Source organism: Halolamina salifodinae (genome assembly GCF_017874235.1).
GTDB lineage: Archaea > Halobacteriota > Halobacteria > Halobacteriales > Haloferacaceae > Halolamina > Halolamina salifodinae.
Window position 1 is genome coordinate 442112 of record NZ_JAGGLC010000001.1, and the last position, 53898, is coordinate 496009.

Annotated in this window: 65 protein-coding genes and 3 tRNA genes (2 of these 68 only partly in view); 29 read left to right on the forward strand and 39 right to left on the reverse strand. The window is 64.0% G+C overall.

Going from position 1 to position 53898, the window contains the following annotated elements; all coding sequences use genetic code 11:
- A protein-coding gene (locus J2753_RS02305; RefSeq protein ID WP_209490075.1) for a YIP1 family protein crosses the window boundary here: on the reverse strand, positions 1-295 show its 5' end (the start). The gene continues 422 nt to the left of window position 1, outside the view; the window shows 295 of its 717 coding nt (coding positions 1-295); its start codon is at positions 293-295; its stop codon lies beyond the left edge, outside the window.
- Positions 296-380: 85 nt separating this feature from the next.
- Here J2753_RS02305 and pth2 point away from each other — a divergent pair, with 85 nt between their 5' ends.
- The 10 genes from pth2 (at position 381) to J2753_RS02355 (ending at position 6842) form a co-directional block, all read left to right on the forward strand.
- Positions 381-719, forward strand: coding sequence for a peptidyl-tRNA hydrolase Pth2 (gene pth2, locus J2753_RS02310; RefSeq protein WP_209490077.1), 339 nt, complete (start codon positions 381-383; stop codon positions 717-719).
- 91 nt (positions 720-810) lie between these two features.
- Positions 811-2244, forward strand: coding sequence for a tRNA pseudouridine(13) synthase TruD (gene truD / locus J2753_RS02315; protein ID WP_209490079.1), 1434 nt, complete (start codon positions 811-813; stop codon positions 2242-2244).
- 72 nt (positions 2245-2316) lie between these two features.
- Entirely contained in the window at positions 2317-3069 is a 753-nt protein-coding gene (locus J2753_RS02320) for a DUF2103 domain-containing protein (RefSeq protein ID WP_209490081.1), read from the forward strand.
- Positions 3070-3123: 54 nt separating this feature from the next.
- Positions 3124-3393, forward strand: a complete 270-nt coding sequence (locus tag J2753_RS02325) for a 50S ribosomal protein L37ae (protein WP_209490083.1) — start codon at positions 3124-3126, stop codon at positions 3391-3393.
- 4 nt (positions 3394-3397) lie between these two features.
- Positions 3398-3532: a DNA-directed RNA polymerase subunit P gene (locus J2753_RS02330; protein ID WP_049981803.1), complete on the forward strand. Its 135-nt coding sequence runs from the start codon at positions 3398-3400 to the stop codon at positions 3530-3532.
- Entirely contained in the window at positions 3529-3789 is a 261-nt protein-coding gene (locus J2753_RS02335; RefSeq protein ID WP_209490084.1) for a KEOPS complex subunit Pcc1, read from the forward strand. Before J2753_RS02330 ends, J2753_RS02335 begins: the two co-directional genes overlap by 4 nt.
- Positions 3790-3813: 24 nt before the next feature.
- On the forward strand, positions 3814-4653 hold the full coding sequence (locus J2753_RS02340) for a proline dehydrogenase family protein (protein WP_209490086.1): 840 nt from the start codon (positions 3814-3816) through the stop codon (positions 4651-4653).
- Between the two features lie 119 nt (positions 4654-4772).
- A complete protein-coding gene (locus J2753_RS02345) occupies positions 4773-5438 on the forward strand; it encodes a DUF502 domain-containing protein (RefSeq protein ID WP_209490088.1) in 666 nt (221 codons plus the stop codon).
- A 123-nt stretch (positions 5439-5561) separates the two neighbouring features.
- Positions 5562-6062, forward strand: coding sequence for a YqaA family protein (locus J2753_RS02350; RefSeq protein WP_345777176.1), 501 nt, complete (start codon positions 5562-5564; stop codon positions 6060-6062).
- A gap of 45 nt (positions 6063-6107) precedes the next feature.
- Positions 6108-6842, forward strand: a complete 735-nt coding sequence (locus J2753_RS02355) for a creatininase family protein (RefSeq protein WP_209490092.1) — start codon at positions 6108-6110, stop codon at positions 6840-6842.
- Here J2753_RS02355 and J2753_RS02360 read toward each other — a convergent pair whose 3' ends face one another.
- From J2753_RS02360 to J2753_RS02385, 6 genes are all read right to left on the reverse strand, one after another.
- The gene (locus tag J2753_RS02360; RefSeq protein WP_209490094.1) at positions 6843-7259 is read right to left on the reverse strand and encodes a DUF5790 family protein; all 417 of its coding nucleotides are present in this window, start codon (positions 7257-7259) and stop codon (positions 6843-6845) included.
- 140 nt (positions 7260-7399) lie between these two features.
- A complete protein-coding gene (locus J2753_RS02365) occupies positions 7400-7840 on the reverse strand; it encodes a dihydroneopterin aldolase family protein (RefSeq protein WP_209490096.1) in 441 nt (146 codons plus the stop codon).
- A gap of 47 nt (positions 7841-7887) precedes the next feature.
- Positions 7888-8928 carry a DUF5305 family protein gene (locus J2753_RS02370; RefSeq protein ID WP_209490098.1) on the reverse strand — a complete coding sequence of 347 codons (1041 nt, stop codon included), beginning with the start codon at positions 8926-8928 and terminating at the stop codon, positions 7888-7890.
- Positions 8928-9431 carry a hypothetical protein gene (locus J2753_RS02375; protein WP_209490100.1) on the reverse strand — a complete coding sequence of 168 codons (504 nt, stop codon included), beginning with the start codon at positions 9429-9431 and terminating at the stop codon, positions 8928-8930. Before J2753_RS02375 ends, J2753_RS02370 begins: the two co-directional genes overlap by 1 nt.
- A complete protein-coding gene (locus tag J2753_RS02380; RefSeq protein ID WP_209490102.1) occupies positions 9428-10429 on the reverse strand; it encodes a signal peptidase I in 1002 nt (333 codons plus the stop codon). Before J2753_RS02380 ends, J2753_RS02375 begins: the two co-directional genes overlap by 4 nt.
- Before the next feature lie 23 nt (positions 10430-10452).
- The gene (locus J2753_RS02385; protein ID WP_209490104.1) at positions 10453-11001 is read right to left on the reverse strand and encodes a hypothetical protein; all 549 of its coding nucleotides are present in this window, start codon (positions 10999-11001) and stop codon (positions 10453-10455) included.
- A gap of 190 nt (positions 11002-11191) precedes the next feature.
- Here J2753_RS02385 and azf point away from each other — a divergent pair, with 190 nt between their 5' ends.
- Positions 11192-11986 carry an NAD-dependent glucose-6-phosphate dehydrogenase Azf gene (azf, locus tag J2753_RS02390; RefSeq protein WP_209490106.1) on the forward strand — a complete coding sequence of 265 codons (795 nt, stop codon included), beginning with the start codon at positions 11192-11194 and terminating at the stop codon, positions 11984-11986.
- Here the strand turns inward: azf and J2753_RS02395 are convergent, their stop codons facing one another.
- Positions 11987-12460 (reverse strand): redoxin domain-containing protein, encoded by a 474-nt coding sequence (locus J2753_RS02395; protein ID WP_209490108.1) that lies wholly within the window; start codon positions 12458-12460, stop codon positions 11987-11989. It lies immediately after the preceding gene.
- A gap of 89 nt (positions 12461-12549) precedes the next feature.
- Between J2753_RS02395 and J2753_RS02400 the strand changes: the two genes are divergently transcribed.
- On the forward strand, positions 12550-13383 hold the full coding sequence (locus tag J2753_RS02400; protein ID WP_209490111.1) for an MOSC domain-containing protein: 834 nt from the start codon (positions 12550-12552) through the stop codon (positions 13381-13383).
- Here the strand turns inward: J2753_RS02400 and J2753_RS02405 are convergent.
- From J2753_RS02405 to J2753_RS02415, 3 genes are read right to left on the reverse strand one after another with little or no spacing between them, the layout of a single operon-like run.
- Entirely contained in the window at positions 13380-14021 is a 642-nt protein-coding gene (locus J2753_RS02405; RefSeq protein ID WP_209490113.1) for a hypothetical protein, read from the reverse strand. The genes J2753_RS02400 and J2753_RS02405 overlap by 4 nt on opposite strands.
- Positions 14018-15919: a flippase activity-associated protein Agl23 gene (locus tag J2753_RS02410; RefSeq protein WP_209490115.1), complete on the reverse strand. Its 1902-nt coding sequence runs from the start codon at positions 15917-15919 to the stop codon at positions 14018-14020. The genes J2753_RS02405 and J2753_RS02410 overlap by 4 nt, the downstream gene beginning before the upstream one ends.
- Positions 15920-15977: 58 nt before the next feature.
- A complete protein-coding gene (locus tag J2753_RS02415; protein WP_209490117.1) occupies positions 15978-17396 on the reverse strand; it encodes a single-stranded DNA binding protein in 1419 nt (472 codons plus the stop codon).
- Between the two features lie 204 nt (positions 17397-17600).
- On the opposite strand from J2753_RS02415, the gene J2753_RS02420 reads away from it, so the two are divergent.
- A complete protein-coding gene (locus J2753_RS02420; RefSeq protein ID WP_209490119.1) occupies positions 17601-18089 on the forward strand; it encodes a hypothetical protein in 489 nt (162 codons plus the stop codon).
- A gap of 101 nt (positions 18090-18190) precedes the next feature.
- Here the strand turns inward: J2753_RS02420 and J2753_RS02425 are convergent, their stop codons facing one another.
- The 4 genes from J2753_RS02425 to J2753_RS02440 all read right to left on the reverse strand — a co-directional run bounded on the left by J2753_RS02425 (position 18191) and on the right by J2753_RS02440 (position 21236).
- Positions 18191-18400: a hypothetical protein gene (locus J2753_RS02425; RefSeq protein ID WP_209490121.1), complete on the reverse strand. Its 210-nt coding sequence runs from the start codon at positions 18398-18400 to the stop codon at positions 18191-18193.
- 391 nt (positions 18401-18791) lie between these two features.
- Entirely contained in the window at positions 18792-19430 is a 639-nt protein-coding gene (locus J2753_RS02430; RefSeq protein WP_209490123.1) for an IS6 family transposase, read from the reverse strand.
- 200 nt (positions 19431-19630) lie between these two features.
- Positions 19631-20188, reverse strand: coding sequence for a hypothetical protein (locus tag J2753_RS02435; RefSeq protein ID WP_209490125.1), 558 nt, complete (start codon positions 20186-20188; stop codon positions 19631-19633).
- Between the two features lie 52 nt (positions 20189-20240).
- Positions 20241-21236 (reverse strand): hypothetical protein, encoded by a 996-nt coding sequence (locus J2753_RS02440; RefSeq protein ID WP_209490127.1) that lies wholly within the window; start codon positions 21234-21236, stop codon positions 20241-20243.
- Between the two features lie 109 nt (positions 21237-21345).
- Here J2753_RS02440 and J2753_RS02445 point away from each other — a divergent pair, with 109 nt between their 5' ends.
- The gene (locus J2753_RS02445) at positions 21346-21993 is read left to right on the forward strand and encodes an MjaI family restriction endonuclease (RefSeq protein WP_209490129.1); all 648 of its coding nucleotides are present in this window, start codon (positions 21346-21348) and stop codon (positions 21991-21993) included.
- Here J2753_RS02445 and J2753_RS02450 read toward each other — a convergent pair.
- The 8 genes from J2753_RS02450 to J2753_RS02490 form a co-directional block, all read right to left on the reverse strand.
- Positions 21983-22339 carry a hypothetical protein gene (locus tag J2753_RS02450; protein WP_209490131.1) on the reverse strand — a complete coding sequence of 119 codons (357 nt, stop codon included), beginning with the start codon at positions 22337-22339 and terminating at the stop codon, positions 21983-21985. The genes J2753_RS02445 and J2753_RS02450 overlap by 11 nt on opposite strands.
- A gap of 222 nt (positions 22340-22561) precedes the next feature.
- Positions 22562-23212 carry a hypothetical protein gene (locus tag J2753_RS02455; RefSeq protein ID WP_209490133.1) on the reverse strand — a complete coding sequence of 217 codons (651 nt, stop codon included), beginning with the start codon at positions 23210-23212 and terminating at the stop codon, positions 22562-22564.
- 60 nt (positions 23213-23272) lie between these two features.
- Entirely contained in the window at positions 23273-24295 is a 1023-nt protein-coding gene (locus J2753_RS02460) for a hypothetical protein (RefSeq protein WP_209490135.1), read from the reverse strand.
- Between the two features lie 56 nt (positions 24296-24351).
- The gene (locus J2753_RS02465) at positions 24352-25059 is read right to left on the reverse strand and encodes a hypothetical protein (RefSeq protein ID WP_209490137.1); all 708 of its coding nucleotides are present in this window, start codon (positions 25057-25059) and stop codon (positions 24352-24354) included.
- A gap of 492 nt (positions 25060-25551) precedes the next feature.
- Positions 25552-25624, reverse strand: a tRNA-Pro gene (locus J2753_RS02475).
- A 42-nt stretch (positions 25625-25666) separates the two neighbouring features.
- The gene (locus tag J2753_RS02480) at positions 25667-27544 is read right to left on the reverse strand and encodes an SLC13 family permease (protein WP_209490139.1); all 1878 of its coding nucleotides are present in this window, start codon (positions 27542-27544) and stop codon (positions 25667-25669) included.
- A gap of 48 nt (positions 27545-27592) precedes the next feature.
- Entirely contained in the window at positions 27593-27832 is a 240-nt protein-coding gene (locus J2753_RS02485; RefSeq protein ID WP_209490766.1) for a hypothetical protein, read from the reverse strand.
- 38 nt (positions 27833-27870) lie between these two features.
- Entirely contained in the window at positions 27871-29982 is a 2112-nt protein-coding gene (locus tag J2753_RS02490; RefSeq protein ID WP_209490141.1) for a DEAD/DEAH box helicase, read from the reverse strand.
- A gap of 122 nt (positions 29983-30104) precedes the next feature.
- Between J2753_RS02490 and J2753_RS02495 the strand changes: the two genes are divergently transcribed.
- Complete coding sequence (locus tag J2753_RS02495) at positions 30105-30305, forward strand: hypothetical protein (RefSeq protein WP_209490142.1); 201 nt, start codon at positions 30105-30107, stop codon at positions 30303-30305.
- A 21-nt stretch (positions 30306-30326) separates the two neighbouring features.
- On the opposite strand, the gene J2753_RS02500 is transcribed toward J2753_RS02495, so the two are convergent.
- A complete protein-coding gene (locus J2753_RS02500; RefSeq protein ID WP_209490144.1) occupies positions 30327-30758 on the reverse strand; it encodes a cupin domain-containing protein in 432 nt (143 codons plus the stop codon).
- 83 nt (positions 30759-30841) lie between these two features.
- Between J2753_RS02500 and J2753_RS02505 the strand changes: the two genes are divergently transcribed.
- The 3 genes from J2753_RS02505 (at position 30842) to J2753_RS02515 (ending at position 32620) form a co-directional block, all read left to right on the forward strand.
- On the forward strand, positions 30842-32026 hold the full coding sequence (locus J2753_RS02505) for a CBS domain-containing protein (protein WP_209490146.1): 1185 nt from the start codon (positions 30842-30844) through the stop codon (positions 32024-32026).
- Between the two features lie 42 nt (positions 32027-32068).
- Positions 32069-32239, forward strand: a complete 171-nt coding sequence (locus tag J2753_RS02510) for a hypothetical protein (RefSeq protein ID WP_209490148.1) — start codon at positions 32069-32071, stop codon at positions 32237-32239.
- A gap of 66 nt (positions 32240-32305) precedes the next feature.
- Entirely contained in the window at positions 32306-32620 is a 315-nt protein-coding gene (locus J2753_RS02515; protein ID WP_209490150.1) for a hypothetical protein, read from the forward strand.
- Positions 32621-32795: 175 nt separating this feature from the next.
- Here J2753_RS02515 and J2753_RS02520 read toward each other — a convergent pair.
- A tRNA-His gene (locus J2753_RS02520) sits at positions 32796-32866 on the reverse strand.
- 114 nt (positions 32867-32980) lie between these two features.
- Between J2753_RS02520 and J2753_RS02525 the strand changes: the two genes are divergently transcribed.
- A complete protein-coding gene (locus tag J2753_RS02525; RefSeq protein ID WP_209490152.1) occupies positions 32981-33436 on the forward strand; it encodes a DUF5814 domain-containing protein in 456 nt (151 codons plus the stop codon).
- A gap of 8 nt (positions 33437-33444) precedes the next feature.
- On the opposite strand, the gene J2753_RS02530 is transcribed toward J2753_RS02525, so the two are convergent.
- On the reverse strand, positions 33445-33831 hold the full coding sequence (locus tag J2753_RS02530; protein WP_209490154.1) for a ribbon-helix-helix protein, CopG family: 387 nt from the start codon (positions 33829-33831) through the stop codon (positions 33445-33447).
- A 112-nt stretch (positions 33832-33943) separates the two neighbouring features.
- Here J2753_RS02530 and J2753_RS02535 point away from each other — a divergent pair, with 112 nt between their 5' ends.
- Both J2753_RS02535 and J2753_RS02540 read left to right on the forward strand, forming a co-directional pair.
- Positions 33944-34138: a cold-shock protein gene (locus tag J2753_RS02535; protein ID WP_049981782.1), complete on the forward strand. Its 195-nt coding sequence runs from the start codon at positions 33944-33946 to the stop codon at positions 34136-34138.
- Between the two features lie 125 nt (positions 34139-34263).
- Positions 34264-34764 (forward strand): acyltransferase, encoded by a 501-nt coding sequence (locus J2753_RS02540; protein ID WP_209490156.1) that lies wholly within the window; start codon positions 34264-34266, stop codon positions 34762-34764.
- Positions 34765-34773: 9 nt separating this feature from the next.
- Here the strand turns inward: J2753_RS02540 and J2753_RS02545 are convergent, their stop codons facing one another.
- Together J2753_RS02545 and dacZ are read right to left on the reverse strand one after the other, a co-directional pair.
- Positions 34774-35568 carry a mechanosensitive ion channel domain-containing protein gene (locus J2753_RS02545; RefSeq protein ID WP_209490158.1) on the reverse strand — a complete coding sequence of 265 codons (795 nt, stop codon included), beginning with the start codon at positions 35566-35568 and terminating at the stop codon, positions 34774-34776.
- Complete coding sequence (gene dacZ, locus J2753_RS02550; RefSeq protein ID WP_209490160.1) at positions 35568-36377, reverse strand: diadenylate cyclase DacZ; 810 nt, start codon at positions 36375-36377, stop codon at positions 35568-35570. Before dacZ ends, J2753_RS02545 begins: the two co-directional genes overlap by 1 nt.
- A 123-nt stretch (positions 36378-36500) precedes the next feature.
- On the opposite strand from dacZ, the gene J2753_RS02555 reads away from it, so the two are divergent.
- Complete coding sequence (locus tag J2753_RS02555) at positions 36501-37640, forward strand: AI-2E family transporter (protein WP_209490162.1); 1140 nt, start codon at positions 36501-36503, stop codon at positions 37638-37640.
- 588 nt (positions 37641-38228) lie between these two features.
- On the opposite strand, the gene J2753_RS02560 is transcribed toward J2753_RS02555, so the two are convergent.
- Both J2753_RS02560 and J2753_RS02565 read right to left on the reverse strand, forming a co-directional pair.
- Positions 38229-38546 carry a hypothetical protein gene (locus J2753_RS02560; RefSeq protein WP_209490164.1) on the reverse strand — a complete coding sequence of 106 codons (318 nt, stop codon included), beginning with the start codon at positions 38544-38546 and terminating at the stop codon, positions 38229-38231.
- Positions 38539-39060 carry an SWIM zinc finger family protein gene (locus tag J2753_RS02565; protein ID WP_209490166.1) on the reverse strand — a complete coding sequence of 174 codons (522 nt, stop codon included), beginning with the start codon at positions 39058-39060 and terminating at the stop codon, positions 38539-38541. The genes J2753_RS02560 and J2753_RS02565 overlap by 8 nt, the downstream gene beginning before the upstream one ends.
- Positions 39061-40277: 1217 nt before the next feature.
- On the opposite strand from J2753_RS02565, the gene J2753_RS02570 reads away from it, so the two are divergent.
- Positions 40278-40634: a hypothetical protein gene (locus J2753_RS02570; protein WP_209490168.1), complete on the forward strand. Its 357-nt coding sequence runs from the start codon at positions 40278-40280 to the stop codon at positions 40632-40634.
- Positions 40631-41590 (forward strand): hypothetical protein, encoded by a 960-nt coding sequence (locus tag J2753_RS02575; protein WP_209490170.1) that lies wholly within the window; start codon positions 40631-40633, stop codon positions 41588-41590. The genes J2753_RS02570 and J2753_RS02575 overlap by 4 nt, the downstream gene beginning before the upstream one ends.
- Positions 41591-41777: 187 nt before the next feature.
- Here J2753_RS02575 and J2753_RS02580 read toward each other — a convergent pair whose 3' ends face one another.
- The 5 genes from J2753_RS02580 to J2753_RS02600 all read right to left on the reverse strand — a co-directional run bounded on the left by J2753_RS02580 (position 41778) and on the right by J2753_RS02600 (position 45803).
- Positions 41778-41924, reverse strand: a complete 147-nt coding sequence (locus J2753_RS02580; protein ID WP_209490172.1) for a hypothetical protein — start codon at positions 41922-41924, stop codon at positions 41778-41780.
- 322 nt (positions 41925-42246) lie between these two features.
- On the reverse strand, positions 42247-43128 hold the full coding sequence (locus tag J2753_RS02585; RefSeq protein ID WP_209490173.1) for a hypothetical protein: 882 nt from the start codon (positions 43126-43128) through the stop codon (positions 42247-42249).
- 40 nt (positions 43129-43168) lie between these two features.
- A complete protein-coding gene (locus J2753_RS02590; RefSeq protein WP_209490175.1) occupies positions 43169-44263 on the reverse strand; it encodes a tyrosine-type recombinase/integrase in 1095 nt (364 codons plus the stop codon).
- Positions 44264-44310: 47 nt separating this feature from the next.
- Positions 44311-44395, reverse strand: a tRNA-Leu gene (locus J2753_RS02595).
- Between the two features lie 91 nt (positions 44396-44486).
- Positions 44487-45803, reverse strand: a complete 1317-nt coding sequence (locus tag J2753_RS02600) for a hypothetical protein (RefSeq protein ID WP_209490177.1) — start codon at positions 45801-45803, stop codon at positions 44487-44489.
- Positions 45804-45884: 81 nt separating this feature from the next.
- On the opposite strand from J2753_RS02600, the gene J2753_RS02605 reads away from it, so the two are divergent.
- A complete protein-coding gene (locus tag J2753_RS02605) occupies positions 45885-46481 on the forward strand; it encodes a DUF6149 family protein (RefSeq protein ID WP_209490179.1) in 597 nt (198 codons plus the stop codon).
- A gap of 3 nt (positions 46482-46484) precedes the next feature.
- Here J2753_RS02605 and J2753_RS02610 read toward each other — a convergent pair whose 3' ends face one another.
- A complete protein-coding gene (locus J2753_RS02610) occupies positions 46485-47360 on the reverse strand; it encodes a class 1 fructose-bisphosphatase (protein WP_209490181.1) in 876 nt (291 codons plus the stop codon).
- On the reverse strand, positions 47360-48181 hold the full coding sequence (locus J2753_RS02615; protein WP_209490183.1) for a class I fructose-bisphosphate aldolase: 822 nt from the start codon (positions 48179-48181) through the stop codon (positions 47360-47362). The genes J2753_RS02610 and J2753_RS02615 overlap by 1 nt, the downstream gene beginning before the upstream one ends.
- A 114-nt stretch (positions 48182-48295) precedes the next feature.
- Between J2753_RS02615 and J2753_RS02620 the strand changes: the two genes are divergently transcribed.
- The 4 genes from J2753_RS02620 to ggt all read left to right on the forward strand — a co-directional run bounded on the left by J2753_RS02620 (position 48296) and on the right by ggt (position 53260).
- Positions 48296-48913, forward strand: coding sequence for a pyroglutamyl-peptidase I family protein (locus J2753_RS02620; RefSeq protein WP_209490185.1), 618 nt, complete (start codon positions 48296-48298; stop codon positions 48911-48913).
- A gap of 55 nt (positions 48914-48968) precedes the next feature.
- Entirely contained in the window at positions 48969-50345 is a 1377-nt protein-coding gene (locus J2753_RS02625; protein WP_209490187.1) for a M28 family peptidase, read from the forward strand.
- 60 nt (positions 50346-50405) lie between these two features.
- A complete protein-coding gene (locus J2753_RS02630) occupies positions 50406-50840 on the forward strand; it encodes a universal stress protein (protein ID WP_209490189.1) in 435 nt (144 codons plus the stop codon).
- Positions 50841-51610: 770 nt separating this feature from the next.
- A complete protein-coding gene (ggt, locus tag J2753_RS02635) occupies positions 51611-53260 on the forward strand; it encodes a gamma-glutamyltransferase (RefSeq protein ID WP_209490190.1) in 1650 nt (549 codons plus the stop codon).
- 15 nt (positions 53261-53275) lie between these two features.
- Here ggt and J2753_RS02640 read toward each other — a convergent pair whose 3' ends face one another.
- The gene (locus J2753_RS02640; RefSeq protein ID WP_209490192.1) at positions 53276-53848 is read right to left on the reverse strand and encodes a DUF7529 family protein; all 573 of its coding nucleotides are present in this window, start codon (positions 53846-53848) and stop codon (positions 53276-53278) included.
- Positions 53849-53893: 45 nt separating this feature from the next.
- Positions 53894-53898, reverse strand: partial view of a DUF7555 family protein gene (locus J2753_RS02645; RefSeq protein ID WP_209490194.1) — the final stretch only. Its footprint extends 388 nt past the window's final position; 5 of the gene's 393 nt are visible here — the last part of the coding sequence; its start codon lies off the right edge, out of view; the stop codon is at positions 53894-53896.

Sequence of the window (53898 nt, forward strand, 5' to 3'; positions counted from 1 at the left end):
CGTCGGCGACCATGGCGCCGAGGTTCCGCTCGACGGTTTTGGGCTCGTCACAGCCCGAGAGCGTGTTCTCGAACGTCGAGCCCTCGCAGAACGAGTCGCCGGGGTAGGCCGGGTTGTCGACGGTGACCGTCGTGTCCAGCGCGGCCGCGAACTGGTCGATGAGCACGGCCATCCCGGCCGCGACGGCGACGGTGACGACGGCGACGACGATGGCCGCGTGGGCCAACGGCGGCGAGCCGTCGTGCTGTTCGAAGTACCGATCCGGTCGGAGGAGGGGCGTTCGGGGACCAACCATCGTTCTATCGTGAGCCTCGCGGAACAAAGTCGTTTCTCCCCGGCGGTCCCGAAGCGCTTTCCCGCCGGCCGCGGGAGAGCCGGGTATGAAGCAGGCGATTGTCGCGCGGACCGACATCGGGATGGGGACCGGAAAGCTGGCCGCACAGGTGGCACACGCCTCGCTCTCGGCCTACGAGGACACCGACGAGCGCACCAGAAAGGCCTGGAAGGGCGAGGGCCAGAAGAAGGTCGTGCTGAAAGCCAGCGGCGAGGATCAGCTGTTCGAGCTTGCCGACCGGGCCGAGCGGAAGGGGCTGCCGAACGCGGTGATCCGCGACGCCGGCCACACCCAACTCGACCCGGGGACGGCGACGACTGTCGCCATCGGCCCCGGCGAGGACGAGATAGTCGACCGCGTGACCGGCGACCTCTCGCTGTACTAGCCGCCACCACGTCCGTCGTCGCCGAGCCCGAAACCGCGTGCTGCATCGCCGACGGACAGGGTTAACTCCGGAGCCGGGGTACGTTCGCACAATGCGAGAGGCCCACCCCCGCGAGCGCACGGTCGGCGTCGAGTGGTACGTCAGCGACGCCGACGGCGTCGGCGGCCGTCTGCGGGATCGACCCGAGGATTTCCGGGTCCGGGAGCTGGAGGCGTTCGACACCGAACCCACCGACAGCGCCGACGGCGACTATCCCTACCTCGTCCTGCGGGCCACGCTGCGGGGCTGGGACACCAACGATTTCGCGAGTCGACTCTCGGACGCGATGGGCGCCTCCCGAGAGCGGATCGACTGGGCGGGCACGAAGGACAAGCACGCCGTCACGACCCAGCTGTTCTCGGTCGCCGACGCCGACCCCGAGGAGATCCCGGAGATCCGCGACGCCGACATCGAGGTCGTCGGCCGCGCCGGCCGGCATCTCTCCTACGGCGACCTCGCGGGCAACGCCTTCGAGATCACGGTCCGCGACCCAGAGGACCCCGAAAACGCCGGCGGGATCACCGATCAGCTCCGGGAGTTCGCGGGCGACGCCGGTGGCGACGGGGACCGAATCGGCGTCCCCAACGTCTTCGGTCACCAGCGCTTCGGCAGTCGTCGCCCCGTCACCCACGAGGTCGGACTGGCCATCGTCCGCCGGGAGTGGCGCGACGCGGTGCTCGCGTACGTTGGCAACCCCGCCGAGGCCGAACCTGAGGACACTCAAGTGGCCCGGGAGTTCGTCGACGAGCAGGCCGCGAGCGACGACCCCGACTGGGACGCCTGCCTCGACGAGATGCCCGGCAAACTCGGCTACGAGCGCTCGATGCTCCACCGGCTCCGGGAGCGGGAAGCCGGGAGCGGGTCCCCGAGCGCGGGCGCCGATGATGAACCCGACGTTCCCGAATCGCCGAGCGATTCGGGAGCCAGTCAGACGGAGTCTGACGTTGGTCCGTGGCGCCACGCACTCGAAGCCGTGCCGTCGAACCTCCAGCGGCTGTTCGTCAACGCCGCGCAGTCCTACGCGTTCAACCGGATCCTGAGCGAGCGACTCGAACGGGGGCTCCCGTTCCACAAGCCGGTCGCCGGCGACGTCTGCTGTTTCGCCGACACCGACATCGACGCCGTCCGGAAGCCCGACCCCGACCGGGTCCAGCGCGCGACCGAGAGCCGCGTCGACGTGCTCGCGCGCCACTGCGAGCGCGGCCGGGCGTTCGTGACCGCGCCGCTGATCGGCACCGAAACGGAGTTCGCCGACGGCGAACCCGGCGAAATCGAGCGCGAGGTGTTCGACGACCTCGGACTGGAGCCGGAGCTGTTCGACCTGCCCGGCAACTTCGAGTCGACCGGTACCCGGCGGGCGATTCTCGTTGACACGGAGATGGCGGTGTCTCACGACCCGCTCGCCTTCGAGTTCGCGCTCCCCTCCGGGTGCTACGCGACGACGGTGCTCCGGGAGTACCTCAAGACCGACCCGATGGAGCTGTAAGTCGGTCGCATCCCGGGACGGCGACGGCGCCGCAAGCGCGCCGCTTTTCCCCGCCAGCCGCCACGTTCCTGCATGGACTGTCGGCGGTGTGGCACGGACCTCCCGCGGCCGGGTGACTACTGTCTGGCCTGCGACACCGCCAACTGCGACGCCGTCGTCGTCGCGTTCGAGCGCGACCGCGCGACGCTCACGTTCCTCCGGGACCCGCCCGACCACGCCGAGGACGAGGAGCCCGAAATCGTCGGCGAGACGACCATCACCACCATCCCAGAGGAGGGCCCCGAGGCCGAGGTAGTCGAACTCCGGAACTTCGCCGGGAAAGTCGCCGACGAGATCCGGCGCAAGCGGCCCGAGGAGGTGTACGCCGCCGGGGCCCGGGAACCGCTCCGGGAGTGTCGTGCGCAACTCCACCACCAGTTCTACCGCGTGCCCGACGAGGACCCCGTCGAGCGCGTGCGGAGCCAGCGCGGCGAGCGGACCCTGGAGGTGGTCGAGACGCCGCCCGACGAGAAACTCGGCGGCTCCCACAGCACCCTCATCGGCGGCCGGGACGGTCGCGACGTGGTCAACACCGTCGCCGCCCACCCGAACGTGAAGAAGCTGATTCCCGGCCCAATCGAGGCCGGGGGCGGCGGCGCCCGCGGTGGCGTGCGTGCGAAGGCGACCCGCGCCGGCGGGAACGGGAACGTCCGCCTGCTCATCCGTGACGGCTCCAGCGTGCAGGAGAACCGCGTGGTAACGACGGCGATGAACCGTGAGACGGGGGAACGCGTCAGCGAGGCGCTGAACGAGGCGCTGGTCGAGGCAGGGTTCCAGCAGGGCTGATCGGCGACGCGACTCGCAGGGTTTTTGTGCGTACTGGGGCTACTCACCTCCACTATGGCTGAACAGAAGGCACGGTCCATCGGCAGCGCCGGTCGGTTCGGCGCGCGCTACGGGCGGGTCTCGCGACGACGCGTCTCGGAAATCGAGGCGGCGATGGAGAACGCCACGGTCGACGGCGACTCCGTCAAACGCATTGGTACGGGCATCTGGAAGAACGAGGAGACCGGCGAGACGTTCACCGGCGGCGCCTACCGGCCGGAGACGCCGGGCGGCCGCTCGGCGCAGCGATCCATCCGCGCAGCACTCTCCGAAGACAACGAGTAGACCGATGAGCTACAAGTGTTCCCGCTGTAAGCGCGACGTCGAACTCGACGAGTACGGCGGCGTGCGCTGTCCCTACTGTGGCCACCGCGTCCTGCTGAAGGAGCGCGGCGGCGACGTGAAGGAAGTCGACGTGAAGTGACGGCGACCCACACCGCGACGCTGGCTGTTACGCACGACTCTTCTGCCCGGGCGAAACGCGTCTTCGAGAGCCTCGACCCCGAAGTCGGCGGCGTCGACGACGACCGTGCGGGCGCGAGCGTCGCCCGCGACGGCCGGACCGTCGAGGTGACCGTCGAAGCGGCCGACCTCAGCGCCCTCCGGGCCGGCACGAACAGTTGGAGTCGGCTTCTCTCGACGGCCGAAGCGGTGACGGCGGCCGGAGCCCAACGGTTTTAGGCGCTGCACGGGAACTGTAACGGTGTGATACCTCCGATCGCCAGCAACTTCGTCGCCGGTGAGAGCCCAGCGACGGCGCTCGATCACGTCGCCGCTCGGAACGCCGAGGGCGTGAACGTGATCCTGAACCTTCTCGGCGAACATTACGACGACCCCAGCGCCGCCGCCAGCGACGCGACGGCCTACCGCGCGCTAGTGCGGGACATCGCCGACAGCGACGTCGACGCCTGCATCTCGGTCAAACCCTCACAGCTCGGCATCGACATCGGCGAGGACGTGTTCACGTCGAACTACCGCTCGGTCGTCGAGGCCGCACAGGACGCCGGCGTGTTCGTCTGGTGTGACATGGAAGACGCCGACACCACCGACACGACCCTCAACGCCTTCGAGGAGTTGGCCCGGGAGTACGAGGGCGGCGTCGGGCAGTGTGTCCAGTCGAACCTCAAGCGCACCAGCGACGACCTCGAACGCCTCGCCGACGTGCCCGGGAAGATCCGCCTCGTGAAGGGTGCGTACGACGAGTCTCCCGAGATCTCCTACAAGGAGAAGTCGGCGGTGAACGAGCAGTACCGCGAGGACCTCGAGACGCTCTTTGCCGACTACGAGGGGAAGATCGCCGTCGGCAGCCACGACCCACAGATGATCGAGTACGCCCGGGACCTGCGCGAGGAGCACGACCGGGAGTTCGAGATCCAGATGCTGATGGGGGTCCGGCAGGACGCCCAGCGCGACCTCGCCGCCGATGGCGAGGAGGTCTGGCAGTACGCGCCCTACGGCGACAAGTGGCTCTCGTACTTCTACCGCCGGGTGCGCGAGCGCAAGGAGAACGCGCTGTTCGCGGTGCGGGCGGTTCTGGGGATCTGAACCGCGCCCCGCACGCCGCGCCTGCTGAGCACTGCTCCGCTCCGCCCCGATCCACCCTACTCCGTCGACGACCGTCGGAGCGGTACGGCTTTACTTCTCGGGGCGACACGTCAGGACGAATGAGCCGGTGGAAGCGCGACTTCGCGAGCGGCCTGATCGTCGTCCTCCCAGTGTTCGTGCTGCTGTTGATGCTGCGGTGGCTGATCGGCCACCTGCTGGCACTGCCGCTGAGCGTCCCGCCAAGCCGGATCCCGGCGGAGTGGATCCCGCGGCCGATCACCGTCGAAGCCGCGGCGCTGGCTCTGGAGTTGGGGCTCACGCTGGGGCTGTTCCTGTCGGTCACGCTCGCGGCGGGCTACCTGATGCGCACCCAGTTGGGCAAGATCGCCGAGGGGTTGTTCGACGACGTCGTGAACCGCGTCCCCGGCGTCCGGGTGCTGTACAACGCCTCGAAGCTGGCCGTCGAGACCGCAGTGTCGGGTGCCAGCGACCTCCAGCAGCCCGTGAAACTGGAGCCCTGGAACGGGATGCGGATGACTGCGTTCAAGACGGGTCAGAAGACCGCCGACGGCCGCGAGGTGCTCTTTCTCCCGACGGCGCCGAACATCACGACCGGCTACGTGATCGAGGTGAAGCCGACCGACTACCAAGAGACCGACGAGAGCGTCGAGGAGGCGCTGACTCGCGTGCTCTCGGCGGGGTTCGGCGAGTCCGGCAGCCCGAACGAAATAGAGATCCCGGTGACCGAGGAGGGGAAACCCCGCGATGGCTCGGACGACGCGTGACTCGCGTGCTACTGAACCTGAAGACTTAGGTCGTCGGGCGGCCGAAGGATGACCGTGTCACCGGTCCCCGGTCTCGGCCCACTCGCCTTCACCCTCCTCCAGCACACCGCTTCCGAGGGCGGGATGCTCAGTTCGCTCGTCGAGACGGCGACCGGGCCGATGGGCCTCGTCGCGATCTTCGTCTACTCGTTTCTGATCGCGTTCGCGCTGCCGGGCGTGAGCGAGATCGTGCTGGCGGCGCCGCTGGATCTGGGGCTGGGCCGGACCGGACGGCTGGCGGTGATCATCCTCATCTCCGGTGTCGGGAAGGCCGCCGGGTCGGTGTTCGCGTTCCACATCGGGCAGGAGGCCAAGGAGTCCGGGCCCGTGACCCGGGTGCTGCGGCGCTCCCGGTTCGACGTGGTCGAGTGGTCCGAGAAGAAGGTGGTCGTGCTGGCCCAGAAGTACGGCTACGGGGGGCTGGCGCTCGCACTCTGCGTGCCGACGTTCCCCGACACGCTCTCCATCTACGCGTTCTCCGTGCTCGAGGAGGACTACTACCGGTTCGCGTTCGCGACGTTCGTCGGGAGTGTGGGGCGCCTGCTGGTGACGCTCGGCGGCGTCGCAGTGATCACTGCGTTCTAGCGGGCGACCCACAGCCTACAAGCGCCACGCCCCCCAGCAGCCGGTATGCGCCTCGCAGACGCCACGTGGACCGACGTTCGCGACGCCGACGCCGACCTCGCCGTGCTCCCCGTCGGGTCGACCGAGGGCCACGGCCCCCACGCACCGCTCGGGACCGACAGCCTCGCCGCCGAGGCCATTGCCGAGGCCAGCGCCGACGCCTACGAGAAGGGGACCGGCGAATCGGTGCTCGTGGCGCCGACGATGCCGGTCGGGATCAGCGAGGAACACCGCGCGTTCGACGGCACGCTCTGGGTGTCGCCGGATACGTTCCGCGACTACGTCCGGGAGGTCGTCGAGAGCCTCGCGGCCGGCAACGGCCCGGACGGGGTGGTGCTGGTCAACGGCCACGGCGGCAACGTCGACGCCCTCCGGGAGGTCGCCGCCCGCCTCACCCGCGACGAGACGGCGCTCGTGGCGCCGTTCACGTGGTTCGAAGCCGTCGGCGAGCACAGCAGCGACATGGGTCACGCCGGCCCGCTGGAGACGGCACTGCTGCGGCACGAACACCCAGAACTGGTGCGGGAGGATCGGGTCGACGACGCCCGCGAGAACGGGAGCGAGCGCTGGGGGGACTGGGTCTCGGGCGTGAACCTCGCGTACGACAGCGACCAGTTCACGGAGAACGGCGTCGTCGGCGACCCCGACGAGGGAGATGCGGCGCGCGGGGCCGAATTGGCCGAGTTAGCGACCGACGCGCTGGTGGACCTGCTGGAGGCGGTTCGGGAGCGGACTGACTGACTACTCCTCGTCGTCTTCCTCTTTCTCGCTCTCGGCTTCCTGCAGCGCCGAGCGGAGTGCCGGGAGCGTGCCTGCGAGGTCGCTCACGTCCGCGTGGGCGTCCTCGATGTCCTCCAGCAGGGCTTCGAGGTCGTCGATTTCCGCCTCCAGATCGTCGGCGTCCTCGAACGCGTCGGCACGTTCGCCCATCACGTACTGCTTCTTGGCCGCGCGGAGGTGGTCGGCGGCGTCGCCGGTGTCCAGTGCGGACTTGAGGGAGTTGAGCGCGCCGAGCGTGTTGTCGGCCTCGACGTCCCAGACCGCGTCGGCGGCGGGCAGCGCCGCGCGGGCGTCCGCGAGGTGGCCCTCGACCTCGCTGCGCATCTCCGCGGCGGCCTCGCCGAACAGGTCGTCCTCGTCGAACGTGGTCTGACTCATGCGGGCAGATTGCACACGCGCAGGGTAAAAAGATCGCCACAGGGTGTAACTGAAACTCCGGGCAGGATCGGTTCAACCGGGCGTTCAGTCGGGGGAACCCGATCAGTTTCACCGCGCCCCGTGGCGGGGGCTGAGTCAGGCTACTCCTCGACTGACTGAAGCGTCATCAGCGGGTAGCCGTCATCCATCTCCATGCGCGTGTGGACGGTAGTGCCCTCGTACTCGATGCGCATCTCGACCTCCATCAGCGAGCCTGTGAGTTCGGTGTACCCACCGGGAGACGTTTCCGCTCGCTCGTCGTCCTCGCTCGCGGAACTGCGACTCCCCTCGCCCCGTTCACTATCGCTCTCGGGACCCTCCTCGTGGTCGATGGCGTCGGCGACGCGGTCGTCGAGGATCGACACCTCGACCGACTCGCAGTAGGGTTGGTTCTCGATGGACTCGGCGATTGCCGTCTCGAGGCTGCGCGTGCTGGCGGGCGAGACGGGCGTCCCGGCGAACTGATGGTAGAGCGAGCCGAACTTGATGCCGGCCTCGAAGCAGGCCTGCTGGGGGTCGGTGGGGTCGGTGGGATCGGACATGGGCGGGACTGGGCGTGGGCACGGGAAAGCCGTGTCGGGACCGGGGCTCAGTCTTCGTCCGGCGTCATCGGCGTGGTCCAGGGGTCTATTGACCCGTGGTAGTAGACGACCGGCCCGTCGATGACCGCGTGGGTGTTCAACTCGGAGTCGTAGATCACCCGCTTGTCCTGGTCGATGGCCACGTCGACGAGGTCCTCGACCGACGCCATCGCGACGCTTCGTTCGGCGACCTCGCCCCGGAGCGACCCCTCGGAGATCCACTCGGCGTACCGATCCCGATGGATCCGGTCTTCGAGCGTCCGCCACTCCTCCTTGCGACGGTAGAGTACGAACACGACGACCGACGAGAGAAGCGCGACGACGCCCACCGCCGCGGGAACCCCGTACGCCAAGCGGTTCCGCGTCGGCAGCGTCGTCGTCCGGGTTTCGGTCGTGCTCTCGCGGTTCTCGACTGCGAACGAATCGAGCGTGTACGTCTGGCCGGAGAGGCCGAGCGGCCGCTGCTGGGTGAGGGTACCCGAATACCGGTCGCTCTCGTAGGCCGTCGTCAGTTCGACCGAGACGGACAGCGAGCCCGCGGAACCGACCTCCTCGGAGACCGGGGCGAGCCGGTCGATCAGGGCCGGGATGTCGAGCGTCGTCGAGGCGTTCGCCACACCGGAGGTGGTACTGGCCTCCTCGTCGACGAGCACGCGGGTACGCTCCCAGAACACCTCACCGTTGCGAGTAGCCTGCATCACCAGCACGAGCCGGTGTTGCACCCGAACCGACTGGTCGGCAGGGACGGCCGTCTCGACGCTGAGCGTGAGGTTCGGCATCGTCTGTGTGAAGTAGACCGGCTGGTTCTCGACGCGCTGGCCCGACTGGTACATCGCGCTGTCTCCGGTGACGACCGCGCTCGTGTCGACGGCGGACTCGAAGCGCTGCTCGTGGGTGTGGTCGGTCACCGTCGTCGTCGGTGGGTTGGTGTACACCCAGCCGGCGCCAGTCAGTGCGATGACGGCGACGACCGCGAGCACGACGGCGATAGTCCGCCCGTGCTCGGCGACGAAGAGTTTCGCCCGCGGGATGCCCGGTGTCAGCGCCATCAGTTCACCGGCACGCTCCGATCCGGAGCCGTGACCTCGATTCCGTTGCCCGATGCGTTAACGTGGAAGTAGACGGTTTCGGTTGAGAGAGTGCTATCGTTGGCTATCTCGATCTCCACTGTTTGGGTCGCCCCTGCGGCGAGGCCGAAGGAGGTCTCGTTCCCGGCCACGGTGTCGCCGACCACGAGGTCGCCGATATGGGTGGAGTCGTCCCTGAGGCCGACCGTGACTGTCACGTCGGTACCGAGGCGGTTGGTGACGTTCACGAGCGGTTCGGTCGCGTTGACGTGGACCGCGTCGGCGGTGTCGAGCGCGTGGGCGGCCGACGCGTCGTCGGTGACGTTGACGGCGCCGTTCCGATCGACTTGCGCCGTATCGAACGAGGCTGACCCCGCCCCGGCGCTCCCGAACGCGGCGACGACGATGATCGCGACACCCGCGATCAGGACGAGCGTCGGAATCGTCCGGTCCGACCCGCGTCGGCGCGAGCGGCGCCCGCTCATCGGCCCCCCCGCCAGTTCGGCCGCCGCTGCGAGCGGCCGAACCGAAGCGGCTGTTTCCCGTCGAACAGCACGGCGTACACGAGGAAGATCGGCGCGAACAGTGCGCCGACCGTCGCGCTCGCTGCGAGCACCGGGCTGGTCGTGTGGAGCGACCGAACGACACCCTCCGGAAGGACCGCCGGGTATCGATAGACGGCGAGTGAGGCGTCATGGGTGCCGTGTGTGTCCTGCGGGGGGATCCGTAGCGTCGCCGAGACCGCCGTGGCGTTGGCCTCGTGTGCGGTCACCGTCGCCCCCTCGGTGTCGAGCATCCGGTAGGTGAACGACTGGGACGGGACCGAGATCAGTAGCTCCTCGGTCCCCGGTTCGCCCACGGTGAGCGTGTTCGCGCCGCCGCCCCCGCCGTCGACGGCGACGAAGGTCATCTCGTGGGTGACCGCGCCGGTGAGGAGGATGCCGACCGCCGCCAGCAGTGCCACGACGAGCAGCGGGTGGGTCACGTCGCTCACGCGAACGACCGAGCGCTCGGGCCGGTCGGCGTCACCGGCGTCGTACAGCATGCTACCGACGACGAGTAGCCCGCCGATAGCGGCGACGAGCAGCCGGTTCCCGGCCAGCAACGAGGCCACGACCCCGAGGTTCGGGATGGTGAGCGGTTCGCCACCGACAGTCAGCACCGTCCCGACGATGTCCTCGCGCTGGACGTAGGGGTAGCCGGTGGATTGGTCGGTCACGTCGTTGTTGTCGCCCTTGGTGACGAACCCCGCGTCGGTGCGGTCGACCACCCGGTGGGTGACGTACTCGTCTCGCTCGGGCGAGTGAAAAACGGCGATGTCGCCCTGCTCGACCGCCCCCGAGACGACGACGTAGCCGTCGTTCACGTCCAGCGTCGGCTCCATGCTGTCGGAGTAGACGTACGAGACGTGGATCGGCGAGGCCGGCGCTGTAAGTGCGACCGCGGCGAAAATTGCGAGGACGACGGCGAGGCGTTTGATCACGTGTTACGAAAATCGGGGTCCGTTTAGATCGAGATCGTCAGGGTCCCCGAGAGGTTGGTATTGGTGTCAAGCCCGTGCGTGTCAACGACCACGACGACGAAGACGGTCTGCCCCGAAGAGAGGGTAGCCGATGCGGACGTTCCTTCCTCGTCGGCAGTACCGAGCGACGTACCAGAACCGTCGTAAACGTGGAACTCGATGTTTGCGCTGGCGTCGGTGTCCGCGCCAGTGTAGTCAAGCGAGAGACTATGGCTCTCGGCGTCTTGGTTGGTGATGTTGAACGCGTAAGACTCGTTCCCGTTGTTCGTATCACCGATCTCGAACCGCGAATCTGTGTTCACGCCGCTTGCACTACCTCGTGTGAAATCAACGGTCACTGCGCCGGTGCTGTTCTGCTGGACAACCCCGGAAGACGAGTTAGCCTGAATGCCGATGAGACCAACGTCGTCAGTGACCACGTTCGCACTTGAAGCACGGTCGACGTTTGCTGTCGTGTTCGCACTCGCTGCGAACGCCGCCGACGAAGCGATCATCAGTACTACGAGCACTCCAACTTTGAGTTTCGAACTCATTACACTGGGATGCAGCCGTGGAGGTTGATATATACTACTTTCCTATTATCAACTATGATTTCTTACATGATTGTTGAATAGCGGGTCTCGTAGAAGTTCTATCGCAGAACTACCCCGATCTTGGAGAGATCGCTACTCGCCGGTGTCGGACCGCACCGTATTTACCCCCGCTATCCACATATTCACCCGAATGGACGACCCGGTCCTGCTGACGGGTGCCGGCGGCCGCGTGGGGCAGGCCATCCTCTCGCGACTCGCCGACGAGTACGACTGGCGGCTGCTCGACCGGGAGCCGATTCCCGAGGAGCGCCGACACGGCGTCCCCGAGTCGGCATCGTTCGTCGCCGACGTGACCGACGACGCCGCCGTCGCCGACGCCGTCGCCGGCTGTGGCGCCGTAATCCACCTCGCGGGCGATCCGCGCCCCGACGCACCGTGGGACTCGGTGCTCGCGAACAACATCGACGGCACCCAGACAGTGTTCTCCGCTGCCGTCGACGCCGGCGTCGAAAAGGTGGCCTTCGCCTCCTCGAACCACGCTGTCGGCGCCTACGAGACCGACGAGCGCACGCCAGAGATGTACCGGGCCGACGACGACTACCGCCTCGACGGCGAGGAACTCCCGCGCCCCTCCAACCTCTACGGCGTCTCGAAAGCCAGCGGCGAGACGCTCGGGCGCTACTACCACGACCACGCGGATCTGGACGTTGTCTGTGTCCGCATCGGGAACCTCACCGAGGGCCACCCCCCGCGCGAGTACGAGCGCGGGCAGGCGATGTGGCTCTCCCACCGCGACTGCGCGCACCTGTTCGACCGGTGTCTGGCGGCCGACTACGGCTACGAGATCGTCTACGGCATCTCCGACAACGACCGGAAGTACTACTCCATCGAGCGCGCGAAGGAGGTGCTGGGGTACGACCCGCAGGACAACTCCGCGGAGTACACGTTCGAGGGCGAACCGAAAAACGACCCCGCTACCGAGTAGTTACGCCTCTTCTACTGCCGCGATCACGTCCTCGTAGTCGGGTTCGTTCGTCGGATCGTCGGCGACCCACGAGTACGTCACTGTCCCGTCGTCGTCGAGCACGAACACCGCGCGGTTCGCGATGCCGTACAGGCCGAGTTCGGGGATGTCCATCTCCAGCCCGTACGCCCGGATGGCGTCGCCGGCCATGTCGCTCACGAGGTCGAACTCGAGGCCGTGTTCCTCGCGGAACGCGCCCTGTGAGAACGGCGAGTCGGCGCTGAGGCCGAACACCGTCGCGCCGGCGGCCTCGAACGCGTCGAGATGCTCCTGCAGCGCGACCATCTCGTTGGTGCAGGGCGGCGTGAACGCGCCGGGGAAGAAGGCGAGCACGACCGGCCCGTCCCCGAGGTGGTCGCCGAGGTCGAACGCCTCGTGGTCGCTCGTCCCGTTCGTCGCCGAGAACACTGGTGCTGAGTCGCCGGTAGTAACCATCGGGAGTCAGTACGGGCCAGTGACACTTAAACACGGAGCCGAACGTGGGCGGGACGAACGCCTATGTCGCCGGCCGCCCAGGTTCGGCTATGCCCGCGCTCGAACGCGTTCGGATCTATCCCGTCAAAGGACTCGACGGCGCCGAGGTCGAGTCAGCGGCAATTCTCGACGGCGGCACGCTCGCACACGACCGCGAGTTCGCCCTATTCAGAACCGCTGCCGCAACTGGCGACGGCAGCGTGGACGCCGATATCGAGACCGTCGACGGGAACCCACACGGAAACGGCGTGTTCAACGCCAAACACAGCGACCGCTTCCACGAACTCGACACCGCGTACGACCCCGAGACGACGACGCTCACGGTCGAAACCGACGCGGGCGAGCACCGCGAGTTCGACCTCGAAGCCGAGCGAGAGCAAGCGGCGGCGTGGTTCAGCGAGTTCTTCGACGCGGAGCTCCGACTCGAACGCAGCCAGTCGCTCGGCTTCGTCGACCGGCGCGGGATGGGGCCGTCTGTCGTCAGCACGGCCTCGCTGGAGACCGTCGCCTCGTGGTTCGACGACCTGACCGTCGACGGCGCGCGGAAACGGCTCCGGGCGAACGTCGAAATCGGCGGCGTGCCGGCGTTCTGGGAGGACCAATTCGTCGGCGAGGATGCGCCGGCGTTCGAGATCGGCGGCGTCCGCTTCGAGGGGGTCACCCCCTGCGCTCGCTGCGTAGTTCCGGAGCGCGACCCGGAGACCGGCGAGCCAACTCCCGAGTTCCGGCAGCGCTTCGTCGAGAATCGCGCGGCGACCTTCCCCGACTGGGCCGACGAGGACGCGTTCGACCACTTCTACACGCTGATGCTGATCGCTCGCGTGCCTGAATCCGACCGCAAGAAGACCCTCCGCGTCGGCGACCCCGTCGAACTCGTCGACTAGTCGAACAGCCCCGAAACGTCCTCCTCCTTCCGGCGCTCGCGCTGGACCATCGCCGAGAGCCGTTCGAAGACGATGGGTCGCTGGCCCGCGTCGGCGTCCGCGTAATCCCGCACGAACGTCGCGTAGCGCGTGGTTTCGGGGTGGTCGCTGTCGCGGGCGTACCGGACGGCGTCGATCACGACTTCCGGGTCGTCGCCGATACCGGTCGCGACGGCGACGGCGACCAGTGCGGTCGCCGACAGGGGTAGCTCCCCGGGTGTCGGCTCGTCGTCGTCGATGTCGAGGCGGGGCGGCGGTGAGCGCTCGGCCACCTCGGGATCGGCGCGGAACGCTGCCAGCCAGCGCTCGACCGACGTGCTGTCGACGCCGGCAGGGGCGCTTGAGTCGCTGTCTGCGAGCGCGGACTCGGCCTCCTCGGCCCCGGCGAGGGCAGCGCCCCACTCCCCGCGGCGCCCGTCGAGTACAGCCGTCGCGAACGCCGCGAGTCCCGTTCGGAGCGAGTCGTCGGCGGCGGGGGCGGGAGCGAGCGGCGTCTCACCCGCCCAGATCGCCCGGGCGATGTCGTACTCGCCGACGTTGTGGGCGGCGGCGCCGGCAAGCAGCGCGTCGGCCGTCGTCGCCGGCGTGTCGTCGGTCATTGCTCTACCTCCGCGAGGGCATCCTCGTTGATGAACACGACGACCTCCCGGCCCATCGTCCGGAGGTGGTGGTGCCGACTCTCGTAGTCGTCCTCCAGCGCGGCCCTGACCGCGCCCTCGTGGTTGATGTGCGCGATGACGACCGCTGGCTGGTCCTCCTCGATCTGTTGGCTGAGCGCCTCCTCGTCGTAGGCGCATTCGGTCTGCACGTCGTCGGCGGCGACGTACCAGTGGATCGGCAGGGCTCTCGCGAGGCGGAGACACTCGGGGGCCATTCCGCCCCCGGTCCCGGGTTCGGCGACCAGTTCGCTGCCGTAGACCAGCAGGTCGGTGCCGTCGCTGTGTGGCGCGATGGCGCCGATGTCGTCGAACGTCTCGCGGAACTCCTGTTGGGGCTGGGCGTACTGCACCAGTTCGTTGTCGTCGCTGGTCGGCTGGACGTACGCCGCCGAGACGGCGGGCACGACCATGGCGCCGACGACGATCAGGAGGAGCGCACCCGTGAGGGCGGTGCCGACGTGGTCCTCCTCGGCCAGCGACTCCCAGCCCCAGCGGACGATCATCGCGAGCGAGACGGCCGCCGGAATCGCCAGCGGGACCACCGCGTTGACCATGATCCAGCCAGCGCGGATGTCCGTCGCCAGCGGGTAGCCGAGGATGCTGACGAACCCCCAGTAGCCCGCGAACATCACCAGCGAGCGCGGGCGGTCGCCGCCGTAGCGCGCGACGACGAACCCCAGCGCCGCGAACGGCACGACGACCAGGGCGTAGTTGGCCAGGACGCTCGCGGTGTGTTCGAGAAAGCAGATGTAGCCGCCGATGATCGTCTCCTCGCCGCATTTGGGTTCGACGCTGCCGCCGAACCAGTGCTTCAGTCCCGGGCGAATGTCGGCCCACGTCGCGTCGAGCAGTTCGGGGAATCGGAGCGGGTTCAGCACGGCGTCCCAGAGCCCGACGGCCGATCCGGGCGCCCGCGGCGCGTAGAAGAACAGCGAGACGACGAAAAAGAGGCCGAGCCCGCCCAGCAGCGCGCCGCCCCACTCGGTGGCGTCGCCGTCGGGCCGGACCACGTCGACGAGCACCGTGAGCGCGACAATCGCCATCAGGAAGGCGACGATGGCGGTCACCCCCCAGCCAGCGACTGCCGCGTAGCCGAGCACTGCAAGCGTGACCACGGTCAGCGCACTCCAGAGCATCGCGGGCGTCGAGCGCTCGGGGGCGCTCAGTGCGTCGGCGTACGGGCGGATCCGGGCGGTGACGGCGTCGACGCCCGAGTCGTAGTTCCGGGGGTTCATCAGCGAGAAATCGAGCAGGAGCGCGCCGGCGCCCACCCAGCACATCAGGTAGACGATGGCGTTCTCCTTGGCGGCGAAGCCGAGCGCGCCGAAGAGGAAGGCGGGGTAGAGCAGGCGCGGCCGGGCGTCGTCGACGGCACGCAGGCCGAAGCCGAAGGCCGCGAACATGAACGCCGCGACGAGCAGGCTGCTGCGGTAGAACCGCGAGTAGTAGAGGAGAATGGGGTTAAAGGCGAGCAGGACGGCGACGACGACGGTCTCGGTGTCGTTCAGGCGCCCGCGGAACAGCAGCGCCGCCAGGGGGAGCAGGGCGCCGACGACGGCGACGAACAGCCGCATCGTGAAGTCGTTCGGGCCGAGCGCGGCGAACACCCAGGCGTCGACGTACTGGGCCAGCGGCCCGTGGACGATGTAGCGATAGCTGATCTCGCCGGTCTCGAGGTAGTTCAGGGCCCAGTAGGCCACCCGCCCCTCGTCGAAGTGGGCGACGCGCTGGCCGAGAAAGAGCAGGCGGGCGAACAGGCCCAGGACGGTGACGGCGACGACGGCTCGGACCGTCCGGTCGGTCCGGTGGAGGGCATCGAGAAGCGCGGAGCGATCCATCGGTCAGCGAGAGTAGGGGGCGAAACCTAAGTGCTTCCCTCCGGCGGTGTGGGCGGGCTCAGAGGATTTCCTCGGCGTCGATCCGGCCGTCGTGTTCGACGCCGCGGACCGTGATCTCCTCGCCGAGCTGGACGCTCTCGCCGGTCTCGACGCTGCGAGTCTCCTCGCCGCTGTCGACGACGACCGGACTGCCCGACTGGACGACGGTGCCGGTGAACTCCACTTCCTCCCCGTCGGCGGTGGAGGTCTCTTCGCGGAGTTCGTCGGCGCCGTCGCCATCCTCGCCGAACGCCGAGAGGCCGCCCTGATCCGCGCCGGGCGGGGTCTTCTCGCCGCCGGAGTCGCTGCCGGCGTCGATGTCGGCCTGCCCGTCGAGCAGCGAGGCGGTGGACTGCCAGCCGGCGGAGGCCTCGAGTTCGTCCTGCCAGCCGTCCTGAATCTCGACGTCGGTGAACGCGACGCGGTCCGCGAGCGTGATGTCGCGGTCGGCTTTCTCGCCCCAGAGCGCGACCCGGATGTCGCCGCTGTCGTCGCGCACGCGGACGTTCCGGACCTGGCCCTGCGAGCCGTCGTCGCGGTCGAACGTGCGCTTGTCGTCGGTCTCGATCACGGCGCCCGCGATGTCGACCGTGTCGCCCATCTCCACGTCGGCGATGTCGGTCGTGTCGGGGACGTACTCCACGTCCTCGTCGACTTCCTCGATGGTGCCCCGGGAGCCGACGTGGAGTTCGAGGTCACCTTCGCGCTCGCGGACGTAGCCGTCGACGACTTCGACGATTTCGCCGGCCGATAGCTCCTCGAGGAGGTCGGTCGCCTCGTCCCAGAGCGTGACCCGGATGCGGCCGGTCTCGTCGCCGATTGAGACGTTGGCCACCCGGCCCTCGGTGCCGTCGTCGCGGTCGAACGTTCGGTAGTCGTCGTCCACGTCGAGCAGTTCGCCGACGAGGGTGACGTCCGAGAGCCCCATCGAGAGCTCCTCGACCGTGTAGGTGTCCGACAGGGAGACGTCGATGTCGGCGTCGGGTTCGATCTCGGCTTTGTCCGCGGAGACTTCGACGCCGTTGTACCCCTCCTTGGGGCGCCCGGCGATGCGGAGCACGTCGCCGACCTCCAGTTCTTCGAGGGCGGCCTCGGCCATCTCGTCCCACATCGAGAGCCGGATCCGGCCCGACTCGTCGGCGACTTCGGTGTTGACGACCTGGCCGTCCGGCTGATCGCCGTCGCGTTCGAAGGTGCGTTTCTCGCCGACGGAGACCAGCTTTGCGAGGAACTTCACGTCGTCCATGCCGGGTTCGATGTCGGCGACGCTCTCGACCTCGCCGCCCTCGTCCTCGAGTTCGTGGGCGACGAGCATCGCCGCCGTCTCGTCGTCCGCGAGGCCACCCATCTCCTCGACTTTCTCCGCCACCATCTCCTCGAACTCCTCGGCGGAGACGTCCGCGTCCAACTCCTCGTGGACGTCGTCGATGGCACTCATGCTTGGCGGAGGGTAGGACAGGTGACGGTTAAGCGTTGCCGTTGGGGTGTGAACGCGCCGCTATCCTGCGGTTTCGTCGAACGGGTTGACGCGGGCATACTGGGGCTGGCGCGCCCTTACACAAGAGGCCTCGGCCGGCGACGACGGGCGCGAGCGCTCGGGGCGACAACCCTTTTCGGCGCGCTGGTGTACGGCGCGCTGATCATGGGCGGCGAAATCCTCGCCGAGCGAGGGTTCGAACAGGACTCGATGCCGACGGCGATGGCGGGTGTGGTCATCCTCAAACTCGCCTTCGGCGCCTTCGGCGGCGGCGTGCTCTCGTACCTCTCTGAGGGGGCACGGATCCCGGCGCTGGCGATCACCGGCGTCGTCGTCGTCGCCATGACGGCGCTGATCGGCGGGTACGTCTACCTGCGCTCGGGGACGCAGTTCGATCACTACAGCCGGTGGGCGACGTACGCCTTCCTCGCGGGACTGGGGGCGCTGCTGCTCGCGTCGTTCGTTCCGGTGGTCGGCATCGCCGCCTTCGCGCTCATCTTCACGGGGTTCCTGCTCCGACTTGGCTACGAGATGTGGCAGGTCCGGGAGAGCCGCGGGCGGCCGGCGATGCAGTCGGTCGGCCTGTACGTGGCGGTGGCCGGGGTGTTCGTCCACGTGCTCCAGATCGTGATCCGGATGGTGGCCGAGCGCTAGGCGGCGTCGACGCTACACGATTTCTCGTTCTCGCAGTGGTTCGTGGAGGAATCGGACGTACAGCGCGAGGTACGGCACCAGCACGGCGGCGGTGAGCACGATCAGCAGCGCCATGGCCCGTAGCCGCTCGCGATGGCGCCCGCGCCGCGGGCCGGCACCAGCGGCGTCAGCCCGTAACTGCGGAGCAGGTCGTCGAACACCAGCCGAAACGACGCCCACAGCGCGACCAGCACCAGTATGCCGGGGACGAACAGCGTGATGAGGAACTCGTTGACGATCGTGCCCGGATCGTCCGCGTCGAACAGCGGCATCGTTGCCGACCGGTCGTCGCACGGCCCCGAAAAGCTTCGGTCCGGATCGAGGGACGGTGGGTTTGTCACTCGATTAATCAGCACCCGGAATCGCGTGAATACTGGCGGATGTTTTGCGTAGCGAATTGGATGCGCAAAGGGAGGGGGGATGCGGGAGTACATCGAGTGCCGAAACTGTGGGTTCGTGCTGGTCGGTGATCGCAGCGACAGCGCCACGCCGCGGCACTGGGACGCCTGTCCCGCCTGTGGGGGGACCGAGTTCGACCCTATTGGGCGGTAGGTTTGGGGTCGGGGCTACCTCGACTGCGAAGGGGACGCCGAGGAGATGAGGAACGGTGTGAGGTTTCGAGGAGTGCTGGGTTCGTCGGTCGGGGTACAGAGACCGGTCGTGTTAACTTTGGCATCGATTCCACCAGACGGCGAAGGTTTGGAGCCATGATTCTGCAGTCGCCATCGCGGCGTTTGAGAACGTATTTGAAAACGAGGATGTTCGGCGTTTTACCTCACGAAAGACACGTTCGATGCTGTTTCGGTTTCCGTGTTTTTCAACACGAAACCGGAGCCCAAGTCGGTCGAGCGCAGCTTTGAGGCTGCCCGCATTATCGACGAGGAACTCGGCGTCATCGACCTGCTGTTTGTCGCGGAGTTCATCGAGAAACAGCATCGTTGTTCCCGCGTTCCGCGTCTGGAACAGCCGAACGTGGAGGAATTCGTTCGTCTGTGGATCGACCGCTGCAAACAGCCACCGACGCTGATCATTCACTTGGATCACGGTTTCGTCGACCGCGATTTGATCCGGCGATGCGGTGCTGTCGGGCTGTAGATCGGCCTTCTGCACCCAGTTGTGGATCGCTGTTCGACTCCGTTCGACACCCAACGTATCGAGATATTGTTTGGTATTCGAAAGTGATAGTCCCGCAATGTGGAGCTGAATACCGACTTGAATCGCAAACTGGGGTGTCCGCTCTCGCTCCACAAAGTCCAAGTCGATCCACTCGAAAGAACTGTCGAGGCAGTCGATTTCGGCCATAGAGCATCCGAACATCGACCGCCTCACTCCTAACTTAACACGGCCACAGAGACCACTGCCGGTCATTAAGTGGATAGGGCAGTATTTGAGCGGCATAGTGAGTCTTGAAGCAAATCGTTCGGCGTCGGCGCCGAGGCCTCCGGAGGCTGTGAGGCCCGGCTGGTACGCGGGGTTTGGGTAATAGGGGAAGAACAACTAGACTAGCTAGAGTGATGGCTTCGGTAATCGTGGGATCCGTCTTCTTCTGTCTCTTCAGTAAGCAACTGGAGTTTGTCAACTGTTTCGCCACGTCGGTTTTCAATAATACATAGATCTCTACTTCCCATTCCGAGATCACTAATATCGCCGCCAACCGTCATCTTGAATCCAAAATCGTGAGCGCCGCCGTAGCACGTGATTCGATTATCGTCTCCGTCAAAATCGTCAGGCACTCTCCATAGCCCAATTGTAAATGGTGAGGCAGTCTGAAATCGGAGATCGAATTCGTCCATCCAAGGGGGAACTTCTACGAATGCATCAAACTCAATATAGCCTTCTTCAGTACGAAACTGCTTGATCTGATGGTTTCTCGCTGGCCTCTCTAACTCAGGTTCAACTTGGATATATGTAATATCGATTCCATCAACGTAGGCATACACATAGACTGCCAATAGGAAGGAACCGGCAATAACAGCAACAGTGGGGTAATTCGCATATTGGCTCTCCGGAAATAGAATCTGGAAGACCGAAGCAGATAGAAGAGCAGCGATGGAAATCACGCTGATAGGGATAGTGCGAACACCGTGAATCAGTCTTTGTTTGTACCCCATCCTATTCTGACCCTTCGCGGAGTTGGCGGTACCGTTCTATGACATCCATTGAGATATGTGCGTCAAATCCCCTGTCTCTAGCGGAGTCATAGACCTCTTTGATGAAATCAACCGGGGGATATTTCTCTTCAGTAGATAGATTCTGCCAGTATTCATACAATTCCATTAATTCGGACATGAATCCAAGAGAGAATCCCACTCTCTGCAGATCAGACATCTCAGAAAGTGCCCCATCACTAACTCGGATGTGGATACGACCCCCGGAAAGTTCCGCCACAATAGTCTTGGAGGCATATGTCCATCTGATAACCATATGGGAGATTATACTATTTTCGGAGAATACCTGCAATAAGAGAGGCGATAGGAAACTAGGATTTTCTACTCTTACTTTTTCACCAAATACGTTATCGCCTCCTTCAACCTCGATCTCTTGAATCGCGCGCGGAGTTAGTGCCGAACTGATCCCCTCCCCTAGTTCCATTTTATAGAGAATCCAAATGAGAAAATCAGGAGCTATGTCAAATTGCTCTAAATATAGTGAGTTGATGAGCTGAGATTTGATCCGGCTCTGTATACGTGAGACCTCCTTGGAGGCGCCCTTGATGAACAGATAATCCGGAAATTTCCAGTAAATATTAGTCTGACTTATATTAACATAGCGTTCCTCACTCATCTCTTCCGAGCTACTCTCGTAGGTGAATCTAGAATCATATTCCTCGTCAGTATACCGAATATGCACTAAATTATCGTGGTTAATTTCCTCAGGGAGTTCCGTATTCGTAAATAGATCACGAGTGTCTGGTAGACTAAACCCCCCACCAGGATTATTCGGAGACCCTGATTCGTATCCAGAGAGCCGTTCAGATAGAACCTGCTCAACAGAGGAGATACTCATGTTGCGCTCTAGATCCCCCTTAAGATTGACTCGCAGTGGTGAAAATATGAGCCACCCAGAATACTCGAATTCGGATTGGCTACTTCCATCCGTTTCACTCATGAGAGCATACCAGACCCGAGATTGTATAAAATCACAGGAGTACTACTTGTTCTCGCTTCCGAGGTGTTGACGACAGGCTTATAGAATTTGTACGAGAGATGTCCAGTCAATGGAGAACCTACTCAAGATCCCTGCAGAAGAAAGACAGTCAATAGAGGCCGGAGAAACAGCTGACCTTCCGAAGTATGCAGCAAGTGTTCTCTCAAACGCGCTGCGATGGTCCGGGGCGAATTCGCCCGAACAACTGGGCCAACTGACCGAGATCCACGACGAGTTCCGCGAAAAGCACCCCGAGGGAGGGTACGAGGACTGGGTCGAATTCTACCACGAAGAGTATAACGGAGAGGAGCGGATCGCAGAGGCGACAGAAGATGCCTACGTGATGCTCAAGCAGATACGGGAAGCGGTAAACCAACTTGAACGAGACGACGTTCAAGACTTCGTCCAAGAACTGGTACTGTATCAGACGTACCGCGGGGAGAACATCCGAGAGCTCGTCGTCCAGATTCTGGATCGTAAATACCGACCAGATGTTGAGAGAGTGCCTGCCGATCGTGACTTCGAATATGTGCATGCCAAAGTGGGCGACGTGAGGGTCTCTGTACAGCCCGAATCGAGTGGAATGAGTGGGAAGAATGCCTCTGCAGAGGAGGATGAGGATGTAGCGGTCGTGTACTACCGACAGAACAACTCCAACAGGGGCCTACGAATCGTCGTCTCAGAGCTGAACGCCGCACTTTCTCCGTTTAGGAACTGAGGTCCGCGATTTTGACCTTGAATTGGTCAATCTGGTATCCGTGTTGGGTGTCCTTCACGGTGAGGTCGTAGGTTACTCCATCTGAAGATTTCCTAGAGATGATAGCGTTGAACTTGAATTCCGAAACAGGCCCAGTGACAATTAGTTCGTTATCGTCATCCGTTATTCTCACCCCATCTTCGGGCTGATTTCCGAGGACGACATTACACCCGTTCTGTGCAAACTGTATATGATAACGATCCGCCCAGTCGGGGATTTTTGCTGTACATAGAACCCTTTTACTCTCTCCATCGATTTGGAGCGGCTTACCGTCTTGAAGGTCCAATTCTCCGGGAACCTGCTTCACAAGCTGGACTCCATTTTTATTCCTAGTATATCTAGATGCGAAATATAGAGACGGTGGGGCAATCAATACGCAAGCAATAGAGTACACTTCCGGTTGTTCAGCGTAGGACAGGGTCGTTGCAGTGACGGAAGTCAGGATCGCCGTTGTACTGAGTATGACCCCAATAGACAGCCTGGTTAGTATTTTTTGAGCCGAATTCGTCAGAAATGTCCTAACCATACGTTAGTCAACAATATGCTGTTCAAATTCTTGGAGAGCATATTCAGCTTCCGACAAGTTGTCTACTGTTAGTTCAAGATTCTCCTCATCATAGACCACAAATATCTCGCCGTCGCCACCGTACTTCGGGAAGAACAGCTCTGCGTCCCAAAGTGGGCGCTGTTTGATTTCACTCAGGGGCTCTTCAAGTGTCGAAACGTCGACTTTTTCCCCATCTTTGATTACACGAACTTCACCAGTATGTTCTGCACTCTGAATAAATCGCCAGATATCCTCAGTAGAACTTGTAATACCGCGCCTCACACGGCTATCTTCGGGTAAGTGTTCATTGAGCTCTCGGATGAGGTCTAGTGTCTTGCCACTGCCACTCTCAACAGCTATTAGAAGCAGATCGGAGCCCCCTCGAAGCATATATTCCCCCGAATAATCTGTCATTTCTCCAGAGATTGAATGCTCAGACAGGTGGGTGAAATTCCCAGAGAAAACCCTCTGACCACTGAAGGCATAATTTTCAATTACTCCCTGTTCGGTCCGAACCGGGTTTTCCTCAACTGACTCAACCGAAGGGAGACTCTTGAGCTCGCCGCTAATCACCGACTCAACTTCCTCGTCGGGCAGCCCCTCATCTGGGCTAATGCGGCGAATCTCACTCATAGATCGTTAGGCGTTATTACTCATTGGAAAGGTATGGTGCTTTCTATCGGCGAGATCTATTTACGATAACCAGTCCTCATCTCTCTTGTTGCCATATCTGTTAAGCATGTCATCGGACATACTGTCAATCTCGACGCCTAGGTCCTTTGCAGTCTCGTAGAGGTCTTCAAAGAAACCGTACGGCGGGATCCTTTCTTGGGCGGGAAGATCTTGCCAACAATCGTAGAGCTGGAGCAACTCTTGTAGGAACGAAAGCGACATAGCCAGTCTCCGAACATCGTTCGACGATTGAATATCGCCGTCCGAGGCTTTAATGTGAACTCGGCCATTCCCGATCTGGGTTTTGAGCCGATAGTCGTCGTAGAGTTGGAAGTACCCCTCGAGTAGGGAGATGTTCTTGTCTTTCAGTATTCCTGCGATCATCGGGACACACCTGCGAAGATTTGTGGAGTCGTCGACTTGGTTAGTCTCCCCAAACGGATCGCGGTCTCCTTCTAGAGTGGTGTCAGTCAATGCGCTAATTGAGAGCCCCCCGTCGAATTCGCATGCGTCATAGAGTGGATCGTCTTTACAGTGCTTGTAGAACAGCCACAAAAGAAAGTTAGAGGTGAAGTCGACCGACCTCAAATTCGCATCTGCGCCAAATTTTGTTCTCGTGTGCTCCCTAGCCTCTTGTACGTCGTCTTTAGAACCTCGGAATAGCATATATTCCGGGTGATACCAGTAAATGTCCGTATCCTGGACATGAGGGACCTCTACTTCAACCTCTTCTCCCTGATAGTACGCATCTGTAGACTCACGATCCTCATAGAGATACCTGTGACTGATCAAAAAATCAGCTACAGTACTGAGTTTTTCCTCTACGGAATCATCATCACGGATGTAGTTCGGAAGGTCAAGATCTTCATACCCTTTCTTAGTGCCCTGGTCTCCTTTCTCGTAGGAGTCGAACAACTCAGAGAGGGTTGCTCTGGCCTCGCTTCGGCTTCCCTCATACTTCGAATTAAGCGAGGAAACCTCATAGATGCCGTTAAACAGGAGATACCCCTGATACTCAAACGCGACTGGGTCCTCGGTACTCATAGTTGCTAATATGGTAGTTATGCTCAGAATTCAAAAGAGTATTGCTTATAGTATTATCATAAGGACATCTCTGCGTGTTGGAGTACCTGGTCTAAGATGAACTGTGAGAATTCCACAGAATCGTAATTGCTCGGCTGGTATACCTCAACATACCCACTCTTAGAAGCAGTCATCTTGATATCCTCCTCTTTAGACTGAATGTTTAGCCCTATCTGATTCTTCGGCAATTGATGAACTACACTTCCTAATTCTGTGTCGTCAAAGACACCATCCCCGTAAATCGTACCTTTCTCCGCATTCCCGGTGTTACCGTAAAATCCGACCTGCCAAGTCTCCGCTTCTTCGGCGCGTGAGGCGCCCTCGTATGATCGAAGGAATGAGTCAAGATCGATCTCCGCTCTTCGTACCGTCGCGGAAGTAGTAGCTCCAGAGATCAATTGAAATGCGAAGGTACCAGAACCGGCGGAGACAGTTACAAATGAACCAGGGACCAGTAGAAACTCAGTGTACTTAGTCTTGACAACGTCTACTCGTTCACTAACCGAAATATTATCCGTCTCTGGGTCGATATTTACCTGTTCTTCAGTATCCAGTTCTTGGATCGCTGCTCGACCTGTTTGAACTGTTATTCCATCCCGCTCTGTTGTTTGTCTCACTTCAAGGCATGCAGTAAGTTCAGTATGTTCATCTACCTGAGTAGTTTCGGTATATGATTCAATCGGGTCAAAGTCCTCATCTGGAAGGCCAATTACTCCTGCACGCATGTGGAGGACTGATTCCCCCTCCGAAATAAACTTTAGCTTCTACACATTTTCTGACGTTCTCCATCGGTGGAGATCTCATAACTGGCAGTATAAGCTTCAGACCACTATACCAGTTAGATGGCTACAACCACCCCACCTTCTCGCGCGCGCCGCTTCGCCGCCGACGAGTACGCTCCCTTGTAGTGCTCGAGGAACGTCTCGAGATCCTCCCAGCCGCCCCAGTCGAGCGCCAGGAGCGGGTCGACCTCAGCATCGGCCAGCGCCGTCGCCTAGGTCCGCCGGAGTTCCTGCATCGATAGCTCCCGCCAGCCGGCGTTGCCTGTCTCCTCGGCAAGCTGTTCGCCCGCGTTCGACACCTACCACCGGAGCGTGCGCGTCGACGACACCGACAGCAGCGAGTCGTCGGCGCCGCCGTCGGGGACCTCCACGAGCGTGCTGATCGACTGAGAGCACCGAGAGAACAACAAACCCACACCTCCTGAAACCCAGAAATGGGATCGCCCGGATTCGAACCGGGGTCACGGGCACCCAAGGCCCGAAGTATACCAGGCTAACCCACGATCCCGTACCTCCATCTCCGCGGCTCTCCTGCTAAAGGGTTTCGGGCTTAGACGGGGATGTCGATCCCGAACATCACCGCAATCCCGAGCGTCGTCACGATCATCAGGAGCAGCTGGAGCGGCCCACCCACCCGGACGTAGTCGGTGAACCGGTACCCACCGGGCCCGTAGACGAACAGGTTCGTCTGGTAGCCCACGGGCGTCATGAACGCCGTGCTGGCCGCGAACATCACCGCGAACAGGAACGCCGTCGCGCTGGCGCCGACGGCCTGGGCCGTCTCGACGGCGACGGGGATCATCAGCACCACGCTGGCGTTGTTGCTGATCACGTTCGTCAGCAGCGCGGTGAGCAGGTAGAACACCGCCAGCACACCCAGTACGGGGAGCATCGACGACGAGGCGACGACGCCCTCCGCGAGCAGCGTGGCGGCGCCGGTTCGCTCGAGCGCGATGCCCAGCGGGATCACGCCCGCGAGCAGGAGGATCACGTCCCACTGCACCGCCTCGTAGATCTCGCCGGGCTTGAGACAGCCGGTGACGACCATCGCGAGCGACCCCGCGAGCGCCGAGACGACGATGGGGAGGACGCCGATCCCCGCCAGCGCGACGACGGCCGCGACGATGCCGATGGCGAGGCCGGTCTTCTCCTCGCGGAAGTCGTGCTGTTCGACCTCGCCGGCGAGGATGAACTCCCGGCCGGCGTCGATGCGCTCGATGGTCGCGGTCGGCGCCTGAATCAGGAGCGTGTCCCCGACCTTCATCGGGATCTTGTCCATGCGCCGGCGCACGACGTCGCGCCCACGCCGGAGCGCGAGCGCGGTCGCGTTGTAGCGCTGCCGGAAGCCGATGGAGGCCAGCGACTCGCCGATCATCGGCGACCCGGGGGCGACGACGACTTCGACGAGGTTCTGGCCCGCCTCGGCCTGTTCGAGTTCCGCCTCGTCGACGGGCACGTCGATGAGGTCGAGTCCCTCCACGTCGAGCAGTGCGAGCAGCGTGTCCCGGTCGGTCCGGAGCGTGAACGTGTCGCCGGCCTGAATCTGCTTGGGGCCGAGCGGTTCGAGGAACACCTCGTCGCCCCGGATCAACTGGAGCAGGTCAACGTCGAACTCCGCCTCCACCAGCGCGTTCCGGACTTTCTTCCCGACCAGCGGCGAGTCCTCGCGGACGGTCACCTCGGTCAGGTAGTCGCCGATGCCGAACTCCTCGGTCAGGTCGTCGCTGGGTTCGATCCGGGCGGGCGTGAGCCACCGGCCGACCGTCATCAGGTACGCAAGGCCGACAATCATCACGACGATGCCCAGCCCCGTGAACTCGAACATCCCCAGCGCGTGGAGGTCGGTCCCGGGGTACTGCGGCGCCAGCCGCGCGGCCACGTCGCTGGCGAGCACGTTCGTGGATGTCCCGATCAGCGTGAGCGTCCCGCCGAACATCGACGCGTACGACAGCGGGAGCAGGAGCTTCGAGGGCGAGGTCCCGCCACGGTCGGCGACGTCGATGACCATCGGGAGCAGGATCGCCACCGCGGCGGTGTTGTTGATAAAGCCCGAGACGGGCGCGACGATGCCGGTGATGGCCCCGAGCTGTTTGGTCTCGCTATCGCCGGTGATCCGACCGATGAATGCCCCGAGCGTCTGGACGATGCCGGTCCGGCGGACCCCCTCGCTGAGGATGAACATCGCCAGCACCGTGATCGTCGCCGTACTGGCGAAGCCAGAGAGCCCCTGCTGGGGCGTGATCATCGTCACCGGGCCGGCGATCAGGCCGGCGTCGGCGAGCTGGGCGCTCAGGGGTTCGACGAGCATCAGCGTCACCATCACCCCGAGTGCGGTGATGTCGACCGGCACCGGCTCTGTGGCGAACAGCACCAGCGCCGCCAGCACGACTAGGGAGACGATGACGACCCCGGGCGAGATCGCTACCACGAGGGATCGCTCGCCGGCGCCCGTCAAAAAGATGCGGGTTCGCGGCCCTCAGTCGCGATCCGAAAAGGCGGTGCCGAAGGCAGCCCCGAGCGCCACACCCATGCCCATCCCCAGCGCGAGGTTGTCCATCGCGGTGCCCAGCGCCGCGCCGATCGCGATACCGACCGCCATCCCCGTCGCCATCGCTTCGCTCTCGTCCATGCCGTCGTCGACCTCGCCGTCGATGGCCGCACCTCTTCCGTCGGCGCTGTCGGCGCCACCGGCGCCGTCGCTGCGTTCGTCGCTCATACTCGTCAGAAGGACCGGGGGGGCGAAGAACGTTATCGCTACAGTTCCTGCTCGGCCAGTTCGAGCGCGGCCACCTGCTCGTAGGGGCTCTTCCCGTTCCGGATCCCCTCCAGAATCAGGAACGCATCACTGGGCGAGAGGAAGTGACTCGTCACCGCTCGGCCCAGCGGCGTCGCCTCGAAGCCGTCGATGAACTCCCACTCCAGCAGTTTCCCGACGGCGTGTTTCGTCGGCACGTCGCCGATCATGCGGTCGTTGAGTCGCTTGGCCAGTTTGCCGGCGACGGCGATGTTCGCCAGCGTCTCCTCGGCGGCGGCGGCCTCGTCGTAGACGGTCGCCACGTCCTCCATCTCGCCTTTCAGCAGGCGGAACGCCGTCTCGTCCTCGGTGGCCTCCATCGAGCCGTGGTAGACGGCGTCGGGTTCGACGAGCAGGTACACCGTCCCCTGATCGTGGTAGTCCGGACGCCCTGCGCGCCCGAGCATCTGGGAGAACTCCTGGACCGAGAGCCACTCGATCCCCATCGCGAGCGAGTCGAAGATCACCTGCGAGGCCGGGAAGTCGACGCCGGCCGCGAGCGCGGCGGTGGTGACGACCGCCGCGAGATCCTGATCGCCGAACTGGCGCTCGACCTGCTTTCGCTTCCCGTAGTCGAGGCCGGCGTGGTACGGCGCGGAGTCGTAGTCGAGTTTGCGGGAAATCTCGTGACAGCGCCGCCGGGAGTTGGTGAAGATGATCGTCTGGCCCCGGTAGCCCTTCGAGGATTTGCTGTCGAACTCCCGCCTGACGAGGCGGTCCTCGATCCGGAGTTTCTCCCGGCCGTCCGCGAACGTGACGTGGCGCTCGATGGGGACCGGGCGCTCCTCGAACTCGATGAGGGTGGCGCGTAGCTGTTCGGCCAGCCACTCGGGGTTGCCCACGGTCGCGGAGAGATAGACGAACTGCGTTCCGCCGTCCTCGCTCCGCTCGGACGACGTACTCCCGCTCGCGTCGCTCGCGGTAGCGCCGTCGTAGCGCTCGTGGGACTGCTCTCGCTGCTCGCAGTAGTGTTTGAGCCGGGAGATCATCCCGTCGAGGCGGTGGCCCCGTTCACCCTCCTTCAGGCTGTGGACCTCGTCGATGACGACGGTGCCGATGTCGCCCATGTTCTTGCCGGTGCGGAGGCCGTGGTCGATACCCTCGTAGGTGCCGACGATGATGTCGGCGTTCGGGTCGAACTGGGCGCCCGAATCAGTTACTCGGGAGCCGCCGACCCGCAGGGTCACGTCGAGTTCGTCGCCGTAGCGCTCCTCGAAGTCCTCGTGTTTCTGGTTCGCCAGCGCGACCAGCGGGACGAGAAAGAGCAGTTTCCCCTCGCCGTTCAGCGCGCGGTCGACGCCGGCGAGTTCGCCGACGAGCGTCTTCCCCGTCGCCGTCGCCGACACGACGAGCTGGTCCTTCCCCTCGAACAGGCTGTTCTCGACCGCGAGGCTCTGGACCGGGAGCAGCGTGTCGAAGCGGCCCTCGATCATCGACTGCAGGGTGGGGTGGAGATCCAGATCGCTGGTCTGGAAGGGGTCAACCTCGTCGGTTGTCGCCGAGATGGTGTCGAACTTCGTGAGGTCGGGGTCGAGTTCGCCCTTGAGGAGGTCGGTGATGCGGTCGAGGTCGCCGACTTCGAGCAGTAGCTCTTCGAGTCGGTCCTGTGCGGCGCCGGTGAACTGGCCCTTGTAGGAGAGTTCGCGCTCCAGTTCCTCGACGGCGCAGTCCTGACAGATGTAGTCCCGGTCGGCCGAAATGGCCGTCTCCTCGGTGATCGGGGAGTAGCGCCCGGCGTTGGCACAGTAGCGACAGGTGCGGACCACCAGCGCCTCCTGCTGGTAGCCGCCGAGCATATCCTGGAGTCGCTCGCGGCCGTCGGGGGAGGTCTGTTGGGAGATACGGATGCGTTCGGCGCGGCGGGCGAGTTCGACGAACTCCTCGGGGCGCATCGGCTCACCGCCGTCGTCGTCGGACTGCAGGAACCGACGGGGCCGGGGGCCGGCGTCGGTCTCCTTCAGTTCAAGCGTGCCGCGGAACACCCGGGAGCCGTCACGGACCACGACGACGAGGAAGTCGCCGCCGGCCTCGTGGAGGAACAGGGTATCGACGCGGGCGACCTGCTGAGACACGTGTGGTCGTAGGCGAAACGGGTACTTCAGCCATACGATGCTTGGGCATGTGAGCCCATGCCTGTGGGTCTGCGAGCGTCCCTCACAGTACGTTTAGGCCCGTGGAGACGGTAGATCCGGTAATGACGCCCTCGCTCTCGAAGACGACGCTGTTCTGCTCGGTCTGCGGCCACCGCAGTCCGCCGGACGGCGACTGGGAGGAATCGGAGACGACAACCGAACTCGGCGCGCGACTCGCGCTCGCCTGCCCCGACTGCGGGACGACGATCACCCGACGGGGCGTTGATAGTCGGGCCGTCGACGCCGCCGTCGACGCAGACTGAGAGAAGCCGTCTCGTCCCTCGCTACTTCTCGACCAGTTCGATAGCGTCGTCGCCGTTGGGCACCGCACAGAGGAACGCCCCCGGCCGGTCGGCCTCGTTTCGATACCAGTGGACCGCGCCCGCGGGGATCAGCAGCGAGTCGCCCGCGGAGACGGTGTACTCCTCATCCTCAATGCCGACCACGTACTCGCCGGCAAGTACGTACTGTTCGTGTTCGACCTCGTTGGTGTGCTCGGGCACCTCGGCGCCGGCGTCGAGTTCGAACCGCCGGATCGCGAAGTTCGGCGCGCCGTCTTCCTCGTCGATGAGGACGCCCTTTCGGAGGCCATCGGCGGCGTCGCCAGAACGCTCTGCGTTCTGGCTGCCTGACGAATCGCTGTGCGATTCGTCAACGTCGACGGCCTCGTACTCGATCTCGTCGCTGCGCTTGACTACGGGGTCGGTGTCGCTCATAGCTGCGGGTTCGGCGCCGACCACATAAACCATGACGTGTGATGGCGGCCGCCTTTTTCACCCTGTCCCCCGAACCGACGCGTATGCGAGGAATCCGACTCGGGAGCATCTTCGGCATCCCGATCAAACTCGACGCCACGTTCCTACTGATCTTGCCGCTACTGGCCTATCTGATCGGGAGCGACGTGGGGACCATGGTTGAGGAGGTGCTCAACCCGGCGTTCGGCGCCGGCATCCAGACGGGCGCACTGACCGGCGGCTATACGCCGTTCGCGCTTGGGGCCGCCGCCGCCATCGGCCTGTTCACCTGCGTGTTGCTCCACGAACTCGGCCACTCGGTTGTCACGATGTACCACGGCTACGAGATCGACTCGATCACCCTCTGGCTGCTCGGCGGCGTCGCACAGTTCGCCGAGATGCCCGAGGACTGGAAGGTGGAACTGCAGGTCGCCGTCGCCGGCCCCATCGTCAGCGTCGCACTGGGCGTGCTCTCCTACGCCGGCTTCTCGCTGCTCGCCGGGGGCGGCCAGCCGGTACTCACGTTCATCCTCGGCTACCTGATGCTCGCGAACATCGTGCTCGCGGCGTTCAACATGCTGCCGGGCTTCCCGATGGACGGTGGCCGCGTGCTGCGCGCGCTGCTCGCCCGTACCCGGACCCATGCCCGCGCGACACAGATCGCTGCGGAGGTCGGCAAAGGGTTCGCGGTCCTGCTGGCGCTGTTCGCGCTGTTCACGGGCCTGAACCTCTACCTGCTCGCGCTCGCCTTTTTCATCTACATGGGCGCGGCCGGCGAGGCCCAACAGACCGTCCTGAAGGCCGCGTTCCGCGGCGTCACCGTCGGCGACGTGATGACCGGCGGCGACGACCTCCGGACGGTGTCGCCCGACGACAGCATCGCCCACCTGATCGAGCGGATGTTCCGCGAACGCCACACGGGCTACCCGGTCGTCGAGAACGGCGACCTGGTGGGGATGGTGACGCTGGGTGACGCCCAGTCGGTCGACGAGGTCGAGCGTGACGCGATGCGCGTCGAGGACGTGATGGCCACTGACATCTACACCGCGACGCCCGAGACTGAGGCGATGGACGCGTTCCAGACGATGCAACAGGAGAACGTCGGGCGCCTGCCCGTCGTCGACGCCGACGGGGCGCTCTGTGGGATCGTCTCCCGGACGGACCTGATGACCGCGTTCGACATCATCCAGCAGAGCGGCGCCGCCTCCGGCGAGTCGCTGGGTCGGGAGATGACGCCGTTCGGGCGATAGGCCGCCAGTAGACATACGGCGCTCGGGGGCGACCGGTCGCACATGGGTAAGACGATAGAGATCGTCGCGTACACTGTCTCGGGCGAGCCGTCGCCGATGATCAGGGTCTTCGAAACCGCTGACGCGGCCGACGAGTACATTCAGGAACTCAACCGCCGCGAGGAGCTAACGGAGGTCGAACGACGAGCGGTCGACGTCGACGACCTCGACTGAGAAGACGGGGCCGGATTTTTCGTGGCTGCCACTACGCCTAACACCTAGCCGGTGCAAGCTACGGGTATGAGTGACCTCGCAGCACGGGTCTACGAGCTCAGCGACGACGAGTACGTCCGACTCCACCTGCCGGAGGATACCATCGACTGCACGCTGCAGGAGGGCCGGATGCAGGGCGACGAGACGAACGGGGACTGGCGCTGGCTCGCCACGGAGACGCAGGGCGACAGCTATGTCCTCATCAGGATCCCCTTCCGCGACGGCGAGATGCGGGGCGTCGCCGCGCACGTCGTCGACAGCCCGGAGGCGAATATCGACGCCGGCAACGCGCAGAAAGTGACCGATATCGAGGTGCTCGACCGGGGCGCTGGGCAGGCGTAGGGGGCGGGGGGTCGTTTCGGTCGGATCGACGGGCGTCGACGGCGATTCGCAGCCGGTAAGAGAGTAGGGCGCGGGAATTGAACCACGGTCGTTCCGCTCGCGGTGCTCGCTTCACTCCCTGATTCAATTCCCTTCGACGGACCTTCGGCTGCTCACGTTCGTTCGCAGCCAGAAGGTCCGGGCGCGGGAATTGAACCCGCGTCTCAGCCCCCACAAGGCTGAAGGATACCACTACCCCAGCCCGGACACACCGAGTTCTACTGCGGTTCGAGGGAAATACGTTACGACATTCCCGGGCCCGTGGCACGCTCCCGCAGGGGAGCGAGGGACTTTTGCCGACCAACGGCGTAGCCGCCGATAGTGGCCATCACCGACAAGATCTACATCAAAAACCACCGGCAGATCGCCTCCCAACTGGAGCGCTCCATCCCCAAGGGCGCCTTCAAGGGAGCGACGCTGGACCTCCTCTTTACCGGTGACGGCATGGAGAAACTCGACGAAGCGACCCGCGAGAAGGTGCTCGACTTCGCGGAGGACTTCCTCGACTGTGACTGCGACAATAACCCCTACTGCGGCCACCCCGAGGAGAAGTTCATCACTTACCTGCTCGAACTCCGCGCACAGGGGCTCGGCCCCGACGCCATCGTCGACGCGATGTCCGCGGAGTACATGCTCTATGCCTACTCGGGGGACGTGCTCTCCTTCCTCGACAGCGCGATCCGGCGGCTGGAAGCCGTCGAGTCGCTCGCTGAAGTAGAGGGGAATCAGGAAGCCGCGCGGCGCGCCCGCGAAGCCAAACAGGAGCTGTCGGGCTGAGTCGGTAACTACCCGAGCTGGAAGGAGCCACCGTCGCCGTCGAGTTCTTCGAGTTTGACGACCTCCTCGTCGTTTTCGGCCTGTTCGCGCAGGTAGTCGATGTAGCGTTTGTGCTCCTCCAACTGCTCGCGCAGGTGGTCGGCCTCCAGTTCCAGCCGCTCGTGTTCGCGGATGAAGCTCTTCGGCACCTCGACCGTCGGCGGGAACCCCTCGCCGTCGTCGGCGTCCTGGTCGGCCGGCACCAGATCGACCTGGCCGTCGTGGGCGACGAGCGTGTCGACGTAGTCCCGGAACACCGCCGACAGCGAGAGTTCCCGCTCTTCGGCGATCTCCCGCAGCGTCTCGAAGGCGTCCTCGTCGACGCGGAAGGAGATCGTCTTGCTCTTCGTGCCCATGTTGGCCTCGGGTTGCGGGCGATGGGACTTAAGCGTTCGTGGGTGGTGGGGGTTTCATCGGACGTACCGTCGCGAAAAGGTTATCCGGATGGGCAGCGTTGGTTGGGTTGCAATGGCGACTGGAACGGTTGATTTCTTCAACGACACGGGCGGCTACGGTTTCATCGAGACTGAGGACGCGGACGAAGACGTCTTCTTCCACATGGAAGACGTGGGCGGCCCTGACCTCGAGGAAGGCCAAGAAGTTGAGTTTGACATTGAACAGGCCGACAAGGGCCCCCGCGCGACGAACCTGACCCGTCTGTAAGTCGGTTCTTCGCAGCGGACTTCTGCGTTTATCACACCGAGTAGCGGTCGCGTTGTCGGTTCGTGTGCAACGACACCGGACAGGGCGTCCCTTGCCGTTTTGTCCACCCCCCTCCAACGCCGCCCATGAGCGACCGCTCGCGCTTCGAGAGGCTGGAGCGCCACGCCACCCCCGGCCCGCGGAACTCCCTGCGGCACTGGCCCGACGCCAAATCCCCGCCCCGCGTGGCGCTGAACTACGTCGTCGTCTGGCTGATCCGCATCTCCCCCAGCCTCCGACTCAAGAACTGGCTGCTCGCACGGCTTGGTGCCGACGTGGGCGAGGGCGTCTCGTGGGGGCTGGAAGCCACCCCCGACGTGTTCTGGCCCGAACGCATCACGCTCGGCGACGACGCCATCGTCGGCTACGACGCAACGCTGCTCTGTCACGAGTTCCTGCAGGAGGAGTACCGACTCGGCGACGTGGTCGTCGGCGACCGCGCGATGATCGGTGCCGGCGCCATCGTGCTCCCGGGCGTCGAAATCGGCGACGACGCGCAGGTGGCGGCGAACTCGCTGGTCGTCGAGAACGTGCCGGCGGGCGAGACCGTCGCGGGCGTTCCAGCAGAACCCCTCGAGCGGGAGTGACCGCTGACCTCAATCGTCGTGGACGATCACGATGCCGCCTTCGAACACCTGATCGTTCGGGACGATGTACTCCTCGCCGTCGGCCTCGATGTGGGTGACGAACACGTCGATCTCCTGTACCACGCCGTGCTCGTCGCCGATCTTCACCGAGTCGCCGATGCCGTAGGGCTCGTTCAGGAACAGATAGAGCCCGGCGGCCGCCGAGGAGAGCATCTGCTTGCCGGCGACGGCGCCGAAGACCACGAGCGCCAGCGCGTACAGCGCCAGCAGGACGACCAGCGCGAACGTCGAGACGCCGATCTGGTCCAGCGCGAGCACGAACGCGACGTAGAAGACGCTGTACTTCGCCGCGGTCGGGATGATCCCGATCTGGGGGAGTTTGACGCTCCGAAGTCGTTCGGAGAGGAGGAGTTCGACCTTGTCGCCGACCACGACGCCGACGATCAGGATCAGCACCGCGACGAACAGGCTGGGGAAGAAGCCGGTCGTCTGGGACCAGAACTGTTCGGCGTAGCTGGGTTCCGCGACCGAGATGGCGACGATGCCGCCGAGAATCACGATAAACCAGCCCGAGAGCTGTGAGAGGATCGCGACCGTCGACGTGCCGACGCCGCGGGCGGTCCGCTCGAACGCCGTCCCCTCGATGGTCTCGGGGAGGCCCGCGCGCCGAAGCAAACTGGCGTTGATCTTCACCACCAGCAGGCCGAGTACCACCGCGAGCAGGAACACGCTGAGCGCCAGCCAGAACCGTTCGGGCACCGCCCCCAGCGGGCCGGCGAGTTCGAAGCCGGGCTGGAGCGCCATCAGTAGTCCTCCGGATCGATCTCCAGAATCAACTCACCGCCCTTGAACGCCCGCACCATCCCGTCGGACTCCGAGAGCACGATGGCTGTCGCGTTAGTCGCCCGAGTGATGGCGGCGCCGGCCATGTGGCGGGTGCCAAGCCCCTTCGGGATGTCGACGCCCTCGGCACCGGCCTCGAGGTAGCGGTACGCCGAGACGATCTTGCCCGAGTCGCTGATCACGAACGCGCCGTCGAGGCGTGAGAACTCCTTGAGCATCACGTTCACGATGGGGTCGCCGACGTGGACGTGGGACTTCTCGAAGGGGTTGTACGAGAGCGGTCGGGACTTGTTCATCACCTTCCCGGCGTCCCCGATGACGAACAGCGCGCCGACGGGCTTGCCCTTCTGGCCCTTCTTGCCGAGTTCGATCACGACCTCGAACACGTCGCGGATCACCCCGGGGTCGGCCCGGGAGTTCGCGAACAGGTCGTACACCCCGGAGTGCATCGCCTCGTCGACGCGCACCCGGACCAGCGAGTCGTGGTCGTCGCCGAAGATCCCCACGACACAGGCGACCTCGTCGCCGTCGTCGACGATCCCTCGGTCCATCGCTCCCTCGACCCCGAATCTGATACGGTCCCGGACGTTCTCGAAGGGGAGCGGCAGTTCGACGTACGTTTCGGCATCGACGGCGTTCTCGGGGGCGACGACGACCACCTCGACATCCGACTCCTCGAACCGTTCGTAAAACCCGCTACTGGGCGAGAACACGAACACCGCGTCCACACCGTCCGTCAGGTCCTCGAGGAGATCGGCAGGGGTCGTCATTATCAGAGATAATCATGCCGCCGGATCAAAGGGTTTGTGGGTTCGTCAGACGGGCGTCTGACAGCTTCCGACGTTCCTTCGGCTTCCCATACACTTTACAACAGATCACTGAGTCGTATCGGTATGGACGAGAGACGGCTCGTGATCGCGCTGTTCGGAATCGCCGTCGCTGCCGTGATCGGCGCGCTCGCCTATCGGTTCATCGCACCGCTGACCGTCTCGATCTTCCTCTACTACTCCACGCGACGCTACTTCAAGTCGCTGCGCCGTCTCCGACTCCCGGCACGAGTTCGGGCGGTGACGGTGTTGGCGTCGCTGGCAGTGCCGCTGGTGTTGCTGATTAGCTACGCCACGGTGCTACTGGTGATCGAGGCCCGGGCGTTCGTCGCACAGTACAACCTGCTCGACGTGGCGACGACGAACATCGAGTGGCTCGGCGGGATCGACAAGATCCCGGAGTTCACGATCCAAGGACTCTACGCGGCCTATCAGTCGGGGGACCTCTCGCCGTTCATCGACTTCGCCAGCGCCCACGCGGAGTTCCTGACGACGCTGGTCTCGGGCTTTTTCCTCAACATGTTCGTGGTCGTGATCGTTACCTACTACCTGCTGATCGACGGCCACCGCATCCGCGACTGGCTGCTCCGGTTCGACGACGACGCCATCATTCGGGAGTATCTGGAGGCCGCCGACAAGGAGTTGGAGTCGGTGCTCTTTGGCAACCTCCTGAACGTGATCGCCATCTCGCTGATCGCCATCGCGGCGTTCACCGCCTACAACGCGCTGGTCCCCACGCCCGCCGAAGTGCCCTACCCCACGCTGGCGGGCACGCTCACCGGTATTGCGAGCCTGATCCCGGTGGTCGGGATGAAGATCGTCTACCTTCCGCTGACCGCCGTCGCCGCGCTGCCCATCGTGCTCGGCGGCGACCAGTCGCTGCTGGTGTACGTCCTCGGCTTCCTCGTCGTCGCCGTCGTCGTCGTCGACACGATTCCGGACATCCTGCTCCGGCCGATCCTCAGCGGCGAGAACACCCACGTGGGGCTACTGATGCTCGCGTACACGCTCGGCCCAGTGGTGTTGGGGTTCTACGGGCTCTTTTTCGCCCCCATCGTGCTCGTGATCGGGCTGACGTTCGGCCAGACCGCGCTGCCGCGGCTGCTGGGCGCCGACGAGGACGAGGGGCTCTCGGCGGACCAGATGCTGCTGAGCGACTTCACCGAGGAAAGGAGTTTCCGGGACAGCGTTCGGGACCGGATCTGAGCGGGGTAGGAGCGGATTCTCAATGAACGGGACTGCGCGGGACCGGATTCGAACCACGGTCGGACGTGCTCGCTCGCTTGCGCTCGCTGTGCGCGGCCTCCCTGCTTCGGAATCCGGTCGTGACGATTTTCGTCCTCGCTGTCGCTCGGACAGAAAATGCGCGGGACCGGATTCGAACCGGAGCAAGACGGTCGCTCACTTCGTTCGCGCTGCGTCTTGCAGGATCCGAACCGCTCCTGCTCCCTCCTTCGTTTTCTCGCTCCGCTCGAAAACTCAGTCAGTGCGCGGGACCGGATTCGAACCGGCGGACCCCTACGGGATAGCGTCCTAAGCGCGGATGTGCCGTAGGCACGCTAACGCGCCAATTCCGGGGTGGCACGTCCCGTTTTCGCCTTGTCTACCGGCACAAATGACCGCCTTGCATATAAAACCCCGACCGGGACAGCGTTAAGCGCGAATCACGCTGACCGGTAGATTATTCGTTTCGAGACTCAATCTCTTGCTCGTAAATCCGGTCAGGGTCGGGTTCGTACTCCGTTTCAGATTCACCAATGTCACCGAGATGTGGCGGGTCACATTGGAGTGCCATTATCGACCCTCCTGTTGTTTCTCGACCCGTCCGTACACGTCCATCGCGGAACGCTTGAGACGACGGAGTGCATCGGCCCGTTCAACATCCCCGGCGGCTTCGGCTTCGAGTACCTTGTCATCCAGAGACGCCGCGAGTGAGAGCGCACCCTGACGGTATTGTTCTAATTCTCGCTGGGCAACAGCAAGGTCGTGGATGATGTCCGTCACATCCATCTCTCTGCTGGCATGATGCACCGTTTCAGCCTCGATAAGGCCCGCAAGAGAGTCGGTGTCTTCAAACCCGAGAGTTTCGAGCGAATCTGTGACGCTACTCATCGGCCTTCACCTCCGGGTTCGGAGCCTCGAAGCCGTCACGGTAGCAGGGCCAACAGGGGAGTTCGGCCCCGTCGTTCCAGTCACCACAATCACAGTCGTCGGGTCGCTGGCGGGCCTTATCGCTGTCGTCGTCGGGTTGCAGAACCTCAACAGTACCCCCGTCTGTCGCGGCTACCTGTGGGGTTCCAGAAACGTGTTCCCCCAGTTGGGAATCAACCGCTTCGGTGTTGGCCCAGCCGGGGATAGCCCACTCGCCCGTAGCGAACCGAACCCGACGTTCGTGTTTGCACAGTTCCCCGTCTTCGAGGTTGTGTTGTTTGTCGGGACAGGTACAGCGGGCTTCGAGCGCGTCAACACGGTACTCAGAACCGCTTTGCGAGGTGACTGAATACACATCTCCCCCGAGCGGGAGAACTGTCATGTACTCCGTGAGAGCGCGGACATCGCGTTTCTGAAGGTCGGTACTTCCATCCGTTACGGCACGTTCAAGTGCCGCCGTATCGTTGGTTTGCATGGCCTTTCGGACTCCAAACGAAGGCCATTGTCCGGGTGCGACAACACCCGGGCGTTCTCTGAAACGCAACGTCCCGAGGGACAACGACCTTCGTATTTCTACCTTAGACGGGAAGATAATAAAACCATCGGAAAGTCCCTAATGCGCGTGTAAACAACAGTTAGTAACGTCTAAGGTAAAGACTTAAAGTGGCAGAGATACATCATTGAGACATGGGAAATGATACAACCCCCGGGCGAAAGCCGCGAGTGACAGATGACGAGATTCTGCAACTGTTTCGAGAAACAGATGACCCAGTCCTTTCGACTGCCGAAGTGACCGAACAACTCCCAATCAAGCGAAGTGCGACGTACAAACGGCTATCAGCACTCCGTGACAGCGGGAAGTTGACTGCTAAGGATATTGGTGGTCGGAATACAATTTGGTGGATTCCGGGCAACTGAGCTACGTTGCGGCCTTTCTGTGATATTACCGCCTAAGATTCGGAATCGGGGGTCATGGACGGTTCTCTGCCCGTGAGAAAATAGCGTGTAGGGACGGGGGTAGGTTGTTACACCAGAGATACCCCCCTCCGTGTATCTTTAGTAACCAGCCGCGCACAAAACAGGGTGGATTTCACCAGATTTTCGCGGGAATCGGCCCGGAACAGTATCAGGTAGGGATGACAGCGATAAGGGCCAGTGGGTTGCTGTTGTCGGTACTAACTTTCCGCAACCAGCCTACGATACTGCGCGGGCGAGAGACTGGGTTAGAATCCGCTTCAATCACTCTGCTACCTTCTGCCGACCTTATCGGTGCAAACCGTTAAAATACCCAGTGATTATCCGGCAATATTTGTGGTGAGAGAGATTGCTCTTTCTGGCATTTCAGGCTCCCGCTGTCCGGTCTGACCCTCCGTATATAAGCCAATTACCTTTCATTGTGGTAAGGAGGACACAGCAGTCCCACCCGTGTATATAAGGGCGTGTCCTTTCATTGTGGTGAGGAAGCTGATTGCCTCCTTGTTCTCAACAACACAATGCGCGGAACTACCATCAGAGTTAGTCACGACGAGAAGCGGCGACTGGATGAAGCGGCAGAGGAAATGTGTGGAACTACCGAGGTTCCATACGGCGAAGTCATCGCACAACTCGTAGACAAAGCGACCGACGTGTAGCGTAGCGACTATCGAATAATTGAGTAGGTCGGTTAGGGCCGACCTTTCAGCACCTTACAAAATGTCAGTAGACACATCTACCAACGACACGGAGAACCGTAAATCTGTCGCTTCTAATACGACAGATTACCAGCACAGCAACGACAGCGAACTAAAATCCCACTTCCAACAGGGCGGGCGGTACTTCCTCCAAGACCCCGCAACTGGGGAGAGCGTCAATGTCTCTCGGCTGACCGCCTACGCCGAGTACGGCAGGGAAATATACCAACGGGACGCACACCACGAGATTCCACTACTGAAAGTGGATGCACCGAAGTTTCTCGATGCACTCACACGGCAGGAACATACGGAGTATCATAAGCAGGAACCCGACCCCGTAGAGGTGGACGGCTTCCCCCTGCTTCGAGCGGGGCGATGAGCCAAAGTCGAGATGACTATGCGCCAAACAACAAAAATTCGTCCGGGTTCGCTGACACCCACGATACTGAACCCGCTGACCCGACTGCCGCCGACCACGCTACTCGTCGCGGCCTTCCTCTTGCTCCAGAGTCCGTGAAGCCCGACCGTCTCCCCGACCCGTTCGTCACCGATAAGGGCCGGGCGGTGACGGTGGCTGAAGCCGGTGAGACGTACCTGAAGGTCCAACGGTCCAACTGGCAAGAAGATACACTCACGTCGAAGTACGAGCGGCACAAGTCCGAAACGTACCCCCGGATTCTCGAAGCCGACCGGCACTTTCGGGCGAAGTACGACGGCGTCACGACGGCGATGCTGACGCGCCGACTGTCGCCGCTCGATGAATCGGGCGAGTGGCTGACGCCGTGGGAGTGTAACGAAATGCTCCACGGCGGGGGAGTCCACAAGTCGATTCGCGGGACGCTGAACTACCAACTGGATGCGTTCAAGTTCGAGTGGATAGCCGTCACCGCACCGACGCGAAGCGCCGGGACTCCCCACGAACACATCTACCTGTGGATAGACGACCCCGACAACGATGTGACGACTGACCAAATCCTGCCCGCCCGTGACAAACATCTGAAATACTGTGCAAACGCCTACGAGAAGCATCATCAATATCGGGCAGACGGAACCGGCGGTGCGGTCACAGTCCAGCACTCCCCCGACCTTATCGGCTCGGTCCCTGACGAGTTCTTCAGCATCGCTGAGAACAGTCCGACCTACGAGGATACGGGAAAAGTGTTAGCGAACACCGCCGGAGCGCAATATCTCGCTTCCCAACTGGCACACCTGCCGGTCGGTGACTACTACGACAGCCAGCGGGAGAACCCACCGCAGGCATTGTTTGAAGGCGCGGCGCTTGCGTGGGCCAGCCCGCGCGACTGGTTCCGGGCCGGTCGGGGTGTCCCCTCGTAGCAGAGCGGGGGAGATGACTATGTGCTACGAAGCAGAAAACCGCCCCTCTACCGACCCACCGGCCTGCCAGTTCCCCGGCCCACCAGTAGGGTTGAAGAGAGCGGTGCGCGTTTCACCGGGGAGCAAGACGGCTGATAGCCGGGTGGCTGGTTTCTGTGGTGTAGCGCATAGTCATCTCGGCATTGCTCTACCGGCAGTCTTCGTCGGGCCACTCTCCCTCAGTAATGTATTCTACCTCTTCATCGGACAGTACGTCTTTGTCTTGAAGAACGCCGACAAGCCGCCCGAACGATTCACTCAGATACTCGGTTCCAGATTGGCTATCATCACTCATTGCAGTAGGTTGGTTCCGAGCAGGGACAGATGAACGTTTGGAGAGGTATGCCAACACCGATAAGGGCAGGCGCTGGCCGTCAGTCCCGAAATGCGGCGTAAGGCAACGACCAGCCTGCCACCCCCGACAGTCTGCGGGTCGAAATGTACGCCTCGCTTCGAAATTTCGCTTTGCAAGAGCAATCAAGACGAACCAACCTCGGGGTCGCGCCAAGCAGAGTACTTCTCTATATTTGGAACGGGCCTCATGGACGGTCGAAGCAACTTCCTGCAAACTCGGCTGTCCCGCCCGGACCCTTATCGGTGCTAATATGTTTGGACTATCAGCGTTCCTGAGATTCTTCGTCAGTCTGGATAGAGAAAGACGGTGCTGGACTATCAGACAGTTCGAGATTTTCAAGGCTATCTTGTTCATCTACCTCATACTCTAATTCAACCAGATGATTTGATTCGGCTGGGAGTGTTGAAGTACCACTTACCCAAGTTGAGAACTCTTCCCTTTCGTTCCGGTTTCCGGTTACACCTCCATCAATTTCTACAACCTCAACAAAAGTTTCAATCTCAACCGTCACGGAGTCTTCTCTCGGGTTGTTCATCTCAACAGTAACTGTACCACCATCCGAGTCATATTGAACTGACGTATCTTCTATTGACGGGTCTGGCTTCGGTGGTTGTGGGTCGTAATTGTACGCTATACCACCAAGGAGAGCAGTAGTACCAGCACCAACTAATCCAATCGTTCTACGCCGTGATAGATTGACCGAAGTGGAGGCGTATCCAGCCATATTTACTCGGGACTCTACTACATTTTTCAATCTGGAATATGCGTAAGGCCCACTACCTGCGCCAACCAAACCCGACAACAACATTAGTCCATAGAACGGCTCTGGTCGTGTAACGCTCGGGAGTGTATAGAACAATAATGTTACAAATACAAAACTAATGCCCAACCCAACGAAAAACCCGAGTACAACGAGCGGAGCATTTCTTATAATCTTTTCATCAGTTTCCGAATTGGTATCTGACTCCTCAGAGTCTGCTGAAGTAATTGCAAGCAAGTAGAACGCGAGTCCAAATATTCCCGTAATTGCAACGACACAGAACCAGATGATACCGCTTCGGTTGTGTCCCTTTGCGTGGAACCCTACTGCGACGGCGAGCGTGAGCCAAAGCAGGGCGGTAACTATCAGGATATTACTAATCATGCTTTTGGAAATTTAGTGGACTTGTAAAATAGGTACGGGGCTATCCCATCTGGTCGAGCGCGTCACGCCGGTCCTCGACCGGGACGTTGTCGTACTTGAGCGTGGTCTTGACAGACTCGTGACGCAACTGAGCCTGCGTAGCGGCAAGGTCGCGCTCTTTGGTCATGTGAGTACCCACCGAGTGCCGAATTGCGTACCATGACATCTGCCGGTTCTCGTAACTAATTCCGGCCCGTTCGCACAGGTCTTTGAGAATCCGACTCAGTTCGTTGGAACCGTAGCGGTTCCCATGCCGAGTGAGCCAGAGTTTGTCGGTGTCCTCGTATCTCGGATGGTCCGCTCGTTCGTCTATCCACCGCTCTAACGCGGTCGCGGTCCGGTCGGTGATACCTACCGTCCAGTTCCCCTCGTTCTTGGCTGAATCCTCTCTTGGGATACGTAGCAGGCCGTTCTCGGGTTCACACCAGCCCACCCGAGCGTTCCCGACTTCCACCGGACGAAGCCCGGCGTCGAGACTCGTCCAGACGAGAGACGTGAATTTCCAGCTATCGGGGTCGGCTTCGAGAAGGTCGCTATCGGTTCCGTAGTTGGGAGTGCCGTCTTTCCCAAGTGCCGCCTGTCGAATCTTACGACGTTCCGGCTTCGTCAGGAAGTCGCGTGGGCCGTTATTGCCGCCGCCGGACTGGAAGTTCCAACTGAACTCCCACTCGTCGCGGTTGTACTTGTGCTGAAGCCACTTCGAGTAGCGACCGAGCGCACCGAGCGTTTTCCCCTTCGTGGACTCCGTCACGTCGCGGAACGCAACTTCCTCCATGTATGCGCGGGCGTCGTCTTGGTCGGGCGGGGCTTTGTAGCCGCCGCGGTTCTCCCACATCCACAGGTCGAAGCGGGCCGTCCGATGTCCCGTCTGGCAGACGGTGTACGGAGAGTATCCTTTCGCTTTCTCCGGGTCTTTCCCCATCCGAAGCAGGTACGTGAGGAAGGGTTTGCGGTACTCGTAATAATCCACAGCGCCCTTATCGGATAAGAAGTCGCGTTGGTTCTTGCGGACGATTGTAATCGTTCTATTCGGTTCCATCATATCCGAATCGAAACCGGGACAGCGTTCGAGCGTATTCGGCTTTTCGAGGTTCATTTGGGGTCTTGTCGTTGTTGGACAAGACGAAAACGGGAGGTAGAGAGTGCGCGGGACCGGATTCGAACCGGCGGACCCCTACGGGATAGCGTCCTAAGCGCTACGCCTTTGGCCTGGCTCGGCAACCCGCGCGCCGTGACGCGAACGGCGTTCGCGTCCGCAATCGACCGAACGGGATGCGAACACAAAAACGGCACTATCCCGCCGCTAGCGACGACCCGACTCACTCCGAACTGGTCGGCAGGATCTCCGAGTTCCCGTGCGGGCCGTTCCAGAACACCACGAGCGACTCCCCCGGCGAGGCTTCGAAGCCCACCCGAACAGTGTCGCCTGCCGCGATCTCGTCGTCGTACCCGTAGCCACAACGGCTGAACCGATAGATATCGTTCGTTTTCGGGTGTGCGACCCCGACTCGCTGGGCGGGAATCGTCGCACCCGACTCGTGGGTCACCGCCACCGCGTTGTCGCCGTCGCCACAGTCCACACCGGCGCCGTCGTCGAGTAGCCGGTAGCTAAACGTCGCTTCGGGCGGTTCCAGCCCGTGGTCCTCCGTATACTGCTCGTCGACGAGAGTCTGCATCGGCTGTGTCGGCCCCGTCTCACGGATCCTGGCGGCGACGCGCCCCTCGCCGGTGAACGCGCTCGTGGGACGACTCGTCGAGAAGTACCCTACCCGGCCCTCCGTCGCCTGTTCGACGCTCGATAGCGGACCAGTGCTGCCGACCTCCTCGGCCCACTGCTCGCTCCACTCGTCGATGTACTCCTGTGGCGTCCGGGGCGCCGACTCGTCGAACAGGAACGCCACCGTCTCCGTGATGCCGCCGTCGATCTGGAGTGCACGGCCGATGGCCCGGGTGTTCGGCGGTCGTTCGCCCAGATCCGGTTCCGAAGTGATTGCCGAGACGTAGTCGCCGCCGCCGAGCACCGACAGGAGTTCCTTCATCTCGGAGTCGTCACGGTAGCGCTCCGTCTCCCCCGCGAGTGCCTCGGCGTGAGCCCGGACGAACTCGGCTGGCGGGGTCGCCCGCTCCCGCGTCGACGTGAAGAATATCCCGTCGCCGACGCCGCCGGCGTACCGCTCCGGCTGCTCCGGATGCAACAGCACGTCGACGCCGTGGTGGGTCTCCGCAACCGTCCAGTCGTCGCTCCGGTAGCTCTCGAGGAGTGTCTCCCGGTCGAACGTCCCCACGAACACCTCCGTCGGGCCGTACTGGGCGTACGTCTTGACCGTCGACGGATCCAGGTCGAACCCCAGTTCGGCCTTCCCGGTCGGCCGATCTATCAGCCCCGACGCCACCTCGTTGTCGCCGTGCTCCCGCAGCGACGCGATATCCCGGACCGCCAGCATCCGGTGCTCGATGTCGACACAGCGACCGGGGGCGTAGATGGCGCTGCTCGTCAACGCGTCGAGGCTGCCCTCGGGCGCGCTCGGGCCGCCCCCGGCGAGCGAGCGAGCACGGTCGACGGCGCTACAGCCGGCCAGCCCGGCGGCAGCACCGACGCCGAGCGCCTCCAGCAGTCGACGGCGTGAAACGGTCATAGGGAGCGGTCGTGGCTCCCCCTAATGGGTTTTTGGGTAAACGGCCCCCACTTTCTCCACGCTCGCCCACGAACGATCCCCATGCGCCTCTTCCAGACCTGGCGGAACTACGCCGCGCAGGTGCTGCTGGAGCGGGACATTCCCCTTATCACCGGCTGGGTACGCTCGTGGTTGGTCGACCTGCACGTCGACTTCTTCGCCGAGAGCAGCGAACGGGACGGCGATGCGCGCCGCCCCCTGCTCGGAGCGCTGTTTGACGCGGCCATCGACGTGTATCTCGCCGCGCTCCGCGAGGGGTATCCGGAGGCGCAGGCCCGCGAAATCACCCATATCCAGGGCTCGTGGACGTTCATCAACCACGGCTGGGGTGAACTGCTGGAGTTCCCGCCCGAGGAGGCCACCGCCTACTACGAGCGCTACGAGGACTTCTTCGACCGGCACGACTGCTCTCCCGAGGATCCGCTGGGGGAGTTCGCGCCCGCGGGCGGCCTGCGGGACGCGCCCGAAACCCCGGAGCGACTGAACGGCGACTACCCGTTCGCAGAGCCAGGACTCGAGGACGGCGTCTACGTCGTCGACGAGAAAATCGAGGTGCGCCTCCAGTGCGGCGGTCCCGGCGAGCAAGAAGGGCCGGTCGTCGACGCTGAGGGCGTCGAAACCGCACCCGCAGACGATTAGGAACTACTGAGCGAGCGCGTTCTCGAGCCGCTCCACGTACGCCTCGTTCCCGACGTGGACCGGCACGCGCTGATGCAGATCCGTCGGCTCCACGGCCAGCAGCGACTGCTCGCCGTCCGATGACGCCCCGCCGGCGGCCTCGATGATTTTCGCAATCGGCGCCCCCTCGAACTGCAGGCGGAGTTTCCCGTTCGGCGCCGACGAGAGCGCCGGGTAGGCGAAGATGCCGCCGTAGCTCAGCACCTGGTTCACGTCGCCGACCATCGCGCCGCCGTAGCGGAGTTTGAGCTCCGTCTCGACCTCGCGGGCGTAGTCGTGGAACGCGTCGGGCCAGTCCGGCACTCGGCCACCGAACCCGTAGACGACGGGGTCCTCGGGGAGTGTTACGTCCTCCTCGACGGCCTGCATCTCGCCGCCGTCGATGACGTACGTCGTCACCGTCCCCTCGCGGGCGACGGTCATCGTCGTAATCGGGCCGTAGAGGATGTACGCCGCAGCGATCAGATCCGCGCCCGCGGCGGGGAGCGGTTCGTCGGCGATGCCGACGATGGTCCCCATCGCGTTGTTCGACTCGAGGTTCGAGGAGCCGTCGAGCGGGTCGATAGCGACCGAGAGCGTGGCCCCGGCGTCGCCGGCCGCGTTGGTCACGTCGACGACCGCCTCGCGCTCCTCGCTGGCGAACTCGACGACGCCGTCGACGGCGCCCAGCGCCTCGAAGAACAGTTCGTCGGCGTGGACGTCCGCGGCGGTCACCGTCTCGCCGGAGGGGTTCTCGACGCCCGCCTCCGTGAGTCGGCGGCCCGGCAGGCCCGCACGCACGTCCGGGGCCACGGCGGCGACCGTCTCGAGCACGTCGTCGACGGCCTCGTTGGCCGCCATCAGTCGAGCGTCGCCTGCTCGCCGTGGCCCTCGACGGCGGCGAGTGCCTCCTCCACGGAGGTTTCCTCGAAGATTATCTTCTCGAGGCCATCAAGGAGGGCTTCGGGGTTCTCACGCTGGAACACGTTCCGACCGACCGCGAGGCCCTTCGCGCCGGCGTCCATCGCCTCCTTCACCGTCGAGAGGAACTCCTCGTCGGAGGCCTTCGACCCGCCGGACATCACGACGTCCGTCGACGCCGCGGCCTTGCAGGCGTGAGCCATCGCGTCGGCGTCGCCGGGGTACTTGATCTTGGCCACGTCGGCGCCGAGTTCGAGGCCGAGACGGGCCGCGTAGGAGATGGTCGAGGGCTTGGTGTCGTTCTTGACGCCCTGCCCGCGCGGGTAGGACCACATGACGACGCCCATGTCCTCGTCGCGGGCGGCCTCCTGTGCGTCACGGAACTCCTCGGCCATCTCGACTTCGTGGTTCGAGCCGCCGTACAGCGTGAAGCCGATGGCGTCGGCGCCGAGTTCGGCGGCGTACTCGACCGACCAGTTGACGGCCGAGTCGTGCTCGCCCATCCAGAGGTTCGAGGTGCCGTTGAGTTTCGCCAGCAGATTGACCTCGTCCTCGTAGTCGGGGTAGTGGGCCTCCGCGACGCCTTTGCCGACCGCGAGGGCGGTGACGGCGTCGTGGGTCGCTACGTCGAAGACGTGCTCGGGGTTCATCGACTCGGGCACCGCCTCGAAGTCGACCGGCCCGTGCTCGAGGCCGTGGTCGTACGCCAGGATCAGCAGTTTGCCGTCGCGGGAGATTGGGTCAGTTGCGCCGGGGATCATGTGCGCAGTTCGGGCGAGTCAGCACAAAAAAGCTACCTTCCTCGGAGTCACACCGAGAACGTGCCACCCGGCCGCGACCGAAACGACGAAACGCCCGGCCAACCCTGGGCCGGTATGACGCTGCTCTGTACGGGCTACGAGCCGTTCGGCGACCACGAGACCAACCCCAGCGAGCGCGTCGCTCGCGAACTCGACGGGGCGACCGTCGCCGGCCACGAGGCTGTCGGCGCGGTGCTCCCCGTGGAGTTCGACAACGTGGCCGACGAACTCGCCGCGCTGATCGACGAGCACGACCCCGACGCCGTCATCGCGACGGGGCTCGCGGGCGGGCGCTCGACGGTGAGCGTCGAGCGCGTGGCCGTGAACGTCGACGACGCCGTGACGGTGCCGGACAACGCCGACAATTCGCCCTACAACGAGCGAATCGAACCGGCCGGCGCCGACGCCCACTTCGCGACAATTCCGGTGGTCGAGAGCGTCGAGGCACTGCTCGAGGCCGGCATCCCGGCCCGCGTCTCGAACTCCGCGGGCACGCACTGCTGTAACCACGCGCTCTACTCGCTACTCGAGAACCACGACGTTCCCTCGGGGTTCGTCCACCTGCCCTTCACGCCTAAAGGCGCCGTTTCCGAGGCCGAGGCGCCCGAACGCGGCGGCAGCGTGCCGGCGTCGCTGCCGCTCTCGCTGCAGGTCGACGGCGTGCGGAGGGTGCTGGCGACGACAGTAGCGTAGTCGGTCGTTTCCGCGACCCGCACCCCTTTATCCCGCGGCCGAAACAGGGCCGGGTATGGTTCATCTACCCGACGCCGTCGTCGGCGACGCCCAGACCAGCCTGTTCGCGTGGAACCGGCTGGTGGACCTCGTCGACGTCGGCAACCGCATGGCCGGCCAGCAGGGCGAGGCCGAGGGCGCACAGATCATCCACGACGCCTTCGAGGCGGCGGGGCTCCGGAACCCCCGGATCGAGGCGTTCGAGATCCCCGGCTGGTGGCGTGGCGATTCCTCGCTGACCGTCGAGTCGCCCAGCCAGCGCACCCACGGGGGGAGCCATCAGGTCGTCGCGCTCCCGGGCACCCCCGCGGGCGAGGCGACGGCGCCCATCGTCGACGTTGGCGACGGCACCTACGAGGAGTTCGACGCCAAGAGCGACCAACTCGACGGCGCCATCGCGATGGCCTCCAGCAAGACCCCCGAGCACGCCGACCGCTGGCTCCACCGGATGGAGAAGTACGTCAACGCCGCCGACCACGGCGCCGTCGCGTTCGTGTTCCGCAACCACATCGCGGGCGCGCTCCCGCCGACCGGCGAGGTCGGCTACAACAACCGTCCCGGCCCCATCCCCGCCGTCGGCGTGAGCAGGGAGGTCGGTGCGCGCCTCGAACGCTACGCCGCCGAGGGCGAGTGTGAAGTGACCGTCGAGGTGGACTGCCGGAACGAGCCAGCGACCTCGCGGAACGTCGAGGCGTTCGTCGGCCCGGAAGGTCCCGACGAGGGCGGCGACGCGGAGGAAATCCTCGTGACCGCCCACGTCGACGCCCACGACATCGCCGACGGCGCCAACGACAACGGCGCCGGATCGGTGCTCGTCGCCGAGGTCGGCCGCCTGCTCTCGCAGGTCGAGGACGACCTCGACAGTCGGGTTCGGCTGGTGACGTTCGGCTCCGAAGAGATCGGCCTGCGCGGCGCTTACCACTGCGCGGAGACCATCGACCTCTCGAACGTGAAGTGCGTCATCAACCTCGACGGCGCCTGTAGCTCCCGGAATCTCCGGGTCGGTACCAACGGGTTCTGCGCGCTGGGAGAGCTGTTCCGCGCGGTCGCCGACGAGTTCGACGCCCCCGTGTCCACCGGGTCGAGCATCTCGCCCCATGGCGATCAGTGGGCGTTCGTCCAGGAGGGCGTGCCGGCGACGATGACCAGCACCACCTCCGACCAGTCCGGTCGCGGCTGGGGCCACACTCACGCCGACACGCTGGACAAACTCGACTCCCGGGACCTCCGGGACGTGGCGACGCTGGTGACCGAGGCCGCCTACCGCGCCGCACAGGACGAGTTCTCGGTCGAACGCCGCACCCGGAAGGAGACGCGCAACACCATCGACGAGGGGTACGTCCAGGAACTCAAGATGGGCGGCCGCTGGCCGTACAACGATCTGGAGGGTTGATCGGGCCACGGGGCTGCCTCGGCCGGTAGTTTTTCGCCGCGCCGACCCGACCAGCGAGTCATGTCCGAAACCGTGCTGGTGCCCGTCGACGGATCGCCCCAGTCAGCCGACGCGCTCGACCATGCGCTGGAGAAGCTCCCCGACGCCGACATCGTCGCGCTGACCGCGGTCGACCCCATCGCCGCGGGCTACAGCACCGCGCCCGGCCCGGACGCCGCCGGCTACCCCGGCGAGTGGATCGAACAGGCCCACGAGCGCGCCGACACCATCCTCGACGACTCCGTCGAGCGCGCCGCCGAACACGACCACGAGATCGATACCGTCCGGGTGACCGACCGACCGGCCCGCGCCATCGTCGACTACGCCGACGAGGAGGACGTCGACCACATCGTGATCGGCAGCCACGGCCGCACGGGCGTCACGCGCGTGCTGCTCGGCAGCGTCGCCGAGAAGGTGGTCCGTCGTGCGCCCTGCCCCGTCACTGTGGTTCGATAGCGTCCCGTAGATGGGTTTTCAGTTGGTTCGAGGAGCACCAGCAGCAACAGCATCTCTGAGCTAGACTACTTGTAGCCGCACCGCCCCCGCACCGCAGCCACGGCCTCCCCAGCCGACTCGCTCCCGTACAGTCGCTCGTCCCTCGCGCTCGGGTCGCGCACGGAAGCGCGACCGCTTCGCGCCGACCGCGGCCACGGCTACGGAGCGGTGGACGCCTCGCGCTCGCTCCTGCCGCGAGCGTCGCCGGACCACGTCCGGCTGGCAGACGAGCGTCGCTCGTCGACGTCACCAGAACGCGACGCGTTCTGGTTGGCGAACGAGAGCCTACGGCTCTCGTCAACGCGGGGGGAGGGTGCGTGGCCGACCGGAGGGAGGCCACTGAAGACCGAGCGGGGAGCGTCAGCGACCCGCGAGGGGTGGGGACTCGGCGCTGCGCCGTTAACGGGAGCAAATCTCCCGTTCGCCAGCCGGACGTAGTCCGGCGACGTTAACGGGAGCGAAGCTCCCGTTTGCCAGCAGGAAGGCGGCGCCTTCCTGCGACGTTGACGAGAATCTCCGATTCTCGTCTGCCAATCAGAAATCTCCGATTTCTGGTGACCGGGCCTCGTGCCCGGCGCCTCGCGGTCTATCAGGTGTCAACGATAGGGATGCTGTTGCTGTCGCAGTCGCCGAAGCGACCACACTACCCAAACACGCCGAATCCCATCCATCCCCGGCAGAGCCCGCCCGGTCCTGTCCCTTTTTTGTGTCGCCTCCCCCAACCGGGAGCCATGTCCGAACCGGACCTCGACCGATTCACTTCCCGCCGCTCGACCGTCTACGGCGCCGACGGCGTCGTCGCCACCAGCCAACCGCTCGCCTCGCAGGCGGGCATCTCCGTCCTGCAGGACGGCGGGAACGCCTTCGACGCCGCCGTCGCCACCGCGGCGGCGCTGAACGTCGTCGAACCCACCTCCACGGGACTGGGTGGCGACGTGTTCGCGCTGTACAAGACCGCCGACGGCGACGTGGGCGCGATGCGCTCCTGTGGCGGCGCGCCCGCCGAGGCGACGCTCGAAAACGTCCGCGAGCAGGTCGCCGAAGACGCCGACGAGGACATCGACCCCGAGGAGGCCGAGATGCCCCAGACCGGCGCACAGGCCGTCACTGTTCCCGGGACCGCCCGGGGCTGGGAGCTGACCGCCGAGGAGTTCGGCCGGAAGGACCTCGGCGAACTGCTCCAGCCGGCGATTCGCTACGCGACCGAGGGATACCCCGTCTCGGAGGTCGTCTCCGCGCAGTGGCAGCACGCCGAGGAGCTATTCGACGACGAGCACGCCCGCGAGGCGTTCCTCTTCGACGGCGAGGCGCCAAGCACGGGCCAGCAGGTCACGCTCCCGCGACTCGGCCAGTCGCTCCAGACCATCGCCGACGAGGGCGCCGACGCGCTCTACGAGGGCGAGATCGGCGAGCAGATCGCCGCGGAGGTCCAGTCGAAGGGTGGGTTCCTCACCACCGACGATCTGGCCGCGTTCGAGCCGGAACTGCTCGATCCGGTGTCGACGACGTACAACGGCGCCGAGGTGTACGAACTGCCGCCGAACAACCAGGGCCTGATCGCGCTGGAGGCGCTCAACGTCGCCGAGGAGATCGGTGCCGGCGAGTACGACCTCGACTCGCCCGAGCGCGTCCACTACTTCGCGGAGGCGATGAAGGTCGCCTTCGAGGACGGCCACCACTACATCACCGACCCCGAGTACGAGGAGCACCCGCCGCTGGCCTCCCAGGAGTGGGCCGAAGAGCGCGCCGAACTCATCGGCGACACCGCGAACCACGACGTGAGCTTCGGCGTCGAGGGGAGCAACGCCGAGGACGCCGACACGGTGCTGCTCTGTGTCGCCGACGGCGAGGGGAACGTCGTCTCGTTCATCAACTCCCGCTTCGCCGGCTTCGGCTCCGGCCTCGTCGCCGGCGACACGGGCATCGCGCTCCAGAACCGCGGCGCCTCCTTCTCGCTCGACGAGGACCACCCGAACCGCATCGAGCCGGGCAAGCGCCCGTTCCACACACTCGTCCCGGCCATCGCCGACTTCGCGGCCGACGACCCGGAAACCGAGGACTGGGCGGCCTTCGGCGTGATGGGCGGCTTCATGCAGCCACAGGGTCACCTGCAGGTCATCTCGAACATCGTCGACTACGACCTGCCGCTGCAGGCCGCACTGGACCTGCCGCGCTGGCGCTACCGGGAGGACGGCACGCTGGCCGTCGAGGAGCGGATGGACGACGACGACGAACTGCTGACGAAACTCACCCGGAAGGGCCACGACGTGCGCGTGCTCTACCCCGGGCTGTTCGGCGGCGCCCAGATCGTCCGGAATCAGGACGGCACGCTCTCGGGCGCGACCGAACCGCGGAAGGACGGGAACGCGCAGGGGTACTGAGTCGAAAAGGGGGAGTTAGGAGGCGTCGTCCGGACTCGTTCGCTCGCCGCCCTGGATCAGATACTCGCCGGGGTTGGGGAAGAACGCCGACGCGTCGTCGTGTTCGATGGAGCCGACGATGGTGCCGTCGAGCAGGCGGACGTGGCTGTACATCTTCTCGCGGTCGAGCGCCGCACGGACCAGATCGACGGCTTCGCGTCGACGGAACGCGCCGGCGATCAACAGCACGAACTCCGCGTCGTGGTCGAGACACTCCGTGACCAGGAAAACGGAGTCGGCCGCGGCGGCCTGATAGACGGCCGTCTCGTCGAAGTCGAGGCGCTCGCGGGCCTCGGTGAACTCCTCTGCCGTGTCGCCATCGACCAGATGCGTCAGTCCCCACTCGTCGCCGTCGCCGGCGTCCGGCGCGACGGGCGAGGTGTCCTGGGAGACCAGCACCATCGTCTCGTAGCCGGCCTCCTCGCGGTCGGCCGCCATCGCGCGGGTGTCCGCGATGGTCTCGTTCCACGCCTCGCGGATGCTGTCGGGCGACTCGGCGATACGCTCAACCTCGTCGGGCACGCCCGCCTCCGGATCGGGTTCGACCATATCTCCATCCCGGGCGCAGCGGAGATAAACGCCACGTGTTGGGGCTCAGG

Coding starts and splice junctions, on each gene's coding strand:
- pth2 (WP_209490077.1), top strand. CDS start 381: ATGAAGCAGGCGATTGTCGCGCGGACCGACATCGGGATGGGGACCGGA.
- truD (WP_209490079.1), top strand. CDS start 811: ATGCGAGAGGCCCACCCCCGCGAGCGCACGGTCGGCGTCGAGTGGTAC.
- J2753_RS02320 (WP_209490081.1), top strand. CDS start 2,317: ATGGACTGTCGGCGGTGTGGCACGGACCTCCCGCGGCCGGGTGACTAC.
- J2753_RS02325 (WP_209490083.1), top strand. CDS start 3,124: ATGGCTGAACAGAAGGCACGGTCCATCGGCAGCGCCGGTCGGTTCGGC.
- J2753_RS02330 (WP_049981803.1), top strand. CDS start 3,398: ATGAGCTACAAGTGTTCCCGCTGTAAGCGCGACGTCGAACTCGACGAG.
- J2753_RS02345 (WP_209490088.1), top strand. CDS start 4,773: ATGAGCCGGTGGAAGCGCGACTTCGCGAGCGGCCTGATCGTCGTCCTC.
- J2753_RS02350 (WP_345777176.1), top strand. CDS start 5,562: ATGCTCAGTTCGCTCGTCGAGACGGCGACCGGGCCGATGGGCCTCGTC.
- J2753_RS02355 (WP_209490092.1), top strand. CDS start 6,108: ATGCGCCTCGCAGACGCCACGTGGACCGACGTTCGCGACGCCGACGCC.
- J2753_RS02360 (WP_209490094.1), bottom strand. CDS start 7,259: ATGAGTCAGACCACGTTCGACGAGGACGACCTGTTCGGCGAGGCCGCC.
- J2753_RS02365 (WP_209490096.1), bottom strand. CDS start 7,840: ATGTCCGATCCCACCGACCCCACCGACCCCCAGCAGGCCTGCTTCGAG.
- J2753_RS02370 (WP_209490098.1), bottom strand. CDS start 8,928: ATGGCGCTGACACCGGGCATCCCGCGGGCGAAACTCTTCGTCGCCGAG.
- J2753_RS02375 (WP_209490100.1), bottom strand. CDS start 9,431: ATGAGCGGGCGCCGCTCGCGCCGACGCGGGTCGGACCGGACGATTCCG.
- J2753_RS02385 (WP_209490104.1), bottom strand. CDS start 11,001: ATGAGTTCGAAACTCAAAGTTGGAGTGCTCGTAGTACTGATGATCGCT.
- azf (WP_209490106.1), top strand. CDS start 11,192: ATGGACGACCCGGTCCTGCTGACGGGTGCCGGCGGCCGCGTGGGGCAG.
- J2753_RS02395 (WP_209490108.1), bottom strand. CDS start 12,460: ATGGTTACTACCGGCGACTCAGCACCAGTGTTCTCGGCGACGAACGGG.
- J2753_RS02400 (WP_209490111.1), top strand. CDS start 12,550: ATGCCCGCGCTCGAACGCGTTCGGATCTATCCCGTCAAAGGACTCGAC.
- J2753_RS02405 (WP_209490113.1), bottom strand. CDS start 14,021: ATGACCGACGACACGCCGGCGACGACGGCCGACGCGCTGCTTGCCGGC.
- J2753_RS02410 (WP_209490115.1), bottom strand. CDS start 15,919: ATGGATCGCTCCGCGCTTCTCGATGCCCTCCACCGGACCGACCGGACG.
- J2753_RS02415 (WP_209490117.1), bottom strand. CDS start 17,396: ATGAGTGCCATCGACGACGTCCACGAGGAGTTGGACGCGGACGTCTCC.
- J2753_RS02420 (WP_209490119.1), top strand. CDS start 17,601: ATGGGCGGCGAAATCCTCGCCGAGCGAGGGTTCGAACAGGACTCGATG.
- J2753_RS02425 (WP_209490121.1), bottom strand. CDS start 18,400: ATGCCGCTGTTCGACGCGGACGATCCGGGCACGATCGTCAACGAGTTC.
- J2753_RS02430 (WP_209490123.1), bottom strand. CDS start 19,430: ATGGCCGAAATCGACTGCCTCGACAGTTCTTTCGAGTGGATCGACTTG.
- J2753_RS02440 (WP_209490127.1), bottom strand. CDS start 21,236: ATGAGTGAAACGGATGGAAGTAGCCAATCCGAATTCGAGTATTCTGGG.
- J2753_RS02445 (WP_209490129.1), top strand. CDS start 21,346: ATGGAGAACCTACTCAAGATCCCTGCAGAAGAAAGACAGTCAATAGAG.
- J2753_RS02455 (WP_209490133.1), bottom strand. CDS start 23,212: ATGAGTGAGATTCGCCGCATTAGCCCAGATGAGGGGCTGCCCGACGAG.
- J2753_RS02460 (WP_209490135.1), bottom strand. CDS start 24,295: ATGAGTACCGAGGACCCAGTCGCGTTTGAGTATCAGGGGTATCTCCTG.
- J2753_RS02465 (WP_209490137.1), bottom strand. CDS start 25,059: ATGCGTGCAGGAGTAATTGGCCTTCCAGATGAGGACTTTGACCCGATT.
- J2753_RS02485 (WP_209490766.1), bottom strand. CDS start 27,832: ATGAGCGACGAACGCAGCGACGGCGCCGGTGGCGCCGACAGCGCCGAC.
- J2753_RS02495 (WP_209490142.1), top strand. CDS start 30,105: ATGACGCCCTCGCTCTCGAAGACGACGCTGTTCTGCTCGGTCTGCGGC.
- J2753_RS02500 (WP_209490144.1), bottom strand. CDS start 30,758: ATGAGCGACACCGACCCCGTAGTCAAGCGCAGCGACGAGATCGAGTAC.
- J2753_RS02505 (WP_209490146.1), top strand. CDS start 30,842: ATGCGAGGAATCCGACTCGGGAGCATCTTCGGCATCCCGATCAAACTC.
- J2753_RS02510 (WP_209490148.1), top strand. CDS start 32,069: ATGGGTAAGACGATAGAGATCGTCGCGTACACTGTCTCGGGCGAGCCG.
- J2753_RS02515 (WP_209490150.1), top strand. CDS start 32,306: ATGAGTGACCTCGCAGCACGGGTCTACGAGCTCAGCGACGACGAGTAC.
- J2753_RS02530 (WP_209490154.1), bottom strand. CDS start 33,831: ATGGGCACGAAGAGCAAGACGATCTCCTTCCGCGTCGACGAGGACGCC.
- J2753_RS02535 (WP_049981782.1), top strand. CDS start 33,944: ATGGCGACTGGAACGGTTGATTTCTTCAACGACACGGGCGGCTACGGT.
- J2753_RS02540 (WP_209490156.1), top strand. CDS start 34,264: ATGAGCGACCGCTCGCGCTTCGAGAGGCTGGAGCGCCACGCCACCCCC.
- J2753_RS02545 (WP_209490158.1), bottom strand. CDS start 35,568: ATGGCGCTCCAGCCCGGCTTCGAACTCGCCGGCCCGCTGGGGGCGGTG.
- dacZ (WP_209490160.1), bottom strand. CDS start 36,377: ATGACGACCCCTGCCGATCTCCTCGAGGACCTGACGGACGGTGTGGAC.
- J2753_RS02555 (WP_209490162.1), top strand. CDS start 36,501: ATGGACGAGAGACGGCTCGTGATCGCGCTGTTCGGAATCGCCGTCGCT.
- J2753_RS02560 (WP_209490164.1), bottom strand. CDS start 38,546: ATGAGTAGCGTCACAGATTCGCTCGAAACTCTCGGGTTTGAAGACACC.
- J2753_RS02565 (WP_209490166.1), bottom strand. CDS start 39,060: ATGCAAACCAACGATACGGCGGCACTTGAACGTGCCGTAACGGATGGA.
- J2753_RS02570 (WP_209490168.1), top strand. CDS start 40,278: ATGTCAGTAGACACATCTACCAACGACACGGAGAACCGTAAATCTGTC.
- J2753_RS02575 (WP_209490170.1), top strand. CDS start 40,631: ATGAGCCAAAGTCGAGATGACTATGCGCCAAACAACAAAAATTCGTCC.
- J2753_RS02580 (WP_209490172.1), bottom strand. CDS start 41,924: ATGAGTGATGATAGCCAATCTGGAACCGAGTATCTGAGTGAATCGTTC.
- J2753_RS02585 (WP_209490173.1), bottom strand. CDS start 43,128: ATGATTAGTAATATCCTGATAGTTACCGCCCTGCTTTGGCTCACGCTC.
- J2753_RS02590 (WP_209490175.1), bottom strand. CDS start 44,263: ATGAACCTCGAAAAGCCGAATACGCTCGAACGCTGTCCCGGTTTCGAT.
- J2753_RS02600 (WP_209490177.1), bottom strand. CDS start 45,803: ATGACCGTTTCACGCCGTCGACTGCTGGAGGCGCTCGGCGTCGGTGCT.
- J2753_RS02605 (WP_209490179.1), top strand. CDS start 45,885: ATGCGCCTCTTCCAGACCTGGCGGAACTACGCCGCGCAGGTGCTGCTG.
- J2753_RS02610 (WP_209490181.1), bottom strand. CDS start 47,360: ATGGCGGCCAACGAGGCCGTCGACGACGTGCTCGAGACGGTCGCCGCC.
- J2753_RS02615 (WP_209490183.1), bottom strand. CDS start 48,181: ATGATCCCCGGCGCAACTGACCCAATCTCCCGCGACGGCAAACTGCTG.
- J2753_RS02620 (WP_209490185.1), top strand. CDS start 48,296: ATGACGCTGCTCTGTACGGGCTACGAGCCGTTCGGCGACCACGAGACC.
- J2753_RS02625 (WP_209490187.1), top strand. CDS start 48,969: ATGGTTCATCTACCCGACGCCGTCGTCGGCGACGCCCAGACCAGCCTG.
- J2753_RS02630 (WP_209490189.1), top strand. CDS start 50,406: ATGTCCGAAACCGTGCTGGTGCCCGTCGACGGATCGCCCCAGTCAGCC.
- ggt (WP_209490190.1), top strand. CDS start 51,611: ATGTCCGAACCGGACCTCGACCGATTCACTTCCCGCCGCTCGACCGTC.
- J2753_RS02640 (WP_209490192.1), bottom strand. CDS start 53,848: ATGGTCGAACCCGATCCGGAGGCGGGCGTGCCCGACGAGGTTGAGCGT.